Below are 57,671 nucleotides of genomic sequence, written 5' to 3'. Positions count from 1 at the left end.
CAACCAAGGGGTATACCTGGTTCCTGCTTTTAGCGGCTTGGGCGCTCCCCATTGGGACATGAAGCGCAAGGCCTCCTTGGTGGGGATGACCTTTGATTGCAAAAAGGACCACATTGTCCGTGCGGCATTGGAATCCATTCCCTATCAGATCAAAGACGTGATTGCGGCCATGGAAGAGGATGCAGGACTAAAGCTTGATACCCTGAATGTAGACGGGGGAATCAGCGCCAACGGTTTTGTGATGCAGTTTTTGGCAGACCTACTGGAAAAGCCGGTCGTCAATGTGGGCATTGCAGATGTGTCGGCCTTGGGGGCGGCTTATTTGGCCGGTCTAAAAGTGGGCGTGTTTAAAGATTTGAAACACCTCCAAAACCTACAAAAGAAAAACAATACCCAGCCCAATGGAAAAGGGGATGCTGTGAAGTTGGCGTATAATGGATGGAAAGAGGCTCTGGGAAGTAAAGCTTAGTGCAAGGACTCTGAGAGTTTAACCTGGATCATACATTAGCAATCGTAGTGAGGGCTGAAAATGCAAGAAAATCAGGCTGTTTGGAGACTGAGGCATCCGTATTCTAAGGTTAAAGCAAGAATAATATCGAATTTTTAAGCGGCATATTTGAGAGTGTCCACATAAACTGAGTTTCTGTTGATTACTGCGAAAACTCGTGCGATAATTTTGTTTCTGATGATGTTAATCGTACTCATTTTGTTTTTTCCTTCCTTGACCCTTCTTTCATAATATTTCTTCATTTCAGGATTGTAAAGGATAGAAGTGCTTGCACACATGGTCAGAAGAGCCTTTATCCTTTTGTTAGCCAGCCTACTTGTTTTGGTTCTTCCTTTGAAGGTACCCGACTGATTAGGGAAGGGGGCTGTACCTGCATAACTGGCAAATTTCCGCCAAGTACTGAACTTGGTAAACCCCTCTGTTAAAATGATTAGGGAAAGAGCGGTTTGTGGCCCTACTCCCTTGATTGAGTTGATCAGGTTATATTGCTTCATCAGTGCACTGTCCTTTTTAAGAAACTTTTCCATTTCATTTTCAACAGTTTTGATTTGTTCTTCCAAACAGGCAATAACTTTTTCATGAGAGGATCTATAAACTCTCATGTCCCTATCCGGCACCATGGAATCATATTCCTTAAGCCGCGTTGTAAAGGCTGCTTTCTCTTTTACCAGTCGCTCTCTATAGGAATTCAATTTTTTTAACTGTGAAATAGTCTGGGAAGGAAGTACTGTTGGGGTGATTTTTTCCTGTTTTTCATAAAGGTACTCTGCAATATCCTTTGAGTCGGCTTTGTCCGACTTTCCTCTTCTGATACCCAGTGAACGTTTCAATTCAAGGCCAGACATTATAAAGAAGGGGAGTCCGTGTTCTTCCAAGAACAGGGCCAGCTGCGAGGAATATAGCCCAGTGGATTCAAACCCAAAAAGAAGGTCCCTGGCCAAGACCAATCCGGAATTTTCCATGACCCATTCCACCAGCTCCTGATAGCCATTTTCATTGTTCGAAAAGACAGCATGGCAATGATTGACCCTCAAATAAACATCAAGGGTAGATTTGCTTACATCGATACCGATAAATGATTTAAATTTCATAACTTGGATATTAGCATTTAACAAAAGGAGTTGCGGAAACTAAAACCTTTATAAGGCCTTGATGCCTGAAATTCTAACTGGTTACTGGCAACTCAAATAAAGAATGGGGACTGATACGGGCGATAGGTCATAAGCCTAGCCGCGGCGAAAGTTCACCCCATTCTTTTTTAATATATCAAAACCCTGAATCTCATCGAAATCAGCTACATATTTTTATTCTTGCTTTACCCTACAAACCTAAAGGCCGCGGCGGATGGTGAAGTCGAAAACAGCAGCAAAGCGATTGATTTTAAAGCATTTTAAGTCCGTAATAGATAAGCTAATGCATGTTTCGGGTTTAACCACAAAGCCCACGAAGGTTTCACGGAGGATGCTGAGTTTTATTTGCATTTCAATAGATGGCAGAATTCAAGAGGTCCCTTTATAATTCTTTAGGTAGACTTCTCCGTCTATAAAACCTTTGGACGATGTTCCTTGGTTCAGTGCAGGCTTGAAGGCCTGTTTTAGCCCAGCCCTTTAGACTTGAGGCTGAGGCGAAAGGCTGGGCTTCCTCTCAATCAGAAGGCTGAAAGCCTAACTCACCACAGCCCTTGGCAAAGCCTAGGGCGTTGATTGGTGGTTCGAGTAGGAGCCGGGCTGAAGGCCCAGCTCAATCCCGTAAGTGCAGGACAGTCTTGTCCCCTCAACTGATAAGTTTGTATTAATAATCTTTTATCTGTCAGGTTTGAGCGGACTGATATAGTCCACAATAGCCTGAAATCTAGAAAAGCAGTAAATTAATATAATGAAGACCATACAAACTTTACCCCAGCCCTTTAAGGGCATAGTGCCACCGATGATCACTCCTTTGAAGGACGAAAATACACTGGACGTAGAAGGCCTGGAGCGCCTGATCAACCATATTTTGGCGGGCGGTGTACATGGCCTGTTTATCTTGGGGACGACAGGAGAGTCTACCAGTCTATCTTATGCCATTCGGCATGAATTGGTGAAACGTACCTGTGAGATTGTCGGAGATCGGGTGCCGGTGTTGGTTGGGATTACCGATACCGCGGCCGCCGAAAGTTTGCGTTTGGCCGAAACAGCGGCTGAAGCAGGAGCAGCAGCGGTGGTGGCAGCCCCTCCCTATTATTTTAACCTGGGCCAGCCTGAGTTGATCGAGTACTATGAGTACTTGGTGGAAAGGCTTACTCTGCCGCTTTTCCTCTACAATATGCCTTCGCATACCAAGATCATCATTGAGCCGGATACGGTGAAGGCCTTGTCCAAACACCAGGGGATTGTGGGCTTAAAGGACAGCTCAGCCAATAATGCTTACTTCAATAATGTGGTCAACAAAATGAAGGACCGACCGGATTTCTCCCTCTTTGTTGGACCGGAAGAAATTATGGCTGAGACGGTACTTCTTGGTGCTCATGGTGGCGTGAACGGTGGAGCCAATATGTTCCCGGAACTTTATGTGAGGCTTTTTGAGGCAGCAGAAGCAGGAGACGTGCCTACCGTAAAAGCCCTTCATGGCATTGTGATGGAGATTTCCTCCAAACTTTATTCCTTAGGGAAGTTTGGTTCCAGTTACCTGAAAGGTATTAAGGCTGCCCTCAGTATCATGGGGATTTGCAGCGATTATATGGCTTCCCCCTTGCACCGCTTCAGGGAGACGGAAAGGGAGAAGATAGCCGCTAATCTGGAAGAGATTAAAAATAAGATGTTAGATATCAGACACTAGATAAAAGGTGTCCACGGATGCACACAGATAAACACAGATGGATTTCTATTTAAGCTGGTCGGGATTTGCAATCCTGACCTAAATCCTACTGAAAGCAATCCAATAAGAGGTTGTAAAATGGATGTGACATGTGACTTTAATAGGGCTGAGTCTGAGACTCGGTTTTTCAAAGTCCCGCGACTAAGTCGACGGGACAACATATAGACGATCAAAAGATATTAACCGATTAAACAGTTAATCAATTAACCCACTAACCCAATGCAGTTACCCGTAATAGACCTGATCATTTTTTTAGTGTATATGTTGGGCATACTGTTTTTCGGTGCTTCCTTTTACTTTAAGAAAGGCCGTACCACAGATGATTATATGGTCGGGGGAAGGCGACTGCCGGCTTGGGCCATTGGAATGTCGATCTTTGCCACCTTTGTCAGCAGCATCAGCTTCTTGGCCCTGCCGGGAAATGCCTATTTGACCAACTGGAACAGCTTTGTCTTCAGTCTTTCCATACCCATTGCCGCTTTGGTGGCAGTCAAATTCTTTGTGCCACTTTACCGGGGGGTGAAAAGTGAGTCTGCTTACTACTATCTGGAAACCCGTTTTGGACCTTGGGCAAGGACTTATGCTTCGATTTGTTATTTGCTCACCCAGCTGGCAAGGATGGGAACCATCCTTTATCTATTGGCCTTGCCTATGAATGCCCTTTTGGGCTGGGATATCGCCACCATCATCATTGTTACCGGGATTTCAGTGATCATTTACGCTTCGATGGGAGGAATAGAAGCGGTGATCTGGACGGATGCCATCCAAGGGATTGTCCTGATTTTAGGGGCATTGACCTGTTTGGGGATCATCCTGTTTTCCATGCCTGAAGGCCCCATGCAGGTGGTCGAGATAGGCCGGCAATACGACAAGTTCAATCTTGGCAGTTATGGCGTAAGCTTGACCGAAGCGACCTTCTGGGTGATCTTGATCTATGGGCTGTTTATCAACCTGCAGAATTTTGGGGTGGACCAAAACTATGTGCAGCGCTATATGAGTGCCAAGAGTGAAAAAGAAGCCATCAAGTCCACTTGGTTTGGCAGCAGCCTTTATGTGCCGGTGTCCCTGTTGTTTTTCTTTATCGGCACGGCCTTGTTTGCTTATTATCAGGTTCATCCGGATTTGTTGCCGGCTAAATTGCAAGCTTCGGATGCTGCCGACAAGATTTTCCCCTTCTTTATCGTGAATGGCCTTCCAAAGGGTCTCACGGGACTTTTGATTGCTTCCATATTTGCTGCGGGCATGAGTACCATTTCCACCAGCTTGAACAGTTCGGCAACGGTCATTCTTACAGATCATTATAAAAAATACATCAACAAAAATGCCGGTACCAGGGCCAATTTCAAGGTGCTGACCATTGCTGCAGTAGTCATGGGAGTGCTTAGCATTGGGGTGTCTCTGGCCATGACCGAAGTGAAAAGTGCTTTGGATGCCTGGTGGGCACTGTCTTCGGTATTCAGTGGAGGCGTGCTTGGACTCTTTTTGTTGGGCTATTTTTCCAAGAAAGTGGAACAACTGGAAGCGGCCATAGGTGTGGTGATAGGCATTTTGGTCATCGCCTGGATGAGCCTGACCCCGATATTTATTACCGAGGGACATTGGCTCTCTTTTAGAAACCCCATGCATACCAACCTAACCATTGTGATCGGAACCATGGTGATCTTCCTTACCGGTTTTTTATTATCGCTCCTGTTTAGAAAAAATAATGGGAAGAATGATTTCAAGAAAATGGGTGAAGACCATAAAGAGAGGGAAAGTTCAACAGTGATTTAAAACTAGAATTGAACAGTGCCGGGGGGATGACCACTGAGCAAAGGTGACAATAACTTCAGACCTGTCAGGTTTTAAAAACCTGGTAGGTCTTCGGTTTCAATATTCGAACAGAAATTAAAATAAATATGAGCGCAAAATTATTATCAAGAGAGGTGAAGGCGAGCACGGGAAATCCTGTGATCGGCGTTTTTGCACCTTGTGACCCGCGGATAGATGCCGCCAGCAGGGAAAGGAGTACCAATATCATCAAAAATGCCGCGGAGGCCCTGGCCGGCAAAATCAAGCTTCCGAACGGATCAGCCGCTGAGGTGGTTTACTCCGATGTGCTGATCGATGCCGAATCCCAGGCAGATCAGGTGGCCCGACAATTTAAAGAGGCAGGTGTCAATATCCTGGTCTGCGTGCCGGATACCTGGTCTTTTCCCCAGCTGACCACCATTTCTCTGCTGTCCCACTTTCCCAAAGATATTCCGATCAACTTTACCACTGGAAACAGCGGAACCCGGCCGGGGGTGGTGTACACCCATGCCACTTCGGGGGCCATTGCCCAGTACGGCAAGCTTACCCATATCAATGTGGGAAAATGGCCCGATTCGGGTCAAAATCCAGAAATGAGCCCGGAAACCCTTAAGGCTTTGGTGGACTGGTGTTATGCGGCAGTTACCTTCCAGGGCTTGAAGGGAAAAAGAGTGGTGGTTTTTGGTCATGACTCCATGGGGATGGAAACCGCCCTGCCCCATGTATTGGAAATGCGAAACCAGTTTGGCCTGGAGATTACCCGTCTGGACATGAAGTTGCTGGCGGATATGCTGAAAAAGGAATCGTATGATAAGGAAGAGCTGAAGCGGTTAAGAAGCTGGTTGGAGAACCATGCCGGCGACCGTATTGAGCTGCCGGATGGTGAAAAGGACAGTGAACTGCTGGACCAAAGCCTTGCCCTGTATCTGATCGTCAGGGACCTGATGAAAGAGGTGGATGCAGTAGGGGGAGGCTTTATGAGCCAGCTGGAATGGGGATCCGATGACCGGGGGATACAGCTCCCGGTGGCCGATATCATGGAGTCGCTGTTCAACAGCACCTTTGACCATAATGGGCCTAAAGCTGTGCAGCCCTTTGCCACAGAAGCCGATGTGCAGGCGCTTTTGACCCAGCTGTTTATGACCTGGCTGTCCGAAGGAAACCCGCCTTTGTTTATGGATTTTAGAAAAGTGTGGGAGAAAGAAGATATCAGTGAGTTTGCCGCCCAAAACGGCTATCAGGCAACAGGCGATGAAGCTTGGCTGGAAAAAGGATTTGTGGATGGAGTCAACTCCGGTTCTGCTTCTTTCAATTGGGCCGCCAAGCCGGGAGCAGATGAGAAGGAAGTGATGCAGGGCATTTCATTCCCCAAGGCCGTGGATTATTTCTATTATTTGGGCAACTCGGTGCATTTCAAATCTCCGGGAAATATCAATGGCTTGGCCGCTCGCTTGGCTTACAGTTCTTTGTCGGGGATGTTTTCCATGATCTGGGATGAGGCAGAAACAGTGGAATTGCCGGCTGATCTGGCCCAAAAGATCTGTGACGGCGCCAACCCTACCTGGCCTCATACCTTTGTGGTGCCAAAATATGCCTCCATGACCGAATACAAGCAATATGCCCCGGCCAACCATTTCCATATGACCTGGGATCTGGAACCGGCAAGGCTACAGTTTTGGATGGACTTTGCCAATGTGCTTTCCGTAGCCCCTTGGCAGGCAAGACCGACATTTGTGGAAGCTACTGACCGTCCTATACCTTTATTGTACCTGATCAACGGTGGGGAAGATGCGACTAAGAAGATGAAGGCAGGAAAAGCTTAGGTAGATTTTAGACATCAGACGCTAGACTTTAGAGATTTCAGTGCTATGGTTGCTGAGCCTCGGTCCCTGAGCCTGTCGAAGGGTCGAAGCATTGAACCATTAAGGAGTGAAGGTGCATGGAGGCTTGTTTGGAGGCTTTTAGTTTCCTTCACATCTTAATGGTTTTAGTTTTTACCCAGCATAGGGGCGGTGGAACTGTTCCTTTCCTCTTTTTTGTCCACTAAGAAATGAATTAGGGAAGCAAAAGCAAGGCTGGGAACTATAGCGTTTCAGCTTGATGGTCATCCGAAGCGCTGAAAGCTCAACATTAGCTTTCCCACAGCAGAGCTGCCGGGAAAACGAGTGGACACGGAAATATTCGTTTGATTTGTTTTTTTAAACTTGCCATTGCTTCTTCAAGCTAACAGTAGGACTAAAGAATAGAAGTTTCAGGGTCTCTAAGGGTACAGGTAAAAGAAAATTCGTGTAATTCGTGGACCTCTTCCTCAAATCTTTTAGAGTGATTTAATTCCCTTCACCTTAATGTTATATTTTTTTGACCCTACGGCAGGCTCAGGGGCCCCAAACTCAGGGACCACAGGTTTGGCAACCGGAGTTCACTGTTTTTCTCTCAAGACTCAAGACTCCCTACTTAATACTAAGCCTCAGGATACCTCAGGACAGCCTTCCCTCCAATTGCTTTTAAATTAAGGCTTTATTGGAAATTCTTAAACTCAAAATGACCATGAAATCGACCCTGAAGGAAAGTGTTTTTTATATCATACTGGCATGTCTGTGGGCTTCCTGTTCGGGAGAAAAGGTGGCGGAAGAGAGAAGTTATTTTCCACTGGACAGCCTGATGACCAAAGAGCAGGTTGGTGCGGCCAATTTGCCGGATGAGATTGCCCCGGTGAAGGCCCCCTTTGCCATGCCAGAGTTCAAGAAACCGGTATTTCCTGAGCGGACCGTGGATATTGCTGAGCAAGGAGCCAAGGAAGGAGAGTTGGTTACTTCCATCATCCAGCGGGCGATAGATGAAGTCAGCGCCCAAGGTGGAGGTAAAGTGATTGTCCCTGCGGGAAAATGGAAAACCGGCAGAATCAGTTTGAAAAGCAATGTGAACCTTCACCTGGCTGAAGGGGCTGAGCTGCATTTCAGCGGGCAACTCGAAGATTACAGGCCGGCTGTTTTTACCCGTCATGAAGGCGTGGAGGTGATGTCCTTAGGTGCCTGCATTTATGCCTATCAGCAGGATAATATTGCCCTGACCGGAAAGGGGACCCTATACGGACCGGAAGAAGGGCCGGTAAAAGACCAAATGATGACCGAGGATGTGACAGAGAAATTTGTGCCTGTGGATAAGCCGGTGTCTGAAAGGGTTTATGAGGGTTATAATGGCGAATCCATCTTCGTGCCCATGTTTGTGTCGCCTACCGAATGTACCAATGTATATATCGAAGGGGTGACTTTGGAGAGAACGGCTTTTTGGAACATTGTGCCTGTCTACTGTGACGGGGTGATTATCCGTGGGGTGACGGTCAATTCCGTGGGGATTCCCCGGGGAGATGGCATCGACATTGAATCCTCCCGAAATGTATTGATCGAATACTCTACCCTGAATAATGGTGACGATTGCTTCACCATGAAGGCAGGCCGTGGGGAAGATGGGATTCGGGTCAATAGACCGACCGAAAATGTAGTGGTCCGCTATTGCCTGGCCAAAGAAGGCCATGGTGGGATTACTGTAGGCAGTGAAACGGCCGGGAAAATCAAGAATCTTTATATCCACGATTGTGTTTTTGATAATACAGGCGTAGGTATCCGCTTCAAGACCAGAAGGCCCAGGGGTGGCGGAGGTGAAAATCTCTATTACGAGCGTCTGCGGATGAATTTGCGCCAGACGGCATTCCGCTGGGACATGCTGGGGCAGGAGCTTTACGTGGGAGACCTTGCCAAAAGGAAACCGCTCAGGGAAGTCAACGAGCTGACCCCGAAGTTCAAGGACATTACCATCAAAGACGTGCTGGTAGAGACCGCCTCTACCTTTGTCAATATCAATGGAATTCCCGAGTCACCTTTAGAAAACCTCTATATGGAAAATGTAACCGTTAGGGAAAGCCGTCGCTTCTTCAATGCCGATGATGCGCAGAACCTGACTTTCAAACATATCGAAGTATACAGCCAGGATTCTCTGATGAAATTCCTGGACACCAGGGAGGTGATCTTCGAGGATGCTGTATTTCACGTTTCAGGAGATCAGGTGTTTACCCAAATGAAGGGTGATTTAACCGATAAAATTCAGTTTGAAGGAACATTGCCCGAAAAACCAGCAGGTTGGGCATCCACTACTTATCAACACCAATGAAAAATCTAACACTGATAGGACCGCATGTGTTTCTGATGAGCGCCTGCCTTTTCCTGATGGGCTGCTTTTCAGCCTTTGGACAATCCAAAAAAACGGTTTCATGGAAGCAGGCCCAGCGCCAGGAAGAGACTTGGTACGGAAGTGCGGAGGCCCAACGGATAGCGGATAATGTACTGTTGTACCAGCATGATAATGGCGGCTGGTATAAAAATATAGATATGGCGAAAGCCTTGAGCGAAAAAGTAAAAGAAGAGCTTCTTCGTGCCCGGTCCCAAAAAACGGGGACCACGATCGATAACGGGGCTACTTTTACCCAGCTAAGGTACCTGGCCAAAGTGTTTCAGGCTACTGATGATACCAAGTACAAAGTCGCTTTTTTAAGAGGGGTGGACTATCTCTTGGAAGCGCAATATGCCAATGGGGGATGGCCCCAATACTACCCTATCCGTCAGGGATACTATGAACATATCACCTTCAATGACGGAGCGATGATCGGGGTGATGGGTTTGCTTAAAGAGATAGCGGAAGGAAAGGAAGCCTATGGATTTGTAGATCAAGACAGGCGTGAGAGGGCCAAAGAAGCCATTGATCAAGGGCTTCAGGTAATCCTCAAGTGCCAGGTAAAAATAGAGGGGAAGCGCACAATTTGGTGTGCCCAACATGATAAGGAGAGTTATCAACCTGCCAAAGCCAGGGCCTATGAGCTGCCAACCTTGAGCGGTTCGGAAAGCGTGGGGATTTTGAGGTACCTTATGAGCATCCCCGATCCCGATGATGAGCTGATAGAAGCTGTAGAAAGTGCCATTGCATGGTTGAACGACCACAAGATAGAGGGAATACGATTGGTCAGGGAGGAAAATCCCGATTTGCCAAAAGGCTATGATCTGAAGATCGTGGAAGATCCAAATGCGGGACCTTTATGGGCCCGGTTTTATGATCTGCATACACAGCAACCGGTTTTTGTTGGGAGAGATGGGGTGAAAAAGGCTGCTTTGGCGGAGATTGAATATGAAAGGAGGGTAGGGTACAGCTATTTAGGGAATTATGCAGAAAAACTACTTGATCAAAATTATCCCGAATGGAAGTCGAAAATGAAATAAGGGTTTGTGCAACATTTATTTTTTAATATAAAAGGCATTTGAACGGTTATTTTTTATTTCAGCAGGTAAGTACAGGGAAGTTTTCAGAAGGAGGTAAATAACTTTGTATATACTAGAAGAACCCAAAAGTCATAAGTATTGTGGGAATCACTTCTAATTAGTTTCGACCCTAGACTAAGGACAGTAAATAGATTGCAGCTTATCCGGGCGCAGCCCCAAACTAATCCATCCCCAATGATCAAAGCAAGTGATCATGCTTGTCCGCACAAGGACAGATGGAAAAAGGAAAGCTGCAGTTTTAAAAGAAATGTAACAAAAGCATTGGAGGTAGGCATTAGATGCCTCCAATAGGTATCCGGAAAAATTGGCCAATGAAATCCGGATAATGTGCCTCGCGCATTGATAGTTCAAGAATCGATTAATAATGGTACCAACGAATATCAGTCAGTTTACAGAAGTCTTAGTCAATATGAAAACATGACCCTAAATAACATTTATCCCAATGAAAACCACTGTTTAATGGAGACATCCACTTCCATGGGCAGCATTAACAATTAACCAAAATACCAATGATTATGAAGAAAAATTTATACAGCCTTTACAAAGTAGGCAGATTTTGCCTGGCTGGGCTTGTCATGCAGGTATTTGTGCCAGATACCTTACTTGCAGCAGCACCGGAAAACTTTATGCCCTCTGATACGCCCAGCGTTCAAGCTGAGGCAAGAGTGAATATCAGCGGAACCGTTACGGATGAAGAAGGGGAGCCACTTCCAGGGGCGACAGTAACGGTTTTAGGTACCACCAAAGGTACAGTAACCGATGTGGACGGTAAATACGCTTTGGATGTAGAAAAGGGAGCTACCCTTCAGTTCTCCTTCATCGGTTTTGAAAAGAAGCAAGTCTTGGTGGGTAACCAAGCTGTTATTAATGTTTCCTTGGTGTTGGACAACAATTCTTTGGAGGAAGTAGTAGTGGTAGGTTATGGAGAAATGAAAAAATCCCATTTGACCGGTGCAGTTGAAACCTTGGATGCTTCAGAAATTGAAGACCTTCCTACCGGGGATATCAGTTCTGCTTTGGCCGGAAGGGTGTTAGGTGTAGGAGTAAGTGGGGGAAATACCCGTCCTGGTTCTCAAGCCTCCATCCGATTGAGGAATCCTGAATCCCTTTCAAAAGATGGAAACGGCACAGATCCACTTTATGTCATTGATGGAGTTTTACAGATTGGGGCAGATGGAAGCAACGATGCTTCAAGGTTCAATAATTTGGATCCTGCTGAAATAGAAAGCATTTCCTTCTTGAAAGATGCCTCTGCAGCCATTTATGGTTCCAGAGGTGCCAACGGTGCCATCATTGTCACCACCAAAAGGGGCAGAGATGGCAAGCCTAGATTCAGCTATAGTGGTTCTTATGGTGTCAATGATGAGGCCTATAGGACAAAGATGCTGAGCGCCTATGATTTCGGCATGTATTATAATATCATGAACGGTCCTTATGGCAAAAATGCTACCGAAGGAGATGACGACAGATTCTTTTCACAGGATGAATTGGATTATTTTAAAACCATCGATTATGACTGGTTGGAGGAAGCTTGGTCTAAGGCGTCTACCCAAAGACATAATTTGAACGTAAGTGGAGGAACTCAAAAGGCCAGTTATTTTGCCAGTGCTTCCTACTTTACCCAAGACGGTAACCTAAGTACCTTGGATTACGACCGATGGAACTTCAGAGCGGGAGCAGACATCGAGGTGATGGATAATTTGAAAGCAGGGCTTCAGGTGGCTGGTTATTATTCCGATAGAACCAAGACGTTCAATAAAATCGGAGGGGAGAACGATGAGAATGATTATAGAAACCTTTTGTTGTCGCCCAGATATATTCCGGCCTATGTAAACGGTTTCCCAGTGGATTTGCCAAGTAACCGTGTCGGTGATTACCATTATTTTGAAATTCAAAAATTGAATAACCTGGCTACCCAAAGGGATCAAAATATGAGCGTGAACTTATATGCTGAGTATGAGCTTCCTTTTATTAAAGGACTTAAGGCCAGACTTGCTTATGGTAGAAATATGGGGTCAGGTAGAGGTACCCAAGTGGGAACCAGATACACCTTGTATGAATTTGATCGTCTTGGGGACAATGGACATATTTATGATGGGGCAGAAGTTTCAAATAGCCGGGAATACAGAAACGGTGACAGGCTTTATTATTCCAACCAAAACTTCCTTTCTACCCAGACTAACTTTACGGTAAATTATGCCAATGATTTTGGACTGCATAGTGTAAGCGGCTTGTTCAGTATGGAGCGTGCGGAGGCAGAGTCTTCCCAAGAAGATGTATGGAAAGAGGAGCCTACCAGCTTTACCAACGGACAGTTCAGCACCGCTTTTGGAGGTATTGATGGAAGAACCACTGGTTCTGAATCAGGTTCTTTAGGCTATGTAGGCCGGGTGAATTATAGCTATGCCGATAAGTATTTGGCGGAATTCCTTTTCCGTTCGGATGCTTCTACCAAGTTTGCTCCTGAAAACTACTGGGGTAAGTTCTATTCCCTTTCTGCTGGTTGGGTCATTTCAAAAGAGGACTTCTTTAACTCCTCTTGGATCGATTTCTTGAAATTCCGTTATTCTGCCGGTATGCTGGGTCGTGATGAGGTCAAAGCATGGGGATGGAGACAACGATATACCTTCCAAAATGGAAAAGGTGGAGTTTTCGGAGGAAATGCAGAAGCTTCTACAGGGATGAAAATGGAAAGATCTCCCAACCGTGCTGCTACTTGGAGTGATGAGTTCAAGAATAACTTTGGTATCGATGCCAGGTTTATGGACAGCCGATTGTCTGCTGTGGTGGAAGCCTATTACAATAAGGAAACCAATAAGTTAATGGAAAGAACAGGAAATGTTCCTGTGACTGTTGGGGGTACTGTAGCTGCTGAGAACTTTGGAGAGATCAACTATTATGGTTTTGAACTTGGTTTGGGATGGAGCGATAATATCGGAGAATTCAGATATGGAGTAGACCTGCGGTATGGAAGATCCAATAACAAAGTGATCGTGGGCAATTTCAACGATGTAGATTCCATGTATCCATGGAGACCAAGTGCTGGACAGCCTACGGACAATGGTACTTGGGGATATGATTACTTGGGGATGTTCAGAACACAAGACGATATTGACCGGTATGTAGAGCAGTACGGCATTACTCAGGTTTTCGGAACAGTTTCCGATAACCTTCAGCCAGGAATGCTTTACTATAGGGACGTAAGAGGTCCGCTTCAAGCAGATGGTACCTTTGCTGGGCCTGACGGTGTTATTGATGAAAATGACCAGATCCAACTTGAAAAGGGCAATGCCAGTCACGGGATAGGCTCTACCATCAAACTGGGATATAAAGGATTCTCTCTAAATGCGGTCTTAGCGGCTTCATGGGGAGGCTGGTCAGAATATGATGCGAGAAAAGCCATGCATCAAAATATCAGCAGAACATTTGAGAGTGTTCCTGCTTACTGGGGAAATATCTATGATCCGACGTTGAATCCTAATGGTAGATTCCCTAATCCGGCACATGAGGATATCAGTTTGTCTCCTCGATCTGAATTCTGGAGAGTGGACAGCTTTAGAATGTTTGTCAGAAACATCAATGTAGGTTATAGCCTGCCTAAGCAGGTAACTGATAAGCTGAAAATCAGTAATGCCAGAATGTTCTTAACCATACTAAACCCGGTGAGCTTTTACAACCCTTACGGTTATAAAAACCCGATCGGTGGATCTTGGGAAAATTACCCTGTGTTGAGAACCTATTCAGCAGGACTGAACCTGTCATTGTAAGCTTAGTTGGAACCCAAAATTTTGAACGGACATGAAAATAATTAAAAATATATGGAGTTTAGCACTGGCCTTTTTAGTGCTAACAGGCTGTAATGATGACTTCTTAGAGGAGAAATCTGATCTCACAGGAGCGAATGAGGAGGTGTTTAAAGATCCTTCCATGGCTCAAGCCTATGTGGATTATGTATACTATCTCTTCTCACCAAGTAATAATGGTAGAAACTTGATTTGGGATCTTTTTGGGAACTTTGAGTTTGCCAAGAATACCGATGAGATGCCAGGAAGAAGTTCTATCAACGGTGAGTACTCACAGATTTCTTATACTGAGGACCATGCTTTGGAGTATTTCGGCGAGCGAATGAGTACAAGTCTCCGAAACAATACCTGGACCCGGATGAAGCAGATCAATCTGTTCTTGGCAGAGATTGATAAGCACGGGCTTCCGGAGCAGGTGAGGAATGAACTGAAAGGCCAGATGTATTTCTGGAGAGCTTGGCAATATTGGGATTTGGTGAAACTTTACGGTGGTGTACCATTGGTTTTGGAACCTCAAAATCCCATCATTGCCGATGCGGAAGAGACAGAAGTACCTAGAAGTTCGGCCAAAGAATGTATTGACCAAATCGTAGCAGACCTGGATTTGGCGATGGAATTATTGCCAGGTAAGTGGCCGTCTGAAGACTGGGGGCGTATTACCAGTGGAGCAGCTGCTGCCTTTAAGAGTAGGGTATTGGTTGCCTATGCCAGCCCTTTATTTAACAGAAGCGATGATCAATCAAGATGGCAAGATGCTTATGACGCCGCAACTGAGGCAAGAAGCATCCTTGAGGCAAACGGATTCGGTCTTTACGCAAAAGGAAATCTAGAAAATGGAGAGGCTTGGGAGAACATGTGGTTTGAGGAAGTAGACAATCCAGAGGCGGTCATGATCTATGGGTTTAATAACAGAACCTCTGATCAAACAAGGTTGAATAATGGTTGGGAAAATGCCTGTAGACCAAGAAACCTTGGGGGAGGCGGAAGAATGGAGCCGACCATCCAATTATTGGATGCTTTCCCAATGGCTGACGGTCGTCCTATAGGAGAGTCTCCTAATTATGATTACAGCTTGAACCGGTTCTACAAAAACAGGGATCCCCGATTCTATAAGACTTTTGTTTTCAACGGAGGTCAGTGGCCTTATAAAGAAGATGAAAACTACAGACACTGGAGCTACAGATGGTTTAAAAACGCCGCAGATGCTACGCCAAATAATACTACCGAGAAAAGTGGCGCTAACGCCAGTGGAGTCTATATGAGAAAATCCACCAATCCGAATGCTTCGAGTGCAGACAACTTTTCTGTAAGTGGTACTGATATTATGGAGATCCGTTTTGCGGAGTTGGTATTGGATATCGCAGAATCAGCTATCGGTATTGGAAACATTCAAGAAGGCTTGAATGCCATTATGGAAGTTAGAGAACGTGCAGGAGTAGAGAATTTGGATGGTACTTTTGGACTTGGAAGTGGTCTTAGCAGAGACGAAGCTTTTGCCAAGGTGCTTACTGAAAGGAAAATCGAATTCGCTTTTGAAGGAAGAAGGTTCTGGGACCTGAGAAGATGGTTGTTGATGGATGATACCTATGGTACCACAACAAGACTTGGATTTGAGCCTATTGATGGCATGAGAAGAAAAGGAATCTATGTGGTGGTGAAGAATGATGCCGGAGAACTATATGCCGGAGGAAATGATCCTTTGATCGGAGATGCCGATGGCAATGCCATTATCGTTAACCGTGCGCCGGATGAATACCCTGACGGCATAGAAAACGAAGAGCAGTACCTGGATTATCTGTACGAGAATTATTTTGAAGTGCGGATCAAGGATGATCTGGACCCAACCAATAATAACTGGACCTTTACCTGGTATCCTGAATACACCTTCTTTGGATTGAATGAGAACGTGTTAAGTACATCTCCGTATTTGGAGCAGACCATAGGATGGCCGAGTATGAATGGCCAAGGAACATTTGATCCTTTGGCTGAATAAGAAAGATAGAATGGTTTAATTGGATGAAAGCCTTCCCTTGTCGGTTCAGCCGATGATGGGAAGGTTTTTTTGTTGAAATGTTATGGGGCTCAAGGCCAAAGTTTAAAGCCGAAAGTTGGTTGAAGTTGTCCCGTCAGCTGTGCCGCGGTAGAAAATAAGTTAAGAGTTGTATTAACCCCTGATAACCATTTAAAACATAAAGGTGTTAAGGAAATTAAGAGGCCGCAGAAACCTTGAATGCTCCTTCATTTCTTCATGGTTTATTAGGATTTATCAAGCTCTTCCGTTGGTAATTCAGACGGGAATATTGGCCAAATGCCTATTACTAGGCTTTCACCTGTCCAGAAAAAAGCTGACAGGTTTTATCTAAAATAGCTCCCATCCCGAATCAGCCATCACTTATCCCGGTCCAGAAGTAAGTGGAGCAAAATCAATGGATTAAATAATAAATTGAAGGCTATAAGCATACACTCTATCATCATAGAAACAAACGATTACCAAAATGATCAAAGGATTATTAACCATAGCAGTGGGGTTGGCAGCAGTAGCTTCTGCTTTTGCGCAGTACCCCAAAGTACCGGCGGAGGCGCGGGCGAAGTCAGACTCCATCATGTCGGCCAACCAAAAGCTTTCCGATGAGGCTTGGGAGAAGGCCAGGCCCGTTGTATTGAAAGAAATGGAAGAAGGCAAGCCCTATGTGCCCTGGGCTTTCCGTCCGAGTGATCTGCCACAAGCGGATATCCCGGCTTTTCCGGGCGCTGAAGGCGGCGGAATGTACAGTTTTGGGGGCAGAGGCGGCAAAGTCATCACGGTGACCAGCCTTGAGGACCGAGGGCCTGGAACCTTGAGGGAAGCCTGTGAAACCGGCGGAGCAAGGATAGTGGTATTCAATGTGGCCGGAATCATCAAGCTAAAATCCCCATTGATCATCCGGGCTCCTTATATCACCATAGCAGGACAGACTGCTCCGGGGGATGGGGTCTGCGTGGCGGGAGAATCCGTTTGGGTGGATACGCATGATGTGGTGATCCGGCACATGCGGTTCAGAAGGGGGGAAACCTTTGTGGGCAGAAGGGATGATGCCATTGGAGGTAATCCAGTGGGCAATATCATGATCGACCACGTTTCTGCCAGCTGGGGACTGGATGAAAACATGTCCATTTATCGCCATATGTACAGCCCGGGAGGAGATTACAAGGAAGTAAAACGGGGCACGGTGAACATCACTATCCAGAACAGTATTTTCTCGGAAGCCTTGGATACTTATAACCATTCCTTGGGAAGTACCTTAGGTGGGGAGAACTGCTCTTTTATGAGAAACCTATGGGCCAATAATGCCGGCAGAAATCCCTCTATTGGTTGGAACGGTATTTTCAACTTCGTGAACAATGTGGTATTCAACTGGAGCCATAGGACTACCGATGGAGGAGACTATATGGCCAAGTACAATATCATCAACAATTACTATAAACCGGGACCGGTAACACCGAAGGATGAGCCGATCTCTTATAGGATTTTAAGGCCGGATGCCGTATTGTCCCGCTTGGATACCTTGGTATGGGGAAGAGCCCATATCACGGGAAATATTGTAGAGGGCAACGCCCAAGTAACTGCCGACAACTGGGAAGGCGGAATCCAACTGAACGGTAAGAAGGGAGAAATGACTTTGGATGAAGCGAAGTATTACTTCCCTAGAATCAAGTCCAACTCACCTTTTCCCAAGCCTGAAATGACGATCATGCAGGCCGATGAGGCTTATGCACATGTGCTGGAAAATGCGGGGGCTACTTTGCCCAAAAGAGATCCGGTGGATGAAAGGGTAATCAGAACGGTGAAAACCGGAAAACCTGAATATGCAAAAGGGCTTAATCCAGACGATTATTATCAGTTTGAGCACAGAAGGCTGCCTAAGGATGCTTATAAAATGGGCATCATTACCGATATTTCCCAAGTAGGTGGGTATCCGGAATATAAGGGCAAGCCCTACAAAGATGCAGATAAAGACGGTATGCCGGATGCTTGGGAGAAAAAGCATGGCCTAAACCCGGAGGACCCTTCGGATGCCACCGGTGACCTTAACGGAGACGGCTATACCAATATCGAAATGTATATCAATGGCATCAGTCCATCTTCCAGGGTAGATTGGACAAATCTGTCGAATAACCATGATACCTTGGCCGAAAACGGTCTGGGAAACTAGGCTTCGGCTTCGCTCAGCCACCAAACGAAAACGGAGGCTGAGCTTCGGTCCCTGAGCCTGTCGAAGGGTCGAAGCTTTGGTTGCTGAGCCTGTCTAAGCATTGAACCATTAAGGGATTAAGGCCATGAAGCCTCTTTTAGGGGGCTTAATTACCTTAATTCCTTAATGGTTTTCTTTTTAACATTCCAAGCTTCCAACTTTTCAATCCTGAAACCTTCCAATGCGCCACGGCGCACAAGTTTTTTCAATCTCCCAATTTCAAGTCTTCCTCAGTCAAAACATATCCCGTTTCAGTGCTACAATTTCCCTTTTCATCCTTTATACTAGGGTTTTAGCAGGATAGGTCAGGAAGGTTCTCTATATTAACTAAGTAACTTTACATAAGCGTTTTGGGGGAAGTATCGGGTTATTTGCGCAATCAATCAGGTGCTTTCCCTGTAAATGCATTAACAAATTAACATCATGCATCGGCATGTTGCATGCTGAGCCCTAAACCTAAAACACCGAATATGTTATTAAAAAAATCAAGTATACTAGTAAAAGGCTTAGGACTGGGACTATGCTCACTCCTATTGAGTTTCAGGGCCTTTGCACAATATCCTGAAATCCCGCCAGCTCTACAGGCAAAAACCGATTCTGTAATGGATTTGGAAGAAGCCAGATTGGACAAGGTATGGGAAAAAATTTATCCTACCATTGAAAAAGAAGCCAGAGATGGAAGGCCTTACCTACGATGGGCTTCCTATCCAAAAGACCTGGTAAAAGCGGAGATCCCAGCCTTTCCCGGTGCGGAAGGGGGCGGGGCCTACACTCCCGGAGGTAGAGGCGGAAAGGTTTATGTGGTGAGCAGCTTGGCAGACAGTGGCCCGGGCACATTGCGGGAAGCTTGTGAAGCCGGTGGTGCCAGAATCATCGTGTTCAATGTAGCCGGTATCATCCAGTTGGAAAAGCCCATCAGTCTCAGGGCTCCTTATGTGACCATTGCAGGACAGACCGCTCCGGGAGATGGAATCTGTGTGGCCGGTGAGACTTTTGCCATCGACACCCATGATGTGATCATCCGTCATATGCGGTTCAGAAGGGGTGCCACGGATGTTACCAGAAGGGATGATGCGTTGAGTGGCGATGCCATGGGCAATGTGATCATCGACCATTGCTCGGTAAGCTGGGGATTGGATGAAAACATTTCCATGTACCGCAACATGTTCCAGGCCAATGAAAAATCCAAAGTGGATAAATTGCCGGCCTCCAATATTACCATCCAGAATACCATTTCGTCCGAAGGGCTGGATACCTATAACCATGCTTTTGGAAGTACCATTGGCGGGCTGAACAGTACTTTTATCCGTAACCTTTGGGCAAATAATATTTCCAGAAACCCCTCCATTGGGATGTATGGAGATTTCACTTTTGTGAATAACGTTTTGTTCAACTGGTGGAACCGTTCTTTGGATGGGGGCGATTACCGCTCGCTGTTCAATATCATCAACAATTATTATAAACCGGGACCGATGACGCCCAAGGGAGAACCGATCAGCTATAGGATCATCAAGCCCGAGTCCGGCTATTTGGATCCCAAAACTTTTGGTCGCGCCTATGTGGAGGGCAATATAGTGGAGGGTAATCCTGAGGTGACCGCTAATAACTGGAATGGAGGAGTTCAGCCAGGAGACCTAAATCTTGAAGAGCGGAAAGAGCATTTTGCCTATATGCGGCAGTCCAAGCCTTTTGAAATGGCCCCTTTGCACATTATGAAGACCCAGGAAGCCTATGATTTTGTATTGGAAAATGTCGGAGCGATTTTACCTAAAAGGGATGAGGTGGATCAGAGAATCATCCATCAGGTGAAAACAGGGGAAATAAACTATCCGGATGGGCTGGAGATGGAAATCGGACAAGAATTTATCAACCGGAGGCTACCTGCTGATTCGTACAAAAAGGGTATTATCATCCACCCAGACCAAGTGGGAGGCTATCCAAAATATACCGGCAAATCCTATAAGGACACCGACAACGATGGAATGTCCGATGCCTGGGAAAAGAAATATGGTCTTGACCCGAAAGATCCTTCCGATGCCAATGAAGACATTAATGGGGACGGCTATACCAATATAGAAAAATACATCAACGGTATCGATCCCAAGCAAAAAGTGGACTGGACCGATTGGGAAAACAATAAGGATACCTTGTTGGAGCTTGCAAAGAAACAAGGGGGATTGTTGCAGTAAAGGCAGCTCATTTCGAAGCATCGGTCATTGAGCCTGTCGAAATGATGGATGTTGAAGCACCCTATCATACGTCACTGCGAGCGAACGTAGAGAGTGCGGCAGTCCCGACTTTTGTAGTTGAGATTGCTTCATAAGGGACATTTCGACAAGCTCAATGGTCCCTTATTCGCAATGACGGGGAGACTAATAAATCAGAAAGGAATAAAAAATCAATATGAAGATGAATATAAAAACATTGTGTTTGAGTGCGCTTTTGGTGGTGGGCATGGCCCGGTTGACGGTGGCGCAGGACTTTGATCCGGAATACGTAAAGGTAACCAATGAAAGGGCCAAGAAAATCGTGGACAATATGGATGTCCAAGATGCTGAAAAGGCCGCCAAAGTAACGGATTATATTGCCCATCAATACAGGAATCTCAGTGTCATCCATGATGAGCGTGATGCTTCCATAGAAAATGTCAAGGAGCTATACGAGGGTAAAAAGGAAGAGAAGAGCATCCAAAAGGCAGAGAAAAAGGCGGACAAAGCCATGGGGAAACTCCACAAGAAATATATAGGCCAGCTTTCTTCCGTGCTGACCGATGAGCAGGTGGAGGAGGTGAAGAACGGCATGACCTATAATGTCGCTCCCAATACATTTAAGGTGTATCAGGAGATGGTTCCTGATCTGACCGAAGAGCAAAAAGAAAAAATTTGGAGCTGGTTGGCTGAAGCCAGGGAGCATGCCATGGACGCAGGCTCTTCCCATGCCAAGCATGCCTGGTTTGGAAAGTACAAAGGGAAAATCAACAATTATCTTGCAGGTTTTGGAGTAGATTTAAAGCAGGCCGAAAAGGACATGTTTGCACGAAAAAAAGCAGCCAGCAATCAATAAATTGATAAAAGCAAAGACATATGCATAATTATTTGGGGTTTACTTGTTTAAATTCGGGGAAAGTGTTTTCTCCGAATTTTGTCTTGTTCGGGCTACTGTTATTTTTAAGTCAAATGGCATTTGCCCGACAGGATGAAAACCCCATCAGCATAAAGGAGGGGAAGCTCAGCTACCATGTCGATGAAAATGGGGACAGGCTTCCTGATTTTTCATACTGCGGTTATATGGCCAGTGAAAAGGCCATCCCTACTGTTCCCGTAAAAGTGCTTATTGAAGCCGATGGAAAGGATGCTACCGCAAGGATTCAGGCAGCACTGGATTATGTGGGGCAGCTACCGGCAGATGAGGAAGGCTTTAGAGGCGCGGTGTTGCTAGGCCCCGGTGAATTTGAAGTCAGCGGTCAACTGGTATTTTCCCAATCTGGTGTGGTGCTGAGAGGCAGCGGACTTGGTGAAGGCGGAACGGTCTTGCTGGGTACGGGGAAGACCAGGGAAACCTTGATCCGTGTGCTTGGAAGAGATGACAGGAAGTACGGGGATACCCTTCAAATAAGCAATGATTATGTACCGGTCAATGCGCAAAAGGTAACCATTGATGGAAATATCCAGCCAGGCAGCCAAGTGCTGGTGGTACGCCCTTCCACGCAGGAGTGGATTGACGAGTTGAATATGAATGAATTCGGTGGAGAAACCGGCTGGATAGGCTGGAAGCCAGGGGGACATAACCAATACTGGGAGAGAAAAATCACTGCATTTGACAATGGCCAGGTGGCCTTGGATGCACCGCTGACCAATGCCTTGGATCAGCAATATGGTGGAGGATATTTAGTGGCCTATGATTGGCCCGGACGAGTGGAGAAGGTGGGGATTGAAAACCTTTCCTTAAGATCCACTTATGATGAATCCAATCCCAAAGATGAGGATCACCGATGGTCTGCCGTTTCCTTTGAGCATGTTCAGGATGCCTGGGTAAGACAGGTGGACTTTAAGCATTTTGCCGGATCGGCTGTGGCTGTCTATAGGACAGGAAGAAGAATTACCGTGGAAGATTGCCGTTCTTTAGCGCCGGTCTCTGAGATCGGCAACGAACGCCGGAACACATTTTTTACCGAGGGGCAACAGACGCTTTTTCAGCGCTGCTACTCCGAGTACGGCTATCATGATTTTAGCACTGGTCTGGCCGTGGCAGGCCCCAATGCCTTTGTACAGTGCAAGGCCTATTTGCCCTACAGCTTTAGCGGAGCACAACAGGGTTGGGCTTCAGGGCTGCTGTTTGATGTGGTGCGCATAGACGGCCATAAGCTGGTTTTTGCCAATAGAAGCCAAGCAGGACGCGGGGCCGGATGGACGGCCGCCAACAGTGTCTTTTGGCAGTGCGATGCGGCATTGATACAGAATTATAACCCTCCTACTGCCCAAAACTGGGCCTTTGGCACCTGGGCGCAATTTGAGGGCGATGGCTACTGGATAGAGAGCAACAATCATATCACACCGAGGAGTTTATATTATGCCCAGTTGGAAGACAGGTTGGGGGAACTGCCCTTTGATCCGCAGCTGATGCCTTTGGACACAAAGCCGACCACAAGTCCTACACTTGAAGAGGCCCGAGAGCTCACCATTTTGGCCAGGGAAGAGCTTCTGACCTTGGAGGCATGGGTAAGCCAGGCACCGGAAAGAAATCCGATTGAACTTACTAAAGGTGAAGCGAAGAGCCTGAGAGACTTGAAAATTGACATTAAGGAAAGCAACACCCAGATCAAGGCTCCGCAGGTAAAGGTGCAAAATGGCCGTTTGGTTTGGGAGGGTCAGCTACTGACAGGAAATACCCAATCCGTGGAATGGTGGAGAGGAAGCCTGCGGCCCAGAGATGTAGAAAGAGCGCGGCCACATGTGACCAGGTTTGTACCGGGCAGGTACGGAAAAGGGTACACCGACCTGATTCCAGAGACGGTCCAAACCATGAAAGCAAACGGCAGTGTGGCGTTGGACCATAATTATGGACTTTGGTACGAGCGAAGGAGGGATGACCACGAACGTGTAAGGCGTTTAGATCCGGATGTATGGCCGCCCTTTTATGAACAGCCCTTTGCCAGAAGCGGACAGGGAGAGGCCTGGGACAGGATGAGCAAATACGACCTGACCAAATACAGCTATTTTTATTGGAGCCGTCTGGATCAGTTTGCTGATCTGGCAGAGCAGGAAGGTATCATCCTGATGCACCAAAACTACTTCCAGCACAATATTCTGGAGGCTGGAGCGCATTGGGCGGATTCTCCTTGGAGGCCTGCCAATAATATCAACGAAACAGGATTCCCAGAACCGCCTCCTTATGCGGGGGACAAAAGAATTTTCCTGGATGAACAGTTTTATGACATCCACCATCCGGTACGTAGGGAACTGCACCGGCAATATATCAGGCAATGTTTGAACAATTTTGCAGACAACAGCAATGTCCTGCAGTTTACCAGTGCGGAATATACCGGACCCTTGCATTTTATGCAGTTTTGGCTGGATGTGGTGGCTGAATGGGAAGCCGAGACCGGTAAAGAGGCTTTCATTGCTTTAAGTGCCACCAAGGATGTTCAGGATTCCATTTTGGCCGATCCTATCCGCAGCCAATTGGTCGATGTGATCGATATCCGTTATTGGCATCCCTCGGAGGAGGGGGACTATTCACCCATGGGGGGCATGCATATGGCCCCTAGGCAACATGCCCGTAAGGTGAAACAAGGAAAGGAAACACCGGAAGCCATTTTTGAAGGGATTCAGCGGTATAGAAAAGCTTATCCGGATAAAGCAGTGATTTACTCCACCCCTGCAGGGAGCCGCATGGGCTGGGCAGTGCTTTTTGGCGGGGCATCATTGCCCAATTTGTCAGAGGTGAATGCCCAAGGTTTTAAAGAAAGTCTGGCCACTATGGAGGTAAAGGATGCGGAAGAAGGCTGGAGAATGGAAAATGAAGCCGGAGAACAGTTGATCTATACCAGCGGAAACAGCCAAAAGGTAGACCTGTCCGCTCATAAAGGCAGGCTGGAGGTGTTTGTGATCCAGCCGGAAGATGGCACCATTGTCAAACAGGTAAAGGTCAAAGGAAACCAGCTGCAGGAGATCAGTTTGCCAGGAGAAGGCGAGTGGGTGCTGTGGGTGAGGAAATAGAAAATAGACGCTAGACAATAGATACAAGATGTTAGATTGAACTCATGGCATGACTCAAAGTCATGCCATGAGTATGAGACTGTTGCTGCTGTTCAGGATTTGCAATCCTGAACCATAATAAAGGGGATTTTTTAATCCCCACTAAGTAAATGAATTTCATGAGTATTAAGCTCTTATTCATGCCATGACTTCAAATCATGGCATGAATATCAAACAAGGAATACCCACAATAACCAAATATGAGACAATCAATTTTATTCTTTCTGCTATCCTTGCTTACAGGTGTTGTATGGGGGCAAAATCCGGTGCCGGAGAAGCCCCGTATTCTTATCAGCACGGATATAGGAGGCACCGATCCCGACGATAACCAGTCCATGGCCCATTTGCTGATGTACAGCGATAAGTTTGACATTGAGGGATTGGTCTCCTCTCCCTATGGTGAGGGCAGAAAGGAGGAAATCCTGCGGATGATAGACCTTTATGAAAAGGATCTGTCAAAGTTAAAAGCCCATCAAAAGGGCTTGGCTTCTCCGGATGACCTGAGAGTGGTGACCAAGCAGGGCAGCAAGGATATAGCACCTTTTTTAGGCTACGCAAAAGCTACGGAAGGTTCTGAATGGATCATTCAATGTGCCAAAAGGAAAAGCGAGCGCCCGCTTTGGGTATTGGTTTGGGGAGGACTGGAAGATGTGGCGCAGGCCCTGCACGATGCACCCGAAATCCAGGACAACATCCGTGTTTATTGGATCGGAGGTCCCAACAAGAAATGGAGCGTCAACAGCTATTCCTATATCGCCCATAACTTCCCTGAGCTTTGGTTTATTGAATCCAATGCCAGCTACTATGGTTTTTTCTCTGATAATGGAGTTCCTGATCATTTGAGTGGTGATAAGTATTTTGCCAATTACATCGATGATGCGGGTCATTTGGGTAAGGATTATGATGATAACCACTATCAAGGAAAGCTGAAAATGGGGGATACCCCGACAGTACTTTATATGATGGACGGGGATCCAATGGATCCAACTAGGGAAAACTGGGGTGGCAGTTACACGAAAATAAACCATAGCCCCAGGATGATCTTTCACAGAAATACCGACTTGTCGGATACGGTAACGGTTTATGCTGTTTTGGAATTCCACTTTAAAGGTCCTGAGCTGGATATCCCAGTGGATTCCGCCTGTTTTGTCATGACAGTACAGGCGGGGATCGGCGAGCAGAAATGGGACGGCTATTACTTGGGGAATGGAGAGTATGCCGTCAAATATTCCCCTAAGAAAACGGAAACGCTGAGCTATAAGGTGACTTCTGATATTCCCGGCTTCCCTGAGCAAAGCGGGAGCTTTGTGGTGGATAATGTCTGGCCAGGAATTGACCGGCCAACCAATTATAAACTTGGGGCCAACTGGTATTCGGACCGCTCGGATCCTGATCTGTTTGATGCTAACTGGCAAGGGGCCAAGACGGTATTGAAGTGGAGAACGGAAGTCTTGCTAGATTGGGCTGAAAGGTGGGCCTGGCTGAAGTAGAGGGGAAAGATATTAGACACAAGACATGAAATCAGTTTGAAATAGAGATTCATGGCATGACTCAAAGTCATGCCATGAATACCCTGCTGTTCAGGATTTGCAATCCTGAACCAAAATAAAGGGGATTTGTAATCCCCAATAACCTAATAACTAAATAACCTAGTAACTAAATAACGAATAACTACATACACATATGAAACTCAACATAACACTGGGCATTGCAGCCCTCACCCTTGGAGGTCTTTTGGCCTGTCAAGGCAACAAAAAAAATGAACAGACGGCAGTAGCCCCTGTGGAGGTCCCCGAGGGGCTGCCCTTGTTAAAGGTGGCCGACAATAAACGCTATTTCGAAACAGAAGATGGGAAACCGTTTTTCTGGTTGGGGGATACCGGCTGGTTGTTGTTCAATAAGTTAAAGCGGGAGGAGGCAGAAAAATACCTGGAAGACCGCAAGCAAAAAGGCTATAATGTAATCCAGGTCATGACCCTGCACACCCTTGAGGCGGTCAATGCCTATGGGGACAGTGCCTTGGTCAATAAGAATGTGGCAAATCCTTTGACAACTGTCGGTAGTGAATTTGCTGATTCCACTGCCTATGATTTTTGGGACCATATAGACTTTGTGGTGAGAACTGCAGAAGAAAAGGGACTTTACATGGCCATGGTGCCGGTTTGGGGAAGCAATGTCAATGATGATGGAGTGACAGTAGAAGAAGCCCAATCCTATGGGGAATTTTTGACGCTTCGTTATAAAGACCATCCCAACGTCATTTGGCTTAATGGCGGAGATACCTTTGGAAATGAATATACCGATGTGTGGAATGCTTTGGGAAATGCCTTGGACAAAGGGGATCCGTACCACCTGATTACTTTCCATCCGCGCGGAAGGATGCAGTCCTCTGATTGGTTTGCCAATGAGCCTTGGATGGACTTTCATATGTTCCAGTCCGGGCACAGAAGGTACGATCAGGACGATACCGAGCGGGCTTATGGTGAGGACAACTGGAAGTATGTGCAGGCAGATTACCAGCTGGAACGGGCGATGCCGACCATTGATGGTGAACCTTCTTATGAAGGGATACCCCAAGGCCTGCATGATCCGAAGGAAGGTTTTTGGCATGCTGAAGATGCCAGGCGATATGCATATTGGGCGGTATTTAGTGGGGCTGCCGGGCATACTTACGGACATAGTGCGGTGATGCAGATGCATAGACCGGAGGATGGTGAAGTAGGGGCCTATGGCAATACCAAATTGTGGACAGATGCGCTGAATGATCCGGGTGCCGGGCAAATGCAGTACTTGAAAGAGTTGATTTTGAAATTTCCTTATATGGAGCGGGTGCCGGATCAGTCGTTGATCGCCAATCAGGGAGAGAAGCACGAGTATCTGGCCGCTACCAGGGGGAGCACCTATGGCCTGATCTATACCTATACAGGGAGGTCTATTCAGGTAAATACCGAAGTGATAGAAGGAGAAAGGTTTACTGCCAGCTGGTTTAACCCACGAAATGGAGAGATGACCGAAATAGGTGAATTGGAGGCCAATGGTGTTCAGGAGTTCAAGCCGGACGGGAAGGTGCAGGATGGTAACGACTGGGTTTTGGTGCTAAATTACAAGTAGAGAATGTAAACGTCACTGCGAGGACGACCCTTAGGAAGGACGCGGCAGTCTTATTTATTAGGATGCGAGATTGCTTCTCCGCTGGGCGGATCGCAATGACGAAGACCATTACTAATTTTCTTGCCAAAATAATCTATGAAAAAGTACTATTCGATATTATTTATTCTGAGTTTTATTGTTTGCCAAGCAGCTTACGCTGTGAACTCTCCCGGTTGGACCAACATCCTGGAAGTGGGGGGCAACAATGAGGGGCAATTGTGCACCGATGCCATTCAGGGAGCCATTGAAAAGGCCGCTGAAGCAGGGGGTGGCACTATCTATTTTCCTGCCGGGGATTACCTCACAGGGGCCATCAAACTGAAAAGCAATATTACCTTGCATTTGGATGCAGGGGCAGTGCTGCGCTTCTCTACCAATTTTGACCATTACCTTCCTTTTGTGCAGATGCGCTGGGAAGGCAGTGTAATGCAGAATTTCTCTCCCTTGATCTATGCCTATGAGGCAGAGAACATTGCCATTACCGGGAGGGGCAAGATCGACGGGCAAGGCTACGACTGGTGGATGGAAATGTACCGTATCCACGAGGCAGACCCTGAGACGCTCGAGGAAACCAAATACCAGAAGATGTGGACAGAAGCCAATCAAGGTTTGGAAACCGAGGGTTATTATCAAAAAACTATGGGATTGAAGTTTTTCAGACCGCCTTTGATACAACCATTTAGGTGCAAGAATGTCCGGATTGAAGGAGTGACCATTGTCAATTCGCCCTTTTGGACAGTCAACCCGGCTTTTTGCGATAACGTAACCATTACCGGTGTGACCATCGAAAACCCGCCTTCACCCAATACTGACGGCATCAATCCTACCAGCTGCAAAAATGTGCATATTTCTGACTGCCACATCAGTGTCGGTGATGACTGCATTACGATCAAATCGGGTAGGGACATCGATGGCAGAAAGTGGGATACGCCAACAGAAAATGTGACCATCACCAACTGTACCATGCTCAGTGGACACGGGGGGGTAGTGATAGGCAGCGAGGTATCGGGCAGCATTAGAAAGATCACCATATCCAATTGTGTCTTTGACGGGACGGACAGAGGCATCCGCCTCAAAGCCGCCAGAGGCCGCGGAGGTGTGGTCGAAGAAATCCGAGTGGACAATGTGGTCATGAAGGACATCAAGCTGGAGGCAATCGTGATGAACTTGTTCTACGATAAGAATACCAAAGAGGGGCCGGTGACGGAAAAAACACCGGTTTTCCGAAATATCCACATTTCCAATGTGACCGGTTCGAATGTCAATGCGGCAGGGAAAGTCTTGGGAATTCCCGAGATGCCCATAGACCGTATCAGTTTTTCCAATATCAATATGGAAGCCAAGGAAGGACTTTCCATTCATACCGCCACCAATGTGGAATTGCATGATGTGGAGATCAGCACTGAACGGGGGCCTTCTTTGAAAGTGGAGGAAGTGCAGGGGTTGATCCTGGATAATGTCAAGAGCAGGAAACCACATGCAGCCCGGCCGGTGGTGGAGTTCAAAAATGTCAACAATGCCATGGTGAGCAATAACTTTCCGATGGTGGAAACCCCAAGTTTTATTGATGTCCTAGGGGAAAAGTCAGAGAAAATATTTATCCAGAACAACCAGTGGGGCAATGTCAAAAAACCAGTGGTAAAAGGAGAAGAAGTAAACGAAGGTGCAATAGAGATGGAGTGAGGGTATTGATCCTTGGAGGGGTTGATAAGCCCAGGTTGGTTTTATTACCGTCCCCGTACAGTTGTCGGGACAGGCACTTCGAGAAATTGAAATCTTCCAAAAGTAAAGGAATAAAATGACAGTTGTAATTTCTCTTCGTCATTGCGAACGCAGTGAAGCAATCTCCTTTCATGGAAGCGAGACTGCCGCGTCGTACCTCCTCGCAGTGACGATTCCAGTCAATGGCAGACTTAGAAGAAAATAACCTATGAATAGAAGATTTAGCAAGCGTTTTTTGAGTTTAGTTATCCTTTTTTCAGGCCTTATGCTGCTTGGCTGCCAGCCTGAAAAGGAGTATTATATTTTTACCTCATTTAGAGAACCTGCCGATGAAGGGCTTTACTTGGCCTATAGCGAGGACGGCTACCATTGGCAAGACCTCGGAGGTTCCTATTTGCCCCCTGAGGCCGGTAAAAGCAAGATCATGCGTGATCCCTCCGTGGTAAAAGGCCCAGACGGTACTTACCACATGGTCTGGACCACAGATTGGAAAGGCGGCAATGGCTTCGGCTATGCCAGCACGAAGGACTTTATTCACTGGTCAGAGCAAAAGTTTGTTCCGGTCATGGCGCATGAACCGGAGGTGGTCAATGTCTGGGCTCCTGAAATCTTTTACGATGATGAAGAGGGACTCTACATCATCATATGGGCCTCGACCATCCCTTTCCGCTATGAGAAAGGGCAGGAGGAGGAGCAGAACAACCACCGGATGTATTATACCACCACCAAGGATTTTGTAGATTTCACCCCAACCGAACTTTTTTTGGAGCCTGGTTTTAGCGTGATTGATGCGGTGATTGTAAAAAGGTCCAAGGAAGATTATGTGCTGGTGCTGAAGGACAATACCCGACCAAACAGGAACATAGAAGTGGCATTTGGTAAATCTCCATTGGGGCCTTGGGAAAATATATCCGAACCCTTTTCGGATTTCCTTACCGAGGGGCCTACGGTGGTCAAGCCAGATAACAATTGGTTGATTTATTACGACAGCTATGGAGCCAAAACCTATGAGGCGGTCAGTACTCAGGATTTTAAAACCTTTACCAATATTGCTGATCAGATCAGTTTGCCGGAAGGCCATAAGCACGGTACGATCAGCACCATTTCGGCAGAGATCCTGGAAGAGTTAAAGGAAGCAGCGAAAACAAAATAGCAGATGAAGATTTTATATAGATTAAAGAGCCATGAACAAAGCGCAAAGAGTGGATACGATTCTTTGACGTCATTGCGCGGAGGGACGACGAAGCAATCTCGTTTAAATAAGGAAGAGACTGCCACTCCTCTGCAGTGGCTCGCAGTGACGTTTCTTTCAATGATTGGGGGAACGTCGAAGCAACGAAAGCTGTTCCTGATTTGCAATCAGGAATTTGGGATAAAGGGGATTTGCCATCCCCAAATTAAAAAAAGTCCTCAGAATAAAGCATTACCAAAAACCTTGGTGAATTTTGCCGGTCGAGGGGCTTTGTTTGCCTTCCTTTTTTGTGCAATGTTTTTCAGTTCCCCTCAGCTTTCTGCCCAGGACACCCTCCATTACAGCGGCAAGACCCTGTCCAGGGTGGATTATCACCATGGGCAGCTGAAACCGGCGATAGGAGTACACACGGTGCAGACCATGCGAGCCAACAGGGAATATCCCGAAAAGGGTGATGGTTTCGGTTGGACCTATAACCATGCCCCGATGATTGCCTATTGGAAAGGGAAGTTCTACCTGGAGTACCTGAGTGATCCGGTTGGTGAGCATATTGCACCGAGCCAGTCCCTTATCCAGATCTCTTCCGATGGCTACGAATGGACCCAGCCGGAGGTGATTTTTCCTCCCTATCGGATTCCCGATGGGACTACTAAAGAAGACCATGAGGGTGTAGCCAAGGATTTGGATGCCGTGATGCACCAGCGAATGGGTTTCTATGTGGCGGATAACGGAAAATTCCTGGTACTGGCTTACTATGGCATTTCACTGGATGCAAAAGACGGCCCTAATGATGGGAATGGAGTAGGAAGAGTGGTGAGGGAAATCAAGGAAGATGGCAGCTATGGCCCGATCCATTTTATCCGTTATAACCATGGCTGGAATGAAAAAAACACTTCCTATCCATTTTATAAAAAGAGCAAGGATAAGGCCTTCGTGAAGGCCTGTGATGAGTTGCTGGGCAAACCGCTGATGATGCAGCAGTGGGTGGAGGAAGCGGACCGTGATGATCCTTTGATTCCCTTGAAGGAGCAATACAAAGCTTTTAGCTATTATCATCTTCCTGATGGCCGGGTGGTGGGGCTTTGGAAGCATGCCCTGACCAGTATCAGCAAGGATGAGGGAGAAACCTGGGAATACAATCCACTCCGGGCACCGGGTGTGGTGAACGGAAATGCCAAAATCTGGGGGCAGCGTACTGCTGATGGAGCTTATGCCACGGTGTATAATCCTTCAGAATTCCGTTGGCCATTGGCCGTGTCCACCAGTAAGGACGGGCTGAATTATACCGATTTGCTTCTTGTCCATGGGGAAATTACCTCCATGCGCTATGGGGGAAATTACAAGTCTTATGGTCCCCAATATGTAAGGGGGATTTTGGAGGGCAATGGTACTCCTCCGGATGGAAAAATGTGGCTGAGCTATAGTGTAAACAAAGAAGATATTTGGGTGGCTGCTGTTCCTACCCCGGTAACAGCAGAAGCATCTGGCCATGCCAACGAAGTTTTTGATGAACTGCCGGATGGCAGAGAGCTGGCACTATGGAATACCTACAGCCCACTATGGGCAAAGGCACAAATAGAAGAACAAGGTGGCAGCAAGTATTTGGCACTTCACGACAAAGACCCATTTGATTATGCCAAAGCCCAAAGGATCGTTCCTTCCAGCAAGCAGATGAGTGTGGAGTTTACGGTGATCCCGCAACAGGATGGCCATGGCAAACTGCAGATCCAGATCCAGGACAGCAAAGGCCGTCCAGGGGTGGAGTTGATATTTGATGAGGATGGCATGTTCAAAACCCGGGCAGGTTACCGGATGAATACCCTAACGGAATATAAAGCAGGAGAAAGCTATCAGGTGAAACTGGAGTTGAATGCGGAGACACGCTTTTATCAGATTTGGGTAAACGGGGAGAAAAAAGGACCAAAGCTGTTCTTTGCGCCTTTGGACGCCATGGAAAGGGTGGTGTTCAGGACGGGTACCCAGCGGTATTTTCCTACAGCGGAAACTCCCACTGACCAAGACTATGACCTAGAGAATGCGGGAGAGGAAGTGCAGGAAGCGGTTTATTACCTGAAATCCTTGGTGACATATTAGGGGGAGGATGAAGTGAGTGGTACGAAGTGGGAAGTACGAGGTTTGAAGTACGAAGTGGCTGACAGCGCGTCAAATGGAATACTGAATGATGAATATCCAATGTCGAATGAAGAATGATCCAAGAAATTACGATATATGAAGTAAATGATTGGATCGAAAATCCAATTAAAAAAAGGATGAACACAGATTTGAAGGAAAAAATAACCACATCTGTGTTAATCTATATTCATCTGTGGCTAATATTCCGCTTCAAGTAACAGCATATTGACAGCTATGAGGGGCTGAGGAGACAATCAACGTTGAAAAAAGCAAAAAACAGAAAGTGATAACAAGCGCAATACATACTAAGATGTTAATTTTCAAGAGGATACCGATTCTTTTCCTGACAGCTTTTCTGATGTTATTTGGTTGTGGTTCACGCCAAAATAGCACCGGACTTCTTGTGGTGGAGACTACCACGGAAATGGCGAGAAATCCCTTAGGGATTGAAAAGTCGGCACCCAGGTTTGGCTGGAAGATGGAAGCTGAGGGTTATGGAGCCAAGCAGTCGGCCTATCAGGTCATGGTTTACAGTTCCCCGGAAGCCGATGAATCCTCATTGGTATGGGACAGCGGTAAAATCGCCAGTGAGCAAAGCCAGTGGATTACTTACAAAGGCGCCCCATTGATCGGTGGCGTCCGTTATTTTTGGAGAGTACAGGTCTGGAACCAGGATGATCAAGCTTCTTCTTGGAGTGAACTGGCCCACTTTGAAAGGGCACCGGATAATCTGGCCCAAAAAGCCAACTGGATAGGTGCCATCACCAAGGAGGATAGTGGACTACCCGAAGGAAGGAATTACCATGCTCCCGATATGAGAAGGGAGGAAAATAAGGAAAAGTGGAGCCATGTGGATCCCTTGGCCAAGCGTAGCATCCAATTGCGAAAGGAGTTTGAAGCTCCAAAAGCAATTAAAAAAGCAAGGGTCCATATCAGCGGTTTGGGACATTACGAATTGAGCCTCAACGGAGAAAAAATAGGCAACAGTGAGTTTGCCCCTTTATGGACGGATTATGACAAAACGGTCTATTACAATTCCTATGATGTGACGGATCAGTTGAAGCAGGGAAAAAATGTCCTGGGGGTTTTGCTGGGGAATGGGATGTACAATGTCAGCGGTGAGCGCTACACCAAGTTTTTGATCAGCTTTGGTCCTCCCACGCTATTTCTGAACCTTAAGGTAGATTACACCGATGGAAGCACGGTAGAAATCAATTCTGACCAGAGCTGGAAGTGGGCACCAAGCCCGATTACCTTTAATTGTATCTTTGGGGGGGAGGATTATGATGCCAATTTGGAACAAGCAGGTTGGAATAAGCCCGGTTTTGATGAGCAAAGCTGGCAAGAAGTGGTCATTCAGGAAGCCCCTAAAGGAAAGCTGCAGGCCCAGTTGGCCAGTCCTGTAAAAATCCAGCAACAGTACGAGGTCAAAGAAATCACCCAACCCGAAGAAAGTGTTTTTGTCATGGATATGGGACAGAACCTTGCGGGCTTTCCATCCATCAAAGTCAAAGGCAAAAAAGGACAGAAAGTAAGGTTGATTGTAGGGGAGCACATCAAAGATAGCGGCCTGGTGGGCCAAGGTAGAACAGGCGGGCCTCATTACTACGAATACACGCTTAAGGGAGAAGGGGAAGAAGCTTGGCAGCCAAGGTTCAGCTTTTACGGTTACCAGTACATTCAGGTGGAAAAGGCCAATTTACCCGGGCAGGAAGTCCATGAAGACTGGCCGACGATCACGGAAATCAAATCCAATTTTATCTATAACGATGCCCAGGAAGTGGGGACTTTTGAAAGCTCCAACGAGATTTTCAACAAGACCCATTGGCTGATCAATAATGCCATCAAGAGCAATATGCAGAGTGTGTTTACCGATTGCCCCCACCGGGAGAAACTGGGCTGGCTGGAAGAGACACACCTGAACGGACCGGGACTGTTTTTCAACTATGATCTGGGGACCCTGGTTCCGAAAGTCATGCAGGATATGGCCGATGCCCAGCGGGAAAATGGCATGGTGCCGAACATCGCTCCCGAATATGTGGTATTTGGTGGGGATTTTACCGATTCACCTGAATGGGGTGTGGCCAGTGTGGTGTTGCCCTGGATGTATTATGACTATTATGGAGACAGTAGCCTGATACGGGAGTATTACCCGACCATGAAGAAGTTTATTGCCTATTTGGGCAGTACCGCTGAGGATCATATCCTTTCCCATGGATTGGGGGATTGGTACGATTACGGGGAGCATGCAGCGGGATATTCCAAGAATAGCCCCATTGCCCTTTCCGCGACTTCGCACTACTATTTCGGTATTCAGCTGATCAAGAAGGCAGCCCTAATGCTTCAGCAAGGGGAAGACTATAGAAAATACGAAAGGTTGGAAAAGGCCGTAAAAGAAGCCTTTAATGCCGCTTTCTTTGATCCTGAAACCAGCCAGTACGGCACAGGTAGCCAGTTCTCCAATGCGGTTCCACTGTTTTTGGATATGGTGGAAGAGGATCAAAAGCAGGCCGTTTTGGATAATCTTGTCAAAGACATCAAAGATCAAGGATATCGGTTGACCACAGGAGATGTAGGCAACCGATACCTGTACCAGACCTTGGCAAAAAATGGGCTGAATGAACTGATGTACAAAATGCAAAACCATTATGATACCCCCGGCTATGGGTTTCAGATCAAGTTTGGACTGACCACTTTGACCGAACAATGGGATCCGAGAAAAGGGAACAGCTGGAACCATTTTATGATGGGACAGATCGAAGAATGGTTTTATGCTGATCTGGCGGGAATACAGCCGGACCGGGAAAATCCCGGCTTCAAGCATTTCTATCTGAAGCCCCAGGTGGTAGGGGACATGACTTTCGTAAAAGCCAGTTATGAAAGCATCTATGGGACTATTGTCTCCGAATGGGAAAAGGAAGGAGAACAACTAGCACTACATTATAAGGTGCCGGCCAATACAAGCGCTACTTTGGTGATCCCAGCTGGTAAATCCGCAGAAATACGCATCAATGGAGAAAAGACAGGCAATGCAGCAGGAGTCAGCAAAGTAGAAAATGAAAACCATCCCTCCTATTTGTTGGGATCGGGTGAATATGAAATAGATGTTAGACGCTAGTATCTAGTATTGAGTATCTAGTATTGAGTATGGTGTAAAGTGAGTTGTGTTTGTTGGTGTCGACATAAGATGGTTTGCCATTTCGACAGGCTCAATGTCCAACTATTTACAAAGACGAATTTCAAGTCTAGTGTCTAACATCTAAAGTCTAAAGTCTTACAGAAAATATGAAAAAGAAATATCAAGGAGTAGTAGTGCCCATGGTGACCCCGCTGACTGCAAAGGGGGAGATTGATACCGATGCTGTTGGGAAAATCATGGAGCAGTTTGCTGCAAACAACATATCCCCATTGGTCCTGGGGACTACGGGGGAATCTGCTTCCTTTTCGGAGAAGGAAAGTGTGGACATGATCAAGGCAACCATGGCTGCCAAATCAGCGGGCCAACAGGTTTACGCCGGGGTGGTCAGCAATTTGGTGGCAGAGCAGCACAGCAGGGGAAAACAGTACCTGGATTTAGGGGTGGATGTGATTGTGGCTACTTTGCCTGCTTACTATGTCCTTTCAGATGAGCAGATGAAAGTACATTTTGAACAGTTGGCGGAGCATCTGCAAGGCCCGCTGATGATGTACAATATCAAGGCCACCACGCAGATGTCCATTCCGCTTGCGGTGGTGGAGGAGATGAGTCACCATCCGCATATTTGGGGATTGAAGGATTCGGAAAGGGATATTTCCAGGATGCATTCGGCCATTGACCAGTACCGGGAAAGGGAAGATTTTTCCTTTTTCTGTGGTTGGGGAGCACAATCTGCCAACAGTCTCAGGACAGGGGCGGATGGTATTGTCCCAAGTACAGGCAATATTGTACCTGAGATGTACAAAGAACTGTATTCTGCGGCATTGGAGGGGGATGATGAAAAGGCCCTGCATTACCAAGAGCTGACGGATGAGGTCGCCAAAATCTACCAAGGAGGCAGAAGTTTGGGAGCATCGCTGGCAGCCCTGAAGCTGATGATGCAGCAAAAAGGCTGGTGCCAACCTTATATGAAGCCACCGCTGACAAAACTGAGCAATGGTGAGCAGGAAAAGGTGCTGGACCACTGGCAAGAGCTGATGGCGAAAGTGAAATAAGTAGGATTGCAAATCCGGAACAGCTTCGAAGTGAGAAAGGATAATAAATAAGAAGTCAATAACTAAGTAACCAATAACCCAATAACCGCATGGAGACAGGATTGCATTGGATAGATTACCTATTGATCGTTATCTCGATTTTGGGAACGGTATATATGGGGATCTATTTCTCAAAACGACAAAAAAGCAGTGAGGATTACTTCGCCGGAGGGGGAGGGATTCCTTCATGGGCTATTGGGATGTCCATTTTTGCGACACTGATCAGCAGTGTGACCTTTTTGGCTTATCCCAGTGCGGCCTATAAGTCCAACTGGATTTTACTGGTTCAGGGCTTGATGGTGCCTCTTGTCCTGGTCTGCATGATCTGGGTGATTGTGCCATTGTTCAGAAAGGTGATCGGACTGAGTACTTACGAGTATTTCGAAAAGCGCTTTGGCTTTTTGGCCAGACTGTACAGTTCATTGGCTTTTGTGCTGACACACTTTTCGAAGATGGGGACGGTATTGTACCTGGTAAGCCTCGCGCTGAGCAGTATGATGGATGTCAATATCTTTGCCATTATCGGGGTGCTTACTTTTGTAATAATCGTATTGACTCTTCTGGGAGGGATAGAGGCAGTTATCTGGATGGACGTTATCCAAGGATTTTTACTTATCGGAGGCGGGATTTTCTGCTTGGGTCTCTTGCTATGGGTGCCGGAAGGAGGGGCACAGCGGGTCTTGGAAGAGGCCATCAACATGAAGAAAATAGGTTTTGGCCCTTATGATATCGATTTTACCCAATTGACCTTTGTCGTTATGGTGGTGAATGGGATGTTTTATGCCGTCCAGAAATACGGCACGGACCAGACCATTGTACAAAGGTACCTGACTGCCAGAAATGATCATGAGGCGAAAAAGGCAGCTTATCTGGGCGTGTTCTTAAGTGTTCCTGTGTGGACCTTGTTTATGCTTATCGGCTCCTTGCTGTTTGTCTTTTATCAGATTTCAGGCTCAGCATTACCAGAAGGTACCAGTGTGGATGCGGTTTTCCCTTATTTTATTATGACCGAATTGCCTCCTGGAGTGACGGGCTTGGTGCTTTCGGCTTTAGCGGCAGCAGCTATTTCCAGCCTGGATTCGGATATGAACTGTCTGGCAGCGGTAGGCGTGGAAGATTACTACAAGCGATTTAACCCCAAGTGTACCACCCAACAGAAATTGAAAGTGGGCAGAATCTTGGTGTTGGTGTCCGGTTTGGCGGCCGCCTTTGTGGCCGTGTTGTATGTGTTGTGGCAAGGTCAAGGGGTGCTCGGAGCGGTATTTGGGCTTTATGCCATTTTCTCGGCAGGGATAGTGGGGATTTTCCTGCTTGGCCTGTTCAGCAGAAGAGCCAACAAGGAGGGGCTTTATATCGGGATTATTGCCTGTATCCTGTTTACCGCCTATGCCTTGCTGACCTCTACGCCGATGAGTTTTGGAGGGGAGTCGGGACTACTGCTGGATTTAGGGAAATACAATTTTACCCATCATAAGTACATGCTGGGGGTATATAGTCATTTGATTGTTTTGGTGGTGGGTTATGTGGCCAGCCTGTTCTTTGATCGGCCCAAGGCTGATGGAAGCCTGACCATTTACGGCTATTTCAAAGAGAAGAATAATAAGGAAAAAATCAGTCAACTTTCATGAGGGCAATAAGTTTATTACAGCCACAAAAATTGGTGTTTGGGACCGGAGCGTTGTCCCAGTTTGTGGAGGATGCGATAGCAGCAGGAAGAAAAAAGGTTTGGATATTGATCGCCGAACCATTGGTGGGGGCGCTTAAGGAAGGCCTGCAACAAATGAGAAACAGTGGAATGGAAGTGGAACTGGTCGTCTACGAAGCCGGAGAACCTACTTTTGGCCTATATGAGGAGTATTTGGAAGGGGTCAAAGAATTCGCCCCGGAGAGTATTGTAGGGATTGGTGGGGGAAGTGTTTTGGACCTGGCCAAAATTTTGGCGGCCATGCAGGACAGTACTGGGCAGTTATCTGAATTTGTTGGTATAAATTTGTTAAAAGGCCGGGGCACGCATATGGTGTGCATCCCAACGACCTCGGGTACAGGCAGTGAAGTTTCTCCAAATGCCATTCTCTTAGATGAAGAAACATTGGAGAAGAAAGGGATCATCAGTCCTTATCTGGTGCCCGATGCTACTTATATCGATCCGGTGCTGACGGTGGGACTGCCTCCGAAAATCACCGCTGAGACGGGAATAGATGCCTTGTCTCATTGTATTGAGGCCTTTACCAATAAGTTTAGCCATCCTTTGGTGGATGACTATGCCCTTAGGGGGATTGCCCTGATCGGGCAAAACCTGCAGCGGGCCTTTGAGGCCGGGGACGACCTGGAAGCCCGTTCTGCGGTGGCTTTGGGCAGTATGTACGGGGGCTTGTGCCTGGGGCCGGTGAATACGGCGGCTGTTCATGCACTGTCCTATCCTCTTGGAGGAAAATACCATGTGCCCCATGGTTTGGCCAATGCTGTTTTATTGCCGGAGGTAATGGCTTATAACATGCCTGCAAATATTCAAAAGCATGTACAGATAGCTTTGGCCTTGGGAGCACAGGAAGGTAAGACCTTGGAGGAAACGGCCAGAAATGGGGTGGAAAAAGTAAAAGAATTAGTGAGGCTTTGTGATATTCCTCAAAACCTGACTGCTTTGGGGGTGCAGAAAGAAGATGTGACGGAATTGACAGGGTTAGCGATGAAAGTGACCAGATTATTGAAAAATAATCCCAAAGAGCTAACTTATGAGGATGCAGAGCGAATATATTATAATTTGTTTTAGAAGTGGGATGAGAAAGAGATTATAAGCATTTAACGTCACAGCGAAGCTGTCTGGTCAAAGGCAGGCTCGTCAAAGGAAGGTGTGGCAGTCTTTTCCTTCAAAGATGAGATTGCTTCATATTTGAGCATTTCGACAGGCTCAATGTCCAAACATTCGCAATGACGGTTAGCGTAAGGCAGGGAAATGTCCGGTCTTGAACCTTTCATCTCATGTCTAAAGTCTAAAAAAAAAGAATATGGAAAGACCGATAATAGCCATTACCATGGGTGATCCGGCCGGCATAGGGCCTGAGATCATTGTTAAAAGCTTTCTCCACGGGGGAATTCATGAAAACTGTAAGCCTTTGGTGGTGGGTGATGCCCAAACCATAGCGCTAATGGCAGAGAGGCTTGGGGTGGATCTTAAGGTAAATGCTATCCAAACCGTCGGTGATGCGAATTTTGATCCTGGAGCGATAGATGTTTTTGACCTTGACAATGTGGATCAGGATCAGCTGAAAATGGGCAAGGTAAGTGCCATGGCCGGGAATGCAGCTTTTGAAGCAGTAAAGAAGACCATAGAACTGGCTTTGGCAGAGGAAGTGGATGCTACGGTCACAGCTCCAATCAACAAAGAATCAATCAATCTGGCCGGGCACCATTATGCCGGCCATACAGAAATATACGCCGAATTTACCGGCACCGAAAAATTTGCGATGCTATTGGTAGAGCAAAACCTGAGGGTGATCCATGTGACGACCCATGTGCCGTTAAGACAGGCCTGTGACCTGGTCAAAAAGGACCGGGTGCTGGATGTCATCCGTTTGTTACATGATGCCTGTGTGCAGTTTGGAATAGAAGCTCCCAGGATTGGTGTGGCAGGATTGAATCCCCATGCCGGTGATGGCGGATTGTTCGGAACTGAGGACGATCAGGAAATTCTGCCAGCAGTAGAGGAGGCCAAGGCCCAGGGCTTTGTTACGGAGGGGCCGGTGCCGCCGGATACTCTTTTTGCCAAGGCGGTACAAGGATATTACGATGGCTGTGTGGCCATGTACCATGACCAAGGGCACATTCCTTTTAAGATGGTCGGCTTCAAGTGGAACAATGAAACCAAAACAATGGAAAGTGTCAAAGGGGTAAATATCACTTTGGGCTTGCCGATCATCCGCACTTCGGTGGATCATGGAACTGCCTTTGAAATTGCCGGGCAGGGCATAGCCTCTGAGGATGCGTTAAATTTAGCAATTGACTACGCCATACCAATGGCCCAAAACAGAAGAAAACATGATAGCAGTTATAGCCGATGATATTACAGGGGCAGCAGAGATTGCCGGAGTATGTTTAAGATGGGGGATTCCTGTTTCTTTCTCTCTGGATGCCAAGCCTGCCAGCGGAGCTGATGTAATGGTGATCGCTACGGATACCCGTTCGATGTCCGAGGCAGAGGCTGTACAGGAAACCGAAAGGATTGCTGCCGAGCTGTTGGAAATGGGTATTACATGGATTTTCAAGAAGTCTGACTCTGTCATGAGGGGCCATGTGGCGGCCGAACTGAAGGTGTTGGCCAAAAAGCTCCATAAAGAAAAGATGTTGTTGGCTCCTGCCAACCCCTATACGGGAAGAAGTATCAGTGAGGGGAATTACTATGTGAAGGGAAGGCCCCTGAACGAAACCAGTTTCAAGGACGATCCGACTTTTCCGGCCTTATCTGCCAATGTAAAGGACCTGTTGAGGGAAAATGAACTGCCGGTATTGTACGGGAAGTTTTCGGAAGAAGAGGACCTGAAGCCAGGTTTCAATATTCCGGATTCGGAAACCATGCTCGATTTATATGCTTGGGCAAGTTTGATGGACAGTACGGTCCTTCCTGCAGGAAGTGCGGCGTTCTTTGAGATGTGCCTGAAGAGGAATTTTCCGGAGTGGATGCTCGGACAGGAACCTGACCCGCTTTCATTTGATGGCAACAGCCTGATGATTGCAGGGAGCAGTCACCAGAACAGTAAAGACTTTGTCACCAAAGCAGTGGAAAAAGGCGTTCATCTGAGTGAAATGCCAGAGGAGGTGATGCAGCAGGAGGAGAATCCAGCAGGGATGAGCGACTGGGTAGCTGATGTCAGCCAAGGCCTGTTGGACGGAGAAAGGGTCATTATGGCCTACGGCAAAAAGAAGGTGAACTTTGAGAATTACCCGGCTGTCCTGAAGAAGAGAACTGCAAGGGCAGTTTCCCAGGTAATCGAGGAAGTTCCCGTAAGAGAATTGTTGCTGGAAGGCGGGGCCACTACCTGTGCGGTCATTGATGAACTTGCACTTGGGGCATTGATTCCTATGCAGGAATTGAGCCCTGGTGTGGTAAGGCTCAAAGCGGTCAACCGGGACTTGGTTTTGACCATCAAGCCAGGAAGTTACCCTTGGCCTGAAGCGGTATATAAATACTTTGAAATTCAAAAACCTGTGCTGTAATGGAGGAGAGGACTTGTTCTCTTTCGGGGGTAGCAGTTAACAGTCGACTGTCGACAGTCGACTGTGGACTTTGGACCCCAAACAGATCATTTATTTTTAGTTGTTTACTGGCCGTTATCCTATCAGCTGGCCTTATTGGAGGCAGCTTTGCCCAGGACTCAGATAGTGCCTATCGGGAATCACTTTCCGCTACCTTGGACAGGATTGAGGAGATTTTTCAGGTCAAGCTTCAATATAATGAGGACTTGGTCAGCGGAAAGGAACTGGATTACGCTTTTTGGAGAATCCGGCAGGGCAATTTGGAGAATTCCCTAACAGCCTTACTGGCGCCGTTTGACCTTACCTATTACAAAAACGAAGACGGTAGCTATTCCATCAAACCTTTCCAATACCATAAAAAATCCAGCTCAAGCGGAGCTGAGCAGCTAGATTACTTCAAAACGCTTTATGGAAACAAAGATGAATGGGAGATCCGGAAGACTGAGCTAAAACAATGTATGCTTGATGCATTGGGATTAAATGAACTTCCCGCTAAACCTGACTCCAGACCCATTATTACCAAAAGAAGAAATTACAAGGGCTATTCGGTGGAGAATGTGGCCCTGGAAGTCCTGCCTGGAGTGTTTACCACGGGATCCGTTTACAGGCCCAGACCTTTGAAGAAGGACCATCCTGTGATCATCATGCCCAACGGCCATTTTGGCCAGGGAAGGTACCGGGAAAGCCAGCAAATCAGGGCGGCCACCTTGGCAAGAATGGGGGCCGTGGTGGTGGGTTATGATCTCTTTGCCTGGGGAGAATCCTTATTGCAGTTTGAGTCCACGGATCACAGGCTTAGCCTTGCCCATAGCCTACAAACTTGGAACGGGATCCAGTGGATCGATTATTTGAGCTCCTTAAAAGAGACCGCCCCAGAGCAGGTTGGTATTACGGGTGGCTCAGGCGGTGGTTCCCAAACGATGTTGCTGACCGCCATCGATGATCGGATCAAAGTATCCGTGCCGACGGTGATGGTATCCTCGCATTTTTCAGGCGGATGCCCTTGTGAGAGTGGCAAACCTATCCATTTGTGTGGAGGAGGCACCAACAATGCTGAAATAGCGGCGATGACCGCTCCAAGGCCTTTGCTGATCATTTCAGATGGTGGAGATTGGAGCAGCACCGTTCCTGATATCGAATATCCCTTTATCAAAAGGACATATGGTTTTTATGGTCAAGAAACCCAATTGGAAAATGTGCATTTCCAGGAGGAGGGGCATGACTATAAGTATTCCAAACGGCAGGCCATGTACCCTTTTATGGCCAAGCATTTGGGCCTGGATATCCAGAAGTGGATGGGAGAAGATGGAAAAGTGGATGAAAGCGGGGTGACTGTAGAAGATGAAAATACGCTTAAGGTATTTGGGGATGAGGGAGAAAGGTTGCCTGGGAATGCGATAAAGGGAAAGGAAGCTTTGTTTCAGCTTTTGGAATAAGGCGTAGAAAGAGTTTGGATATTCTGTTGATGGTCCACTGTCGACCGTCGACTGTCAACTGTGGACTTGAAAGAAACAGCTGTTCGGGATTTGCAATCCCGAACTTTAATATTTCGGATTTATTATCCGTGATAAGGGGATAATAAATCCCCATTTATTTGGAATCCGGATTTCAAATCCGGATTAGCTAAGTAACTCAATAACTAAAAAATTCAATAACCAATGCGTTGGACAAAGCTTTTAGTTCTTTTTCTATTAATATTTGCAAACGGGCTTCAGGCTCAGGATACCGAGTGGAAACTTTGGTACGATGAGCCTGCCTCCAACTGGAACGAAGCATTGCCCTTGGGCAATGGCCGGCTTGGGGCGATGGTTTTTGGGGTTCCGGCTGTGGAGCGTCTTCAGCTCAACGAAGAAACCATTTGGGCAGGTTCCCCGAACAGCAATGCCCACAACAAGGCCAAAGATGCCATCCCATATGTCCAAAGACTTATTTTTGATGGAAATTACAAGGCAGCACAAGAATTGGCCAATCAGAAGATCATGTCCCAGACCAATGACGGGATGCCTTATGAGACTTTTGGAGATGTGTATATCTCATTTCCGGGACATCAGGACTATAGTGATTATTACCGTGACCTGAATATTGAAAATGCTACGGCTTCTGTGGCCTATACGGTCGATGGGGTGCGTTATACCAGGGAGGTGCTTACAGCATTAGAAGACAATGTGATTATGGTAAGGCTTTCTGCTGATCAGCCCGGGCAGCTCACCTTCAATGTGCAGATGACCAGCCCCCATGATAATGCGGTGGCCAGGGTCAGGGAAGATCAATTGACCCTTTCGGGTGTTTCCAGAACGCATGATTACCAAAAAGGTGGCGTGAAGTTTCAGGGTAGGGTAAAAGCGGTCAACCACGGTGGCGAGCTCGTAGCAAAGGACGGCCTGATCAGCGTTAAAGGTGCGGATGAAGTTATTCTGTATATTTCCATTGCTACCAACTTCAAAAACTATCAGGACCTTTCGGTGGAGTATGAAAAGAAAGCGGAGGAACTGCTGGATGCTGCCTTGCAAAAGGATTTTGCCACCATCAAAGCTAGGCATGAGGCCTACTATAAAAAGTTCTTTGACCGGGTTGCTATGGATTTGGGCACTTCGGATGCCGCAGATAACACCACTGATGTAAGGATTGAAAGGTTTTCAGAAACCAATGACCCCCAATTGGCTGCTTTGTATTTTCAGTTTGGCAGGTATTTGTTGATTTCCTGTTCCCAGCCGGGCGGGCAGCCGGCCAATTTGCAGGGTATTTGGAATGATATGCTTTTCCCTTCCTGGGAAAGTAAATATACCGTAAACATCAATGCAGAGATGAACTATTGGCCGGCAGAGCTGACCAATCTGAGCGAAATGCACGAGCCTTTTCTGCAGATGGTCAGGGAAGTCAGTGAAACGGGCCAAGAGACGGCCAGGATGATGTATGGTGCCCGTGGTTGGGTGCTTCATCACAATACCGATATCTGGCGTATTACGGGACCAATCGATTATGCCGCTTCCGGGATGTGGCTGGGTGGAGGAGCCTGGCTTTGTCAGCACCTGTGGGAGCGGTACCTGTACAGCGGGGATAAGGCCTTTCTCCAAGAAGCTTACCCGATCATGAAAGGGGCAGCTGAGTTTTTCCTTGATATTCTGATCGAGGAACCTGAGCACAATTGGTTGGTGGTCTCTCCTTCCAGTTCACCGGAAAACAGTCATATTCACGGAGCTACCATTGCTGCCGGAGTGACCATGGACAACCAGCTCTTGTTTGACCTTTTTACCAACTTGATCCGATCTTCGGAAATCTTGGGCATAGACCAGGAATTTGCGGATACTTTGGAAGCAACCAGGGCTAAGTTGCCTCCTATGCAGGTAGGGCAACATGGTCAGTTGCAGGAATGGATGCATGACTGGGATGATCCTGATGACAAGCACCGTCATGTTTCCCATTTATATGGGGTGTTCCCCAGCAATCAGGTTTCTCCGTTTAGGACCCCTGAACTGTTTGATGCAGCCAAAACTTCCCTGATGTTCAGGGGGGATCCATCCACAGGCTGGTCCATGGGATGGAAAGTGAACCTCTGGGCGAGGTTTCTGGATGGCGACCATGCCTATAAGTTGCTACAAAACCAGTTGAGCTTGGTGACGCCGGAAACCAAAGGAGGCGGCACCTATGCGAATATGTTTGATGCCCATCCGCCCTTTCAGATTGACGGGAATTTTGGCTGTGCAGCTGGTATAGCCGAGATGTTGATGCAAAGCCATGAGGGAGCCATCCACCTTTTGCCGGCTTTGCCCAGCGTATGGGAAAAGGGCAGTATTAAAGGGCTGAGAGCCCGTGGAGGTTTTGAGATCGTGGAAATGAGCTGGAAGGACAACCGATTGGAAAAGCTGGTGGTGAAATCCCATTTGGGAGGAAACTTAAGGCTTCGCTCAGAGGATAGATTGAAAGGTAAAGGCCTGGAAGCGGCCCAAGGAATAAATCAAAACCACTTCTTTGACTTGCCCGAGGTGAAGCAAGCCTTGGTTTCTGAAAAGGCAAAATTGAATAAGGTCGAACTGCCGGATTATAAGGAATATGATTTGGAGACCGAGGTAGGAGAGATTTATACCATTACGGGGAGGTGAGTCCAAGGATTCGTAGGGATGGTTTAAAAAAGGTGGGTCCACGAATTACACGGATTAACACGAATTGAAAACCTTCTAGATTTTACCTGAGGCCGATTTAATAAGCAGCGAAATAGGATCGCCAGCGTCCCCGAAAGTGATCGGGGCAGGCTATTGCGAAGCCTTTTGCGTTTGGGTAAGTGTGGGGGGAAGGGTGTGGCAATCTTCTTATTATGAGATTCCGACGGCTTCCTTTTCTCAACCCCACGCCAAGCCCTGTTTGGCTCCAGACAAGCTCAGAATGACGCTTTTGAAACCTGGAAGGTCTAAGTAGGACTTGTATCTAGCCAAAAAAATGCCCGAAATACAAACGAGGGCTAGATTTGGACGAATGCCAATAAGATGGGCTGACCTCCCCTTCAGGGGAAAGAGGGGTGTGGGCAAGGAAGTTCTTAAGAAGTACTCTAATAATTTAATTATGATAAAGAATATGAAGATAGTAAGCTCAGGACTTTTAGGAACAGCAATGCTTCTCTTGGGGGCTTGTGGAGGAGCGGGCAATAAAGCCGAAAACCAAACTGCAGATGCTGATTTAACAGTTGAAAAAACGGAAAGCTGGTCGGTACGTTTGGCGGATTCGGACATGAAGCGTTTTGAAGACTGGATCGTTGGAGATCCTTACTGGGGTTATCACGAAGGATTGGTCTGCAAGGCCATGCTGGACATGCACGAATACACCGGTGAGCAGAAGTATTTTGACTTTGTCAAAGGCTTTGGTGAAAACATCATTGAGGAGGATGGCACCATCAAAACCTATAAGCTGGAAACCTATAATATTGATAACATCAATTCCGGTAAGGTACTGATTCCTCTTTATGATGTGACCGGAGAAGAAAAATACAGAAAGGCACTGGACACTTTGATGAAGCAGCTGGAGAGTCACCCAAGGGTTTCTGATGGCGGTTTTTGGCACAAGAAAAAATACCCCCACCAAGTTTGGTTGGACGGACTGTACATGGCGGGTCCTTTTTTGGCCGCCTATGGACAGGAGTTTGACCAGCCTGCGCATATCGATGATGCCGTGGACCAGCTCATGGAGGTTTCCAAGGTTCATTATGATCCAACAACTCATCTTCCTTATCACGGATGGGACGAAAGCAAGGAACAGGCCTGGGCGGATAAACAAACGGGTCTGTCGGCCAATTTCTGGAGCCGCAGTATCGGTTGGTACCTGATGGCGATCGTGGATGTGTTGGACTATCTGCCGGAAGGCCATGAAGGCAGGGAAGAGCTGATCAAGATCGCCAATGATATAGCGGTGGGACTGGAAAAGTATCAGGACAAGGATTCAGGAACATGGTATCAGGTGACCGATCTCGGAGACCGGGAAGGAAATTATTTGGAGTCTTCCGGTACTGCGATGTTCGTTTATTTTCTTTATAAAGGAGTGCGCAAAGGATATCTTCTGGAGAAATATCTTGCGGTTGCGCACAAGGGCTATGAAGGATTGGTAAATGAATTTTTTAGGGTGGAAGATGACGGAACGGTAAGCGTAACAGATGGCTGTTCCGTGGCCGGATTGGGGGGAGATGGCAACCGTGACGGGAGTTTCGAATATTATATCTCCGAACTGATCAAGGACAATGATCCCAAGGCTACCGCACCGGCCATCATGGCCAGCATAGAGCATGAAAGATATCTGAGGAATAATCCATAATATAGGGAATGCATTACTCAAGAATAACCGTTTTTTTGCTGTGTGTCGCATTCGGAGCCTTATTGCAGGGCTGTGCGGCAACCTCAAATGAACCAGGACCTGCCCTACTCAACAAAGAAGATTTTAAGCATTATGCGGAATATTTTAACCGCATGGAGGATGAAAATATCCAGCAAGCTATCCCCAATGCCCAGTCCTGGGAATGGATGAAGGAGAATGTCCCTTTGTTTGAGGCGCCACAGGAAAACTTTGAAGAGATATTTTATTTCAGGTGGTGGTCACTGAGAAAGCATATCAAGGAAACTCCGGTGGGCTATGCCATGACCGAGTTTCTGGTGGAGCGTTCTTATGCGGACAAATATAACCTGATCAGTTGTGCCGTGGGGCACCATATCTACGAGTCCCGTTGGCTGCATAACCCTTCCTATTTGGACCAGATCGTCCATACCTGGTATAGGGGGAATGAAGGCAAGCCGATGAACAAGCTGCATAATTTCAGCAGCTGGACCGCGGATGCCCTTTATAATCGATATCTAGTGGATGGGGATGAACAGTATTTGCTGGACATGTTGCCCGACTTGGTGGAAGAATACCAATGGTGGGAAGAAAACCGGGGAAGGGATGACGGCCTGTTTTGGCAGATCGACGTAAAAGACGGCATGGAAGAGTCCCTGAGCGGAGGAAGGCATGTCAAGAATGTTCGCCCGACCATCAACAGCTATATGTACGGCAATGCCAAAGCTATTGCCAAAATTGCCAGGCTGAAAGGCGACGAAGAGATGGCGGCCAGGTACGATCAGAAGGCAGAAGAAATCAAGAGTTTGGTACAAGAAAATCTCTGGAGCGAGGAAAGCCTGTTCTTTGAGACTATCAAGGAAGAAGGCGGTTTTGCCGGAGTGCGGGAGGCCATAGGCTTTATCCCTTGGTACTTTAACCTTCCGGACGACAAGCAGCCCTACCCTGCCGCTTGGGACCAGGTGACAGACGAAGGAGGTTTTTTAGCTCCTTTTGGGCTGACCACCGCGGAATGCAGGCATCCGGATTTCAGAAGCCATGGCTGCTGCAACTGTGAGTGGGACGGTGCCATTTGGCCTTTTGCCACTTCCCAGACCCTTACGGCCATGGCCAACCTGCTAATCGACTATGATCAGGATATGGTAGGCAAGGAGGATTACTTTGGCCATATGGAAAAATACGTGGAATCCCAGTACTACCGTGGAAGACCCTATATAGGGGAGTATTTGGATGAGAAGACGGGTTTTTGGCTAAAGGGCGACCAAGAAAGGAGCCGCTATTATAACCATTCCACCTTTAATGATATGATCATTACCGGGTTGGTGGGATTCAGACCACAGGCGGACGGAAAAGTGGTGGTGGATCCACAGCTTCCAGAAGACCAATGGGACTGGTTCTGTCTGGACAATATTGCCTATCAGGGAGATATTGTGACGATATTCTGGGACAAAACCGGAGAGAAATATAACAAAGGCCAAGGCTTGCATGTGCTGGTCAATGGAGAGGAAGTTGCCTCATCCGACCATTTGCAGCGGCTGGTGGCCGAAAGAAAATAGCATTAGGAAAGCGATTCATGGCATGACTTTGGGTCATGCCATGAATAAAAAAATAGTATTTGATTTAGGTTGATAGGTTTAAAAGGGGGCTTTTCTTTGATGGCCTCCTTTTACCGCTTTTAAGGAATCCTAAATTTCCCTTTTGATATGAAAAAGACAAGTTGCCTTTTATTTACACTAGTTTTAGGAATAGTGCTTATAGGAATGACCTTCCCATCAGAGGACAGGACGATAGGTTTGAGTGAACTGAAAGTAGAGATGCTTACCAATCCTGTTGGGATAGATGTTGACGGGCCCAAACTGAGTTGGAAGATCACTTCTGCTGAAAAAGGTACCTATCAGGAAGGTTATCAAGTGTTGGTGGCTTCTGCACCAGAACTTTTGACCCCAGAGAAAGCTGATTTTTGGAATTCCGGCAAGGTGCTGTCCAGTGCCAGTGTGAATGTGCCGTACTCGGGAAAGAAGCTGGAAAGTGATACCCAATGCTATTGGAAGGTAAAAGTGTGGACGAATCAGGGAGAAAGTGACTGGAGTGATGTGTCAACTTGGAGCGTAGGGCTTTTGTATTACAAGGATTGGAAGGGAAGATGGATAGGCTTTGACAGGGCTTTTCCCTGGGAGGATGTTTCTACCTTTTCCACCCTAGGGGCCAGGTATTTCAGAAATGAGTTTTCGGTGAAGAAGGAGGTTGAATCCGCTACTGCTTATATCATCGGTCTGGGCCTGTATGAACTAAGTGTCAATGGGCAGAAAGTGGGGGATGCGGTATTGGCCCCTACACCCACGGATTACACCCAAAATGTAAAGTACAATGCTGTTGATGTCACCAAGCTGATCCAATCTGGCGCTGATAATGCCATAGGTGTGGTGCTGGGCAATGGCCGTTACTTTACCATGAGGCAGGATTACAAACCCTATAAGATCAAGAATTTTGGCTTCCCCAAACTGCTTTTCCATATGGTGATTCACTATGCGGATGGGAGCAAAGAGGTGATCTCATCCAATGACCAATGGAAGGGAACAGCAGATGGTCCCATCCGGAACAATAATGAATACGATGGGGAATATTATGATGCCAACAAGGAGTTCCCCGGCTGGGATCAGGCAGGATTCGATGATGGAAAATGGCTTCAGGCCGAATATGTACAAGAGCCGAGAGGGGATTTTGAAGCCCAGATGAACGAGAACATGAAGGTAATGCAGGAGGTAAAGCCCGTTTCCATTTCCAAAATTGCCGATGACCGCTTTATTCTGGATATGGGCCAAAATATGGTCGGCTGGCTTCAGATGTCCGTGGAAGGAAATAAAGGGGATACGGTCAGATTGAGGTTTGCAGAGTCCTTGGAAGAAGATGGGGAGCTTTTTATGACCAACCTGCGGGACGCCAGGGTGACGGATACTTATGTGCTCAAGGGAGGAGAAAAGGAGACTTGGGAGCCCAAATTCACTTATCATGGTTTCAGGTATGTAGAAGTCAGCGGATATCCGGGAGAGCCTGAATTGGCTGATTTTGTGGGAAAGATGGTTTACGATGATATACGGACGGTAGGTCATTTTGAAACTTCCGATAAGACCCTCAACCAGATTTATCAGAATGCCTGGTGGGGAATTGCCGGAAACTATAAGGGTATGCCGGTGGACTGTCCGCAAAGGAATGAACGGCAGCCTTGGTTGGGAGACCGGGCGGTAGGAGCACATGGGGAAAATTATATGTTTGATAATACCAGGCTCTATAAAAAGTGGCTGGAGGACATCCGTTTGTCCCAAAAGGCTGATGGCAGTATTTCCGATGTGGCTCCGGCTTACTGGCGGTATTACAGTGATAATATGACCTGGCCCGGAACCTATCTGATGATAGCCAATATGCTGTTTGAGCATTCCGGGGACACCTCATTGATCGCCGACCATTATTCTGCCATGAAAAAGTGGCTGGATTATATGCAGGACCGCTATATGGACGAGGATTATATCCTTACCAAAGACAGTTATGGAGACTGGTGTGTGCCACCCCCTTCCATAGAGGCCGGGACGGGGCAAAATGCCGATGTGAAGCGGCCGAGTGAGCTGATCTCCACGGCTTATTATTATCATTTTATGGGGATGATGAGTGATTTTGCCCGAATCATCCGAAAGGAAGAGGATATACCGGCTTATCAGTCTTTAAGGACAAAAGTCGGAGATGCATTTCAGGAGGAATTCTATAAGGAGGAAGGCTACTATGGTGAGAATAAAATGACCGACAACCTCTTGCCTTTGGCCTTTGGGATAGTGAAAGAGGAGGATAGGCAGAAGGTCTTTGATCATATTGTGGAGACCATAGAGGTGAAAAACAATGGCCACCTGAGTACCGGTTTGATCGGCACCCAATGGTTGATGCGGACACTGACGGACTTTGGTAGGGCAGACCTGGCCCTGAAACTGGCCAGTAACCGGACCTATCCCAGCTGGGGGTATATGATCGAAAATGGGGCCACCACCATCTGGGAGCTGTGGCACGGCAATGTGGCCAAGGCCAGCATGAACTCCCAAAACCATGTGATGCTGCTGGGGGATTTGATGGTGTGGTATTATGAATGCCTGGCGGGCATCAAGCCCGGCAAGGACAGCCCCGGTTTCAAGAGCATAGAACTGGCACCGGTCTTTGTGGAGGGCTTAGATTTTGTGAAGGCTTCTTATGGGTCTCCCTATGGGGAGATTGGCAGCCACTGGAGGAGAAAAGGTAAGAAGATCATCTGGGAGGTCACTGTCCCGGTAAATACAACCGCAAAGGTGACATTGCCTCAACAGGCCAGTAGTAAGATCACCATGGACGGGAAGTCGCTGAAGTCAGGAGAGATGAATGTGGTGGTGGGGTCTGGAAAGTATGAGTTTGTTTTTTAGTCCACAGATGGGCACTGATTGACACAGATGGAAGGACTATAAGAATTTTGGCTTAGGCTCTTTTTCAAACATAGGACCTTCATGTTTTGTTTTGAACCATTAAGGTATGAAGGGTCATTAAGGGTAGGCATGGAAAGGTTAGGGAGCGATTAGAGTAGCATCATGACCCTTCACTCCTTCATGTTTTATTTTTTACCATTAAGTCCACAGATGAACACTGATTGACACAGATGGAAGGACTATAAGAATTTTGGCTTACGCTATTTTTCAAACATAAGACCTTCATGTATTGTTTTGAACCATTAAGGTATGAAGGGCCATTAAGGGGTGCAAGATTAGGGGTGCATCGGGGCAGCTCCATACTCTCTCACTTCTTCATGTTTTACTTTATTAACCATTAAGGTATGAAGGATCATTAAGGTTGGGGGGAGGTTTGGGAGCCAGTAGGGTAGCTTCATTTACTTTTGTTTTAACTATTTGGTTAGCTTAAATGTGGAATGATGATACATGATTTCTGAATGTGGACCCAAGAACCTAATTTCCGAATAACCAATAACTAATCTCCTTACCAACTTAAATAGACTTAATCATCTATAACTATTTATGAGTAGTGAAGGGAATTAAGGGGTATTGTAAGATTAGGGACGGTCATCGGGGCAGCTCCATACTCCCTCACTTCTTCATGTTTTACTTTATTAACCATTAAGGTATGAAGGATCATTAAGGGTGGGGGGAGGCTAGGGAGCCATTAGCCTAGCTTCATTTATTTTTGTTTTGACTATTTGGTTAGCTTAAATTTGGAATGATGAATGTTGAATTACGATTTCTGAATGTGGGCCCAAGAACCTAATTTCCGAATAACCAATAACTACCCCTTAAAAGAAAAAACCATCTGCTTAGGAAGCAGATGGTTTTCGATTAATAAACCCCTAATTAAAATTATTAATTATAGGTTAAAAGTAGTTTTATTTCTTACAGATACCGTCCTGTACTGTCTTGTACTGTTTTGGTTTATTTTTCAAGGCTCAACTGCCAGTTCCAGGCATCTTTTAGGGCTTCTTCCAGTCCAAACTGCGGCTTCCATCCGAGGACGTTTGTTACCTTGTCCGTATTGGCCCATACTTTTTCGATGTCACCGGACCTTCTAGGGCCTATCTCATAGTTGAGGGGCTTTTCACTTACCTTTTCGAATGCCTGGATGACTTCCATTACCGTATTGCCATTTCCAGTGCCCACATTGAAGAGGTCAAAGAAGTTGTCCTTTTGTTGGGCAAGGTACTGGATGGATTTGACATGGGCATCAGCCAGGTCCATGACATGGATATAATCACGGATGCAGGTGCCGTCAGTGGTATTATAATCGTCACCGAAAACCGTTATCTTTTCCCTGATCCCTGCGCCGGTTTGGGTCACAAAAGGAATCAGGTTTGCGGGAACACCCAGTGGAAGCTCTCCGATCAAAGAAGAGGGGTGGGCACCGATGGGGTTGAAATAACGTAGGGCGACTATTCTCGCTTTTGCCCCACTTTTGACGTGATCCATCAGGATATCCTCACAGATCCGTTTGGTATTGCCATAGGGACTCTCCGCATCCTTGCGCGGGGTGGATTCCTTTACCGGAAGCTCATCCGGTTGGCCATAGACCGTACATGAGGAGGAGAATACAATGTCCTTTACACCGAACTCCTTCATGGTTTCCAGCAAAATGACCAAGGAATTGATGTTGTTGCTGTAATAGGTCAGTGGAATTTGAGTACTTTCTCCCACGGCCTTTGAAGCAGCAAAGTGGATGACCCCTTGGATGTCATTTTCCTGGAAAATTTTCCGCATGATGCTCCGGTCGTTACAGTCTCCTTCATAGCATTTTACGCTTTTGTCGAGGATTTTTTCCAGGCCGTTTAAGACATTCTTATTGGAGTTGGAAAAATTGTCAATAATGATCGGTTCAAAACCGGCGTTGACCAAGGCTACAGCAGTATGCGATCCTATGTATCCTGCTCCGCCTGTAATTAAAATTTGTTGCATGAATGTGATATTTTACTAGGGTTGATAGGTCGGCTTATGATGTCAAGACAAATATAAATCAATCGCTCATGGCATAAAATTTTTACCGCTTAATAATGGATTAAAAAACTTAATTTTTAATTGGAAGTTAATATCTTACAAGAGAGGTGGTTTCAAAAGGGAACGCAATTGCAGTCCTTTTTTAGACTCACGCTCAAAGAATATAACCCAATAAACAGTAATAGTATGATGGACTTTGATTTGAATGAAAACCAAAGGATGATTGCCCAGATGATCCGGGATTTTGGGGCCAAAGAAATCACTCCCTATCGCAAAGATTGGGATGATCAGCAGACTTTTCCGCTTGCTCTTTTTAAGAAACTAGGAGAACTAGGTTTGATGGGAGTGTTGATCCCAAATGATTACGGCGGCAGCGGTTTTGGTTATTTTGAATACGTGACGGCGATCATGGAGCTCGCCAAACTGGATCCGGGAATTGGATTGTCCATGGCGGCCCACAATTCTCTTTGCTCAGGGCATATCATGCTTTTTGGAAATGAGGAGCAGAAGAAGAAATATTTGCCAAAATTGGCCACTTGTGAATATTTGGGAGCGTGGGGACTTACTGAGCCCAATACAGGATCCGATGCTGCGAACATGAAAACCACTGCGATTGAGGAAGGGGACCATTATGTGTTAAATGGAGCGAAGAATTTTATCACCCACGGTGTTTCAGGAGATGTAGCGGTGGTTATCGCCCGGACAGGTGAAGTAGGGGATAAGCATGGTATGACCGCTTTTGTGCTGGAAAAGGGGATGAAAGGTTTTAGGGGAGGCCGGAAAGAAGATAAACTGGGAATGCGGACTTCAGAGACCGCTGAATTGATTTTTGAGGATTGTAAGGTGCCCAAAAGCCAGGTTTTGGGAGAAGTGGGCGAGGGCTTTATCCAGTCCATGAAGGTCTTGGACGGAGGAAGAATATCCATTGCAGCCCTTTCCCTGGGCATTGCGGAAGGGGCATTGGAGGCTTCGATCAACTATTCGAAAGAGCGACATCAGTTCAATAAGCCCATAAGTTCTTTTCAAGGCATATCCTTTAAGTTGGCTGAAATGGCCACCAAGCTGGAGGCGGCCAAGCTGCTTACTTTTAAGGCCGCTGATCTGAAGAACCGGGGCGAGTTTGTTACCTTGGCGAGTGCCAAGGCCAAGTATTATGCCTCGGAAATAGCTGTGGAGCTGGCCAATGAGGCTGTTCAGATTTTTGGGGGCTATGGTTTTACCAAGGATTATCCCGTGGAGAAGTATTATAGGGACGTCAAGCTTTGCACGATTGGTGAAGGTACTTCCGAAATTCAAAAATTGGTGATTTCTAGGGAGATTTTGAAGTGAGTTCTGATTTGCAGTCGACCGTGGACATGTCTTCTCACAAGCTGATTTAAATCTTGGTTTTAAAAATAATCTTCTTACCTTTGCAGCCGAAAGGAGGTGTAAAATATGATCGTAGTAAACGTAAAAGAGAACGAATCTATCGAAAAAGCGCTAAAGCGTTTCAAGAAAAAGTTTGACAGAACTGGAGCAATCCGTGAACTGAGAGCGCGTCAGCACTTTGAGAAGCCTTCTGTAAAGAGAAGAACTGAAGTCATTAAAGCCGCCTACAAACAAAGGATGCAAGACGAAGAAGGGAAATAAGCAAATCTTTCCTTCTTAAAAAATAATTGAGCATATTGGTGTATTAATTACGCCGATATGCTTTTTTCTTTTATAAATTACCTAGAACATGAAAAAAGGGCCAGCGCGCATACGGTGTTGGCTTACCAAAAGGACCTGGAGCAATTCCAGGAATTTTTAAACTTGTCTTTTGGGGAAGAGGATATGGTCAAGGCGCAACACGGAGAAATCCGGGCCTGGATGATAGACTTGGTTGAGCAGGGCCTTTCGGCCACCACCGTGAACCGTAAGATGGCTACATTACGGTCATTCTATAAATTTTTATTACGATCGGGCGAAATCTCCAAGGATCCAACCTATAAACTGCGGGCGCTTAAGACTCCCAAGAAATTACCTGAGTTTGTTCAAGAGGCTTCCATGGAACAGCTCCTCAATGAAGTTGATTACGGAGAACATTTTGAAGGCCGAAGAGATAAGATGGTGATGGAGTTTCTTTACCTTACAGGTGTCCGGCTTTCAGAGTTGATCCATCTAAAATGGGCAGATGTGGATCTGTCTGCCCGATCTGTCCGGGTGTTCGGAAAACGAAAGAAAGAAAGAATAATCCCTCTTACCGATGCTTTATGTAAGAATATTATTTCGTACAGAAAAGTATTTGAAGAAACATTTTTAAATATAAACGAGAGTGATTATTTTATCGTTAATAATAAAAGAAAGCAAGCGTACCCAATGAAAATATACAGGATAGTGAGGAAGTATTTAGACCTTTTCGCGCAGACGTCCAAGCGTAGCCCTCACCTTCTGAGACATACTTTTGCGACACACCTCCTTAATAAAGGAGCAGACCTTAATGCGGTCAAGGATCTACTGGGGCACGCCAATCTTGCCGCCACGCAAGTATACACCCACAATTCAATGGAAAAACTCAAGGCTGTGTTTGAACAGGCACATCCTAAAGCTTAAATAAAAGTTTAACTTTTAAACTGTTAACATTATGAAATTACAAATGCATTCAATCCATTTCGACGCAGATCAAAAGTTGATTGATTTTATTCAGAAGAAGGCCGATAAGTTGGACACCTTCTACGATCGAATTATTGACGGGGAGGTATTTATGAGACTCGATAAAAACGAAAAAAATGAAAACAAAATCGTTGAAATCAAATTGAATGTGCCCGGGAAACAGTTGTTTGCAAAGCATCAGAAGGATTCTTTTGAGGCAGCTGCTGATGAGGCAATCGAGGGACTGAGAAGACAGATCAAAAAGTTTAAGGAAAAATTAGTTTTGGCAAGACAATAAC

General features: G+C 46.6%; 35 protein-coding genes (1 of these 35 running past the window's edge). 32 read left to right on the top strand and 3 right to left on the bottom strand.

Features of this window, described 5'->3' with window-relative positions:
* Positions 1 to 469: the 3' portion of an FGGY family carbohydrate kinase gene (locus ACYVAA_RS07535; protein WP_460540108.1), read on the top strand. Its footprint begins 1,025 nt before the window's first position; the window shows 469 of its 1,494 coding nt (coding positions 1,026–1,494); its start codon lies off the left edge, out of view; the stop codon is at positions 467 to 469.
* A 134-nt stretch (positions 470 to 603) separates the two neighbouring features.
* On the opposite strand, the gene ACYVAA_RS07530 is transcribed toward ACYVAA_RS07535, so the two are convergent.
* Complete coding sequence (locus tag ACYVAA_RS07530; protein WP_460540105.1) at positions 604 to 1,599, bottom strand: IS110 family RNA-guided transposase; 996 nt, start codon at positions 1,597 to 1,599, stop codon at positions 604 to 606.
* 784 nt (positions 1,600 to 2,383) lie between these two features.
* Here ACYVAA_RS07530 and ACYVAA_RS07525 point away from each other — a divergent pair.
* The 20 genes from ACYVAA_RS07525 to ACYVAA_RS07430 all read left to right on the top strand — a co-directional run bounded on the left by ACYVAA_RS07525 (position 2,384) and on the right by ACYVAA_RS07430 (position 39,971).
* A complete protein-coding gene (locus ACYVAA_RS07525; protein WP_460540103.1) occupies positions 2,384 to 3,325 on the top strand; it encodes a dihydrodipicolinate synthase family protein in 942 nt (313 codons plus the stop codon).
* A 258-nt stretch (positions 3,326 to 3,583) separates the two neighbouring features.
* Positions 3,584 to 5,137 (top strand): sodium:solute symporter family protein, encoded by a 1,554-nt coding sequence (locus ACYVAA_RS07520; protein WP_460540101.1) that lies wholly within the window; start codon positions 3,584 to 3,586, stop codon positions 5,135 to 5,137.
* 125 nt (positions 5,138 to 5,262) lie between these two features.
* Positions 5,263 to 6,978: a hypothetical protein gene (locus ACYVAA_RS07515; protein ID WP_460540099.1), complete on the top strand. Its 1,716-nt coding sequence runs from the start codon at positions 5,263 to 5,265 to the stop codon at positions 6,976 to 6,978.
* Positions 6,979 to 7,702: 724 nt separating this feature from the next.
* Positions 7,703 to 9,322, top strand: coding sequence for a glycoside hydrolase family 28 protein (locus ACYVAA_RS07510; RefSeq protein ID WP_460540097.1), 1,620 nt, complete (start codon positions 7,703 to 7,705; stop codon positions 9,320 to 9,322).
* Complete coding sequence (pelA, locus tag ACYVAA_RS07505) at positions 9,319 to 10,422, top strand: pectate lyase (protein WP_460540095.1); 1,104 nt, start codon at positions 9,319 to 9,321, stop codon at positions 10,420 to 10,422. Before ACYVAA_RS07510 ends, pelA begins: the two co-directional genes overlap by 4 nt.
* Positions 10,423 to 10,997: 575 nt before the next feature.
* On the top strand, positions 10,998 to 14,249 hold the full coding sequence (locus ACYVAA_RS07500) for a SusC/RagA family TonB-linked outer membrane protein (protein ID WP_460540093.1): 3,252 nt from the start codon (positions 10,998 to 11,000) through the stop codon (positions 14,247 to 14,249).
* Positions 14,250 to 14,280: 31 nt separating this feature from the next.
* A complete protein-coding gene (locus tag ACYVAA_RS07495; protein WP_460540091.1) occupies positions 14,281 to 16,278 on the top strand; it encodes a RagB/SusD family nutrient uptake outer membrane protein in 1,998 nt (665 codons plus the stop codon).
* A 502-nt stretch (positions 16,279 to 16,780) separates the two neighbouring features.
* On the top strand, positions 16,781 to 18,478 hold the full coding sequence (locus ACYVAA_RS07490) for a pectate lyase family protein (RefSeq protein WP_460540089.1): 1,698 nt from the start codon (positions 16,781 to 16,783) through the stop codon (positions 18,476 to 18,478).
* A 509-nt stretch (positions 18,479 to 18,987) separates the two neighbouring features.
* A complete protein-coding gene (locus ACYVAA_RS07485; RefSeq protein ID WP_460540087.1) occupies positions 18,988 to 20,706 on the top strand; it encodes a polysaccharide lyase in 1,719 nt (572 codons plus the stop codon).
* 220 nt (positions 20,707 to 20,926) lie between these two features.
* Positions 20,927 to 21,580 (top strand): DUF3826 domain-containing protein, encoded by a 654-nt coding sequence (locus ACYVAA_RS07480; protein WP_460540085.1) that lies wholly within the window; start codon positions 20,927 to 20,929, stop codon positions 21,578 to 21,580.
* A 113-nt stretch (positions 21,581 to 21,693) separates the two neighbouring features.
* Positions 21,694 to 24,735: a DUF6298 domain-containing protein gene (locus tag ACYVAA_RS07475; protein ID WP_460540083.1), complete on the top strand. Its 3,042-nt coding sequence runs from the start codon at positions 21,694 to 21,696 to the stop codon at positions 24,733 to 24,735.
* 239 nt (positions 24,736 to 24,974) lie between these two features.
* Positions 24,975 to 26,264 (top strand): nucleoside hydrolase-like domain-containing protein, encoded by a 1,290-nt coding sequence (locus ACYVAA_RS07470; protein WP_460540081.1) that lies wholly within the window; start codon positions 24,975 to 24,977, stop codon positions 26,262 to 26,264.
* 193 nt (positions 26,265 to 26,457) lie between these two features.
* Entirely contained in the window at positions 26,458 to 27,885 is a 1,428-nt protein-coding gene (locus ACYVAA_RS07465) for a glycoside hydrolase family 140 protein (protein WP_460540079.1), read from the top strand.
* A gap of 135 nt (positions 27,886 to 28,020) precedes the next feature.
* Positions 28,021 to 29,607 (top strand): glycoside hydrolase family 28 protein, encoded by a 1,587-nt coding sequence (locus ACYVAA_RS07460; RefSeq protein WP_460540077.1) that lies wholly within the window; start codon positions 28,021 to 28,023, stop codon positions 29,605 to 29,607.
* Positions 29,608 to 29,854: 247 nt separating this feature from the next.
* Positions 29,855 to 30,799 (top strand): glycoside hydrolase family 43 protein, encoded by a 945-nt coding sequence (locus ACYVAA_RS07455; RefSeq protein ID WP_460540075.1) that lies wholly within the window; start codon positions 29,855 to 29,857, stop codon positions 30,797 to 30,799.
* Positions 30,800 to 30,802: 3 nt separating this feature from the next.
* Positions 30,803 to 32,932, top strand: coding sequence for a six-hairpin glycosidase (locus ACYVAA_RS07450; protein ID WP_460540073.1), 2,130 nt, complete (start codon positions 30,803 to 30,805; stop codon positions 32,930 to 32,932).
* Between the two features lie 349 nt (positions 32,933 to 33,281).
* Complete coding sequence (locus ACYVAA_RS07445) at positions 33,282 to 36,089, top strand: family 78 glycoside hydrolase catalytic domain (protein ID WP_460540071.1); 2,808 nt, start codon at positions 33,282 to 33,284, stop codon at positions 36,087 to 36,089.
* A 167-nt stretch (positions 36,090 to 36,256) separates the two neighbouring features.
* Positions 36,257 to 37,162, top strand: coding sequence for a dihydrodipicolinate synthase family protein (locus ACYVAA_RS07440; protein ID WP_460540069.1), 906 nt, complete (start codon positions 36,257 to 36,259; stop codon positions 37,160 to 37,162).
* Positions 37,163 to 37,251: 89 nt separating this feature from the next.
* Positions 37,252 to 38,829 carry a sodium:solute symporter family protein gene (locus tag ACYVAA_RS07435; RefSeq protein ID WP_460540067.1) on the top strand — a complete coding sequence of 526 codons (1,578 nt, stop codon included), beginning with the start codon at positions 37,252 to 37,254 and terminating at the stop codon, positions 38,827 to 38,829.
* The gene (locus ACYVAA_RS07430) at positions 38,826 to 39,971 is read left to right on the top strand and encodes an iron-containing alcohol dehydrogenase (RefSeq protein ID WP_460540065.1); all 1,146 of its coding nucleotides are present in this window, start codon (positions 38,826 to 38,828) and stop codon (positions 39,969 to 39,971) included. The genes ACYVAA_RS07435 and ACYVAA_RS07430 overlap by 4 nt, the downstream gene beginning before the upstream one ends.
* A gap of 35 nt (positions 39,972 to 40,006) precedes the next feature.
* On the opposite strand, the gene ACYVAA_RS07425 is transcribed toward ACYVAA_RS07430, so the two are convergent.
* The gene (locus ACYVAA_RS07425) at positions 40,007 to 40,177 is read right to left on the bottom strand and encodes a hypothetical protein (RefSeq protein WP_460540063.1); all 171 of its coding nucleotides are present in this window, start codon (positions 40,175 to 40,177) and stop codon (positions 40,007 to 40,009) included.
* Positions 40,178 to 40,206: 29 nt separating this feature from the next.
* On the opposite strand from ACYVAA_RS07425, the gene pdxA reads away from it, so the two are divergent.
* The 7 genes from pdxA (at position 40,207) to ACYVAA_RS07390 (ending at position 52,698) form a co-directional block, all read left to right on the top strand.
* Positions 40,207 to 41,259 (top strand): PdxA family dehydrogenase, encoded by a 1,053-nt coding sequence (pdxA, locus tag ACYVAA_RS07420; RefSeq protein ID WP_460540061.1) that lies wholly within the window; start codon positions 40,207 to 40,209, stop codon positions 41,257 to 41,259.
* Positions 41,237 to 42,412 (top strand): four-carbon acid sugar kinase family protein, encoded by a 1,176-nt coding sequence (locus ACYVAA_RS07415; protein WP_460540059.1) that lies wholly within the window; start codon positions 41,237 to 41,239, stop codon positions 42,410 to 42,412. Before pdxA ends, ACYVAA_RS07415 begins: the two co-directional genes overlap by 23 nt.
* Positions 42,412 to 43,887: an alpha/beta hydrolase family protein gene (locus ACYVAA_RS07410; RefSeq protein ID WP_460540057.1), complete on the top strand. Its 1,476-nt coding sequence runs from the start codon at positions 42,412 to 42,414 to the stop codon at positions 43,885 to 43,887. The genes ACYVAA_RS07415 and ACYVAA_RS07410 overlap by 1 nt, the downstream gene beginning before the upstream one ends.
* Positions 43,888 to 44,109: 222 nt before the next feature.
* Positions 44,110 to 46,551: a glycoside hydrolase family 95 protein gene (locus ACYVAA_RS07405; RefSeq protein WP_460540055.1), complete on the top strand. Its 2,442-nt coding sequence runs from the start codon at positions 44,110 to 44,112 to the stop codon at positions 46,549 to 46,551.
* Positions 46,552 to 47,020: 469 nt separating this feature from the next.
* Positions 47,021 to 48,247: a glycoside hydrolase family 88/105 protein gene (locus tag ACYVAA_RS07400; RefSeq protein WP_460540053.1), complete on the top strand. Its 1,227-nt coding sequence runs from the start codon at positions 47,021 to 47,023 to the stop codon at positions 48,245 to 48,247.
* 8 nt (positions 48,248 to 48,255) lie between these two features.
* Complete coding sequence (locus tag ACYVAA_RS07395) at positions 48,256 to 49,818, top strand: glucosidase family protein (RefSeq protein WP_460540051.1); 1,563 nt, start codon at positions 48,256 to 48,258, stop codon at positions 49,816 to 49,818.
* Positions 49,819 to 49,965: 147 nt separating this feature from the next.
* Positions 49,966 to 52,698: a glycoside hydrolase family 78 protein gene (locus ACYVAA_RS07390; protein WP_460540049.1), complete on the top strand. Its 2,733-nt coding sequence runs from the start codon at positions 49,966 to 49,968 to the stop codon at positions 52,696 to 52,698.
* Positions 52,699 to 53,709: 1,011 nt separating this feature from the next.
* On the opposite strand, the gene galE is transcribed toward ACYVAA_RS07390, so the two are convergent.
* On the bottom strand, positions 53,710 to 54,723 hold the full coding sequence (gene galE, locus ACYVAA_RS07385) for an NAD-dependent epimerase/dehydratase family protein (RefSeq protein ID WP_460540047.1): 1,014 nt from the start codon (positions 54,721 to 54,723) through the stop codon (positions 53,710 to 53,712).
* Between the two features lie 228 nt (positions 54,724 to 54,951).
* Here galE and ACYVAA_RS07380 point away from each other — a divergent pair, with 228 nt between their 5' ends.
* From ACYVAA_RS07380 to hpf, 4 genes are all read left to right on the top strand, one after another.
* Complete coding sequence (locus ACYVAA_RS07380) at positions 54,952 to 56,091, top strand: acyl-CoA dehydrogenase family protein (RefSeq protein WP_460540135.1); 1,140 nt, start codon at positions 54,952 to 54,954, stop codon at positions 56,089 to 56,091.
* A 105-nt stretch (positions 56,092 to 56,196) separates the two neighbouring features.
* Positions 56,197 to 56,391 carry a small ribosomal subunit protein bS21 gene (gene rpsU, locus ACYVAA_RS07375; RefSeq protein ID WP_460540045.1) on the top strand — a complete coding sequence of 65 codons (195 nt, stop codon included), beginning with the start codon at positions 56,197 to 56,199 and terminating at the stop codon, positions 56,389 to 56,391.
* Positions 56,392 to 56,448: 57 nt separating this feature from the next.
* Positions 56,449 to 57,333: a site-specific integrase gene (locus ACYVAA_RS07370; RefSeq protein WP_460540043.1), complete on the top strand. Its 885-nt coding sequence runs from the start codon at positions 56,449 to 56,451 to the stop codon at positions 57,331 to 57,333.
* A 31-nt stretch (positions 57,334 to 57,364) separates the two neighbouring features.
* The gene (gene hpf / locus ACYVAA_RS07365; protein ID WP_226334919.1) at positions 57,365 to 57,670 is read left to right on the top strand and encodes a ribosome hibernation-promoting factor, HPF/YfiA family; all 306 of its coding nucleotides are present in this window, start codon (positions 57,365 to 57,367) and stop codon (positions 57,668 to 57,670) included.
* Position 57,671: the final 1 nt, after the last annotated feature.

The sequence above is a fragment of the Echinicola sediminis genome (assembly GCF_054777495.1).
This window is presented reverse-complemented; position numbering and strand designations above follow the sequence as displayed.

Coding starts and splice junctions, on each gene's coding strand:
- ACYVAA_RS07530 (WP_460540105.1), bottom strand. CDS start 1,599: ATGAAATTTAAATCATTTATCGGTATCGATGTAAGCAAATCTACCCTT.
- ACYVAA_RS07525 (WP_460540103.1), top strand. CDS start 2,384: ATGAAGACCATACAAACTTTACCCCAGCCCTTTAAGGGCATAGTGCCA.
- ACYVAA_RS07520 (WP_460540101.1), top strand. CDS start 3,584: ATGCAGTTACCCGTAATAGACCTGATCATTTTTTTAGTGTATATGTTG.
- ACYVAA_RS07515 (WP_460540099.1), top strand. CDS start 5,263: ATGAGCGCAAAATTATTATCAAGAGAGGTGAAGGCGAGCACGGGAAAT.
- ACYVAA_RS07510 (WP_460540097.1), top strand. CDS start 7,703: ATGAAATCGACCCTGAAGGAAAGTGTTTTTTATATCATACTGGCATGT.
- pelA (WP_460540095.1), top strand. CDS start 9,319: ATGAAAAATCTAACACTGATAGGACCGCATGTGTTTCTGATGAGCGCC.
- ACYVAA_RS07500 (WP_460540093.1), top strand. CDS start 10,998: ATGAAGAAAAATTTATACAGCCTTTACAAAGTAGGCAGATTTTGCCTG.
- ACYVAA_RS07495 (WP_460540091.1), top strand. CDS start 14,281: ATGAAAATAATTAAAAATATATGGAGTTTAGCACTGGCCTTTTTAGTG.
- ACYVAA_RS07490 (WP_460540089.1), top strand. CDS start 16,781: ATGATCAAAGGATTATTAACCATAGCAGTGGGGTTGGCAGCAGTAGCT.
- ACYVAA_RS07485 (WP_460540087.1), top strand. CDS start 18,988: ATGTTATTAAAAAAATCAAGTATACTAGTAAAAGGCTTAGGACTGGGA.
- ACYVAA_RS07480 (WP_460540085.1), top strand. CDS start 20,927: ATGAATATAAAAACATTGTGTTTGAGTGCGCTTTTGGTGGTGGGCATG.
- ACYVAA_RS07475 (WP_460540083.1), top strand. CDS start 21,694: ATGGCATTTGCCCGACAGGATGAAAACCCCATCAGCATAAAGGAGGGG.
- ACYVAA_RS07470 (WP_460540081.1), top strand. CDS start 24,975: ATGAGACAATCAATTTTATTCTTTCTGCTATCCTTGCTTACAGGTGTT.
- ACYVAA_RS07465 (WP_460540079.1), top strand. CDS start 26,458: ATGAAACTCAACATAACACTGGGCATTGCAGCCCTCACCCTTGGAGGT.
- ACYVAA_RS07460 (WP_460540077.1), top strand. CDS start 28,021: ATGAAAAAGTACTATTCGATATTATTTATTCTGAGTTTTATTGTTTGC.
- ACYVAA_RS07455 (WP_460540075.1), top strand. CDS start 29,855: ATGAATAGAAGATTTAGCAAGCGTTTTTTGAGTTTAGTTATCCTTTTT.
- ACYVAA_RS07450 (WP_460540073.1), top strand. CDS start 30,803: ATGAAGATTTTATATAGATTAAAGAGCCATGAACAAAGCGCAAAGAGT.
- ACYVAA_RS07445 (WP_460540071.1), top strand. CDS start 33,282: ATGTTAATTTTCAAGAGGATACCGATTCTTTTCCTGACAGCTTTTCTG.
- ACYVAA_RS07440 (WP_460540069.1), top strand. CDS start 36,257: ATGAAAAAGAAATATCAAGGAGTAGTAGTGCCCATGGTGACCCCGCTG.
- ACYVAA_RS07435 (WP_460540067.1), top strand. CDS start 37,252: ATGGAGACAGGATTGCATTGGATAGATTACCTATTGATCGTTATCTCG.
- ACYVAA_RS07430 (WP_460540065.1), top strand. CDS start 38,826: ATGAGGGCAATAAGTTTATTACAGCCACAAAAATTGGTGTTTGGGACC.
- ACYVAA_RS07425 (WP_460540063.1), bottom strand. CDS start 40,177: ATGAAAGGTTCAAGACCGGACATTTCCCTGCCTTACGCTAACCGTCAT.
- pdxA (WP_460540061.1), top strand. CDS start 40,207: ATGGAAAGACCGATAATAGCCATTACCATGGGTGATCCGGCCGGCATA.
- ACYVAA_RS07415 (WP_460540059.1), top strand. CDS start 41,237: ATGATAGCAGTTATAGCCGATGATATTACAGGGGCAGCAGAGATTGCC.
- ACYVAA_RS07410 (WP_460540057.1), top strand. CDS start 42,412: ATGGAGGAGAGGACTTGTTCTCTTTCGGGGGTAGCAGTTAACAGTCGA.
- ACYVAA_RS07405 (WP_460540055.1), top strand. CDS start 44,110: ATGCGTTGGACAAAGCTTTTAGTTCTTTTTCTATTAATATTTGCAAAC.
- ACYVAA_RS07400 (WP_460540053.1), top strand. CDS start 47,021: ATGAAGATAGTAAGCTCAGGACTTTTAGGAACAGCAATGCTTCTCTTG.
- ACYVAA_RS07395 (WP_460540051.1), top strand. CDS start 48,256: ATGCATTACTCAAGAATAACCGTTTTTTTGCTGTGTGTCGCATTCGGA.
- ACYVAA_RS07390 (WP_460540049.1), top strand. CDS start 49,966: ATGAAAAAGACAAGTTGCCTTTTATTTACACTAGTTTTAGGAATAGTG.
- galE (WP_460540047.1), bottom strand. CDS start 54,723: ATGCAACAAATTTTAATTACAGGCGGAGCAGGATACATAGGATCGCAT.
- ACYVAA_RS07380 (WP_460540135.1), top strand. CDS start 54,952: ATGGACTTTGATTTGAATGAAAACCAAAGGATGATTGCCCAGATGATC.
- rpsU (WP_460540045.1), top strand. CDS start 56,197: ATGATCGTAGTAAACGTAAAAGAGAACGAATCTATCGAAAAAGCGCTA.
- ACYVAA_RS07370 (WP_460540043.1), top strand. CDS start 56,449: ATGCTTTTTTCTTTTATAAATTACCTAGAACATGAAAAAAGGGCCAGC.
- hpf (WP_226334919.1), top strand. CDS start 57,365: ATGAAATTACAAATGCATTCAATCCATTTCGACGCAGATCAAAAGTTG.